Here is a 56,428-nt window from a genome sequence, read left to right as displayed (position 1 = left end):
GGTGTTTCGCCTGCAACGACGCAGTTTATGGGTCTGACGCGCTGGGACATCCCCGCCCAGACGCTTGAGCTGCCGGGCGTGCAAGGCGGGTGGTTTGCGCTGCCCGATCCATCCAAGGCACAAGCCTATCGCCAGCGCTATAACAATACCTATGGCGAAGCGCCGCATCCGATCAGCGGCCTGGCCTATGACGGCATCGCGGCGATCGCTGCGTTGGTCAGCCAAGGTAAGTCGAATGCGCTGACAGCGTCGGCACTAACACAAAATGCCGGTTTCCAAGGTGTTGGCGGAATTTTCCGCCTACGCTCGGACGGTACGAACGAACGCGGTCTGGCTGTCGCCACGATCCAGAATAAACAGGTAGTAGTGATTGACTCCGCCCCACAAAGCTTCTCTGGCGCTGGCTTCTGATCGGCCCGCGCTGACCCTCGTTCCGCGCGGCGAACTGATATGCCCGGCTGATGACATATTCGACAGTGACTCTGTTATGGCGCAACTGTCGGAGGCCTTCAAAAAGACATCGGAAAACGCCGCACGGCGCAATGAAACCGTGCGAATACTGCGCGATGCCCAAAAAGCCGGGCGTCAGGCCATTGCCGACGCATTTGCCAAACGTCCCTTCGATGCGCGTCCGCTGACCCGTTCTTATACCTACCTGACCGACGGTCTGGTCTGCACTGCCATGCAAGTGGCAAGCCTGGACCTGCATCCGCTGGCCACCCCGACACAGGGTGAAAAGATTGCCGTACTGGCGGTGGGGGGATATGGGCGCGGTGAAATGGCCCCGGCATCAGACGTCGATCTTCTGTTCCTGACCCCCTACAAGATTACCGCCTGGGCCGAGAGCGTGATCGAGTCCATGCTCTATATCCTCTGGGACCTGCGGCTAAAGGTCGGGCATTCCTCACGCACCATCAAAGACTGCCTGCGGCTTGGCGGCGACGATTTCACGATTCGTACCGCGATGCTGGAACAGCGTTATCTGGCAGGTGACGAAACGCTTGCCGGCGATCTGACAAAACGGCTGCGCGAAGATCTATTCAAGGGCACCGAGCGTGCCTTCATCGAAGCCAAACTACAGGAACGTGACGAGCGACACATAAAGCAAGGCCAGCGCTACATGGTCGAGCCCAACGTGAAGGAAGGTAAAGGCGGGCTTCGGGATCTTCAGTCTTTGTATTGGATCGCCAAATACATCTACGGCGTACAGGATGTGGCCGAGTTGGTGCCCCTTGGTCTGTTCACGCCGGACGAATTCGCCACCTTTGTTCAGGCCGAAGATTTTCTGTGGGCAGTGCGTTCCCACCTGCATCTGGTGACGGGACGGGCCACTGAACAACTGACCTTCGATTTGCAAGTCGAAGTGGCCGATCGCATGGGGTACGAAGACAGGGCCGGACGCCGCGGCGTAGAAGTGTTCATGCAGCGCTATTTCCGCGAGGCCACGAAAGTCGGGGAACTGACGCGTATTTTCCTGACCAAACTGGAAGCAAGCCACATGAAAGGTGCGGCTTTGCTTGAACGTATTCTGCGTCGCCGCCCCCGGGTCAAACCCGGCTTTCGCGTCGTTCACGGTCGACTGAACGTCGCCGACCCGGACCAGTTCCTTGTCGACAAGCTGAACATGCTGCGCCTCTTTGAAGAGGGGTTGCGCACCGGAATGTTGATCCATCCCGACGCGATGCGACTGGTTACCGCGAACTTGCATCTGATCGACGAGGACATGCGCGAAAACAAGGAAGCCCAGCGCATTTTCCTTGATCTGATGCTGAAGCACGGAAACCCTGAACGGGCCTTGCGCCGAATGAACGAACTGGGGGTTCTGTCTGCTTTCCTGCCGGAATTCGAACACATCGTCGCAATGATGCAGTTCAACATGTATCACAGCTATACGGTGGATGAGCACACCATCCAGTGCATCGTAAACCTTGCCCAGATCGAGCGCGGTGAGTTGGTGGAATCCCTACCGTTGGCCTCGTCAATCCTGAAAGAGGGCATTAATCGCAAGGTCCTGTATGTGGCGCTGCTGTTGCATGACATTGCCAAGGGACGGCCCGAAGATCATTCTATCCTTGGCGCGCAGATTGCCCGCAAGGTCGCGCCCCGTTTGGGGCTGAACAAGAAGGATGCGGAAACCGTCGAATGGTTGGTGCGGTATCACCTGTTGATGTCCGACATGGCGCAAAAGCGCGATATTTCGGACCCGCGCACGGTAAGGGATTTTGCCAAGGCGGTGAAAACGGTTAAGCGGCTGGACCTGCTGACGGTTCTTACAGTCTGCGATATCCGCGGTGTGGGGCCGGATACCTGGAACAACTGGAAAGCAACTCTGCTGCGGGCCCTGCACGCCGAAACAAAGCGCGCACTTGAGACAGGAATGGAAGACCTTAACCGTGCCAATCGCGGTGCGGGCGCCAAGAAAGCGTTGCGCGCGAAACTGGCCGAATGGTCAAAGGGTGACCTGAAGACGGAAACTGCTCGGCACTATGACCCCTATTGGCAAGGTCTGCACCTTTCAACGCATGTCGAGTTCGCCGAGATGCTTAGGGACCTTGATCGCAACGGGGATTCAGGCGGGATGGAAATCCGCCTGCACCCGGACGAAGATCGGGATGCAACGCGTGCCTGTTTTGCCATGGGCGACCACCCGGGTATCTTTGCGCGTATTGCGGGGGCGCTGGCTTTGGTCGGAGCAAACGTGGTCGATGCACGCAGCTATACCACCAAGGACGGATATGTGACCGACGCGTTCTGGATTCAGGATGCCGAGGGACGCCCGTTCGAGTCCAGCCGACTGCCGCGCCTGACGCAGATGATCCACAAAACGCTTAAGGGTGAAGTGGTCGCGCGCGATGCCCTGAAAACCCGCGACAAGATCAAGAAGCGTGAGCGCGCATTTAACGTGCCCACCCATATCATCTTCGACAATGACGGGTCCGAGATTTACACAATCATCGAAGTGGATACGCGCGACCGCCCCGGCCTACTGTATGATCTGGCCCGCACGCTGGCCGCCGCCAATGTCTATGTGGCAAACGCCGTGATCGCGACCTATGGCGAGCAGGTGGTCGATACCTTCTATGTCAAAGACATGTTCGGGCTGAAATACCACTCGGAAGGCAAACAGCGCACACTGGAGGCCAAGCTGCGCAAAGCCATCACCGAGGGCGCCAAGCGCGCAGCCTCATGAAGCAGATCCGGCTGTTTTCGGGCCTGTTCACGGTCGGGTTCTGGACCCTCACCAGTCGGATATTGGGGTTTCTGCGTGAAATTCTGCTTACGGCCTATATCGGGCCGGGGCCAGTGATGGACGCGTTTGTCGCCGCATTTCGCCTGCCAAACATGTTCCGCCGATTCTTCGCCGAAGGTGCATTCAACGCCGCGTTTGTGCCGATGTTCTCGAAACGACTGGAGGGCGAAGAGGACGCGCAGGGCTTTGCACAGGATGCCTTCAACCTGCTTGCGGCGGCGGTGATGGCACTGGTCGGGCTTGCAATGGTTTTCATGCCCGCTCTGGTCTGGGTAACGGCCGAAGGGTTTTACGGCGATGAACGGTTCGATCTGGCGGTCGACTACGGTTATGTGCTGTTCCCATACATCCTTTTCATGTCATTGGCCGCGTTGTTTTCGGGCGTTTTGAACGCTACAGGCCGGTTTGCGGCTGCTGCGGCCGCGCCGGTTCTTCTAAATGTCTTTGCCTGTGCCGCTCTGATCGCCGGGGCCATGTCCGGCGGGGAAGTGATCCGCTGGCTAATCGCCGTAATCCCGCTGGCCGGTATTGCGCAACTGGCGTTGGTCTGGGTCGCGACCGAGCGTGCCGGATTCAGCATTCGCCCCGGGCTACCAAAACTCAGCCCCGAGATGCGGCGGATGGTGCGCATCGCTGTTCCTGCGGCGCTCGCCATGGGGGTGACGCAGGTCAACCTTGTGGTGGGACAGCTTGTGGCGTCCAAGACGGAAAAGGCCGTTAGTTGGCTATTTGCAGCCGACCGCCTGTACCAGTTGCCCTTGGGCGTCGTCGGCATCGCTGTTGGCATTGTCCTGCTGCCTGACCTGTCACGACGCCTGCGCGCCGATGACAAGGACGGCGCACGCAACGCGTTCTCGCGCGCGGGAGAGTTCACGCTGCTGCTGACGATCCCGTCGACCGTGGCTTTCGTGATCATTCCGAATCCGTTGGTTTCAGTCCTGTTCGAACGCGGTCAATTTAGCGCCGAAGACACGGCGGCGACGGCCCTTGCCGTCGCGATTTACGGAATTGGGCTGCCCGCCTTCATGCTGCAAAAGCTGCTGCAACCTTTGTTCTTTGCGCGCGAGGACACGCGGTCGCCCTTTCACTATGCGGTGGTCGCCATGATCATCAACGCTGGGCTGGCCTTTGGGCTGTATCCGGTGGTGGGATGGATTGCGCCTGCGATCGCGGCCTCGGTCGCAGGCTGGGCCATGGTCGGGCTGCTGATTATCGGGGCACGGCGCATGGGGGAAGAAGCCCGGTTTGATGACCGTTTCAAACATCGTGCGTGGCGCATCATGGCTGCGTCTGCCGGGATGGGCGTTGTGCTTTTCGCCGCCATTCACCTGTTTGGCTGGGCGTTTCACGTACCCGGCTGGCGGTATCTTGCATTGATGCTGCTGATCTTGGTTGCCGCCGTCACGTATTTCTTTCTTGGTCACCTAATGGGCGCTTTCAAGGTGTCTGAGTTCAAGACAGCTTTGCGCCGGTCGTGATCAATCCCGCCGTATACGCCCCACGATCCGCGCCCAGCCACCCGGAGCCAGAAAAAACGACAGGCCAAAGCCGGTGGCAAACCCACCCAGATCAGCGACCCAATCCAGCGTTCCGCCAAATAGAAGGCCGAACAGCAACTGAATGCCCATCAACACCGCAATCAGGCTGAAGGCGCGCGACTGGTTCTCTCCGACCAGCGACAGCTTTCGCCACAAAATCCACGTGAACGCTCCAATCAGGCCGTAGACCGGGGGGAATCCTCCGACCAGCGGATATTGCGGATCAAGCGGCACGGCATAGATCAGTGCGCCGCCGATACCGGACAGCACAAAGATTACCAGCATCTGCACGCTGCCAAACACTTCGGCCACCATCTTTCCCATGGCCAACACAAAGACACAGACAAAGACGGCCTGGGTGAAATTGGCCGACACGAACGGATAGGTCACGAAACGGATCAGATGTTCGAAAGGCCACCGGCCATTCTCAACCATCCAGTCAAAGATGTCGGGCGAAAACGAATACTGCTGCAACGCGTCCAGCCGCCAACCAACAGCAGACGGCCCTCCGACCAGCCCGCGTGAGCCCAGCATAAAGATCAGCTCGATCCCGAAGATGAACAGAACCAACGCCACCACAACGGGCGGCAGAGGGTTCACGGCTGGCGTATAATGCTCACTGCTCATTGGGCTGGCCTTTCGCGGCTGTTGACGTCCCTTGACCTCATGGGTAAGCGACGGGGGCTGATTTTTCCAGACGGGAGTTCCCTTCGATGACCGAAACCCAGTTCACACCGCGCGTGTTTTCCGGCATCCAGCCTTCGGGAAACCTGCACCTTGGTAACTATCTGGGTGCGCTCAAGCGTTTTGTGGATATGCAGGGCGAAGATTACGAGACCATCTATTGCATGGTCGACCTGCACGCGATCACCGTCTGGCAAGACCCCGCCCGTCTGCGTGAAAAAACCCGCGAGGTTTGCGCCGGTTTCATCGCCGCCGGGCTGGACCCCGAGAAATCTATCCTGTTCAACCAAAGTCAAGTGCCCGAGCACACGCAACTGGCGTGGATTTTCAACTGTATCGCTCGCATGGGCTGGATGCAGCGGATGACGCAGTTCAAGGACAAGGCGGGCAAGAACGCACAGAACGCTTCGCTTGGCCTGTTTGCTTATCCGGCGCTGATGGCGGCGGACATTCTGACTTACCACGCAACGCACGTGCCAGTGGGTGAGGATCAAAAGCAGCATCTGGAGCTGACCCGCGACATCGCGATCAAGTTCAACCATGACTATGGTGTCGAGTTCTTCCCAGTGACCGAGCCCGTGATCGGTGGCCCCGCGCCGCGCGTGATGAACCTGCGGGACGGGTCGCGTAAGATGTCCTCCTCGGACCCGTCGGACATGACGCGGATCAACATGACTGATGACGCTGACGCCATTGCCAAGAAAATCCGCAAGGCCAAGACGGACCCGGATGCCCTGCCCTCAGAAGTTGACGGCCTGTCGGAAAGACCCGAAGCGCGCAATCTGGTGAATATCTACGCGGCCCTCAGCGACCAAACCGCCGAGCAGGTTCTGGCCGAGGTTGGCGGCAAGCAGTTCGGAGAATTCAAGCCCATGCTGGCGGAATTGGCTGTGTCGAAACTGGCCCCGATCTCGTCCGAGATGGCGCGACTGATGGGTGAAGAGGCCGAGATTGATCGCATTTTGGCCAATGGCGCGGAAAAAGCACGCGCGATTGCCGCCCCGATCCTGCAGCAGACCTACGACATCGTGGGCATGGTCGGCGCAAAACAGGGCTGATTGCGCTGGACGTTGCCGTTGCGTCTTCCTAGGTTTGCCGCAAAGCTTGGGAGGGCGTCATGGCAGTCGGCAAAAACATCCGTACCTATTTCGAAGGTCAATGGCATGACAGGGACGCGCCGATCATGCGTGCGGCTGATCACGGTGCATGGCTGGGATCGTCAGTCTTTGACGGGGCGCGGTATTTCGATGGGCTGGCACCCGACCTTCAGGCCCATTGCGCCCGCGTGAACCGCTCGGCCGAGGCGCTGATGCTGACACCGACAGTGACGACAGATCAGATGGTCGAGATCGTGCGCGAAGGTCTTGAAAGCTATGCGCACGGCTCTGCCGTTTATATCCGCCCGATGTACTGGGGCATCGACGGGGACGCGACCGCGATTGTCCCGCAGGAAAACAGCACCGGCTTTGCCATCTGTCTGGAAGAAATTCCGATGGCCCCCGAGACCGCCTCAGCAACGCTGGGATACACGCGCTTCCGCCGTCCGGTTCTGGAATCAGCCGTTGTGAACGCCAAGGCGGGCTGCCTTTACCCGAACAATGCGAGGATGCTGCAAGAGGTCCGGTCCAAGGGCTTTGCAAATGCCCTGGTGGCTGACGCTCTTGGGCATGTAGCTGAAACCGCTACTGCCAATATCTTCATGGTTCGTGACGGCGAGGTCTTCACCCCCACCCCCAATGGCACTTTCCTTGCCGGGATCACGCGCGCGCGCCACATCGAAAACCTGCGTGCCGATGGCGTGACCGTGCACGAATCCGTCCTGACCTTTGATGATTTCCATAAGGCTGATGAAGTCTTCATGACCGGCAACATGAGCAAGATCACCCCGGTCACGGCGCTGGAGGATACGCAATATCAGGTGGGGCCCATCGCCCGACGTGCGCGCGAGCTGTATTGGGATTGGGCGGCCAGCACGCGTTAGGCATCGGTTGCCAGCGCGCATCAGGTCGGGCATGATCGCCCGAAATGAATGAGGACACCCATGCGTAAGTTCCTGGTCGTATTGGATGACAGCCGCGAATGCCTGAACGCGATGCGGTTTGCAGCGATGCGTGCGGCCCATACGGGCGGCGGTGTGACGATCCTATCGGTCATCCCCCCCGATGAATTCAACCATTGGATCGGTGTGGCCGAAGTGATGCGCGAGGAAGCCCGCGAACGTATCCACGCCCATTACGAGGTATTCGCGAAGTGGATGCGCGACAAACAGGGTGTCGACCCGGAACTGGCCATTCGCGAAGGCGAACCGGTGGCGCAGATCATAGAACATGTACAGTCCGACCCCGAGATCGGCGTGCTGGTGCTGGGCGCTGGTGTCGAAAAGAAAGGCCCCGGGCCATTGGTAACTCAACTCACCAAGAATTCTGGCAGCATGCCCATTCCGATCACGATTGTTCCCGGCGATCTAAGCAAGGAAAAGCTGGAAGAAATCACCTGAGGCCTAACCATGCCGCATAGCATTCAGTTCTGGTTCGAATACGCTTCGACCTATTCTTACCTCAGTGCGATGCGTATCGAGGACGTCGCGACCAGCCACGGGGTCACTGTCGAATGGCAGCCTTTTCTGCTGGGGCCGATTTTCGCGTCGCAGGGTTGGGATAATTCTCCGTTCAACCTGTACCCGGCCAAGGGCCGCTACATGTGGCGCGACATGGAACGACTGACGGCGCAGCGAAACTTGCCCTTCCAAAAACCCAATCCATTTCCACAAAACGGCTTGAAGGCGGCGCGGCTTACGTTGGCCATCGAAGATCACGCGCAAAGAGCCGCGTTCAGCCGCGCAGTTTATTCGGCAGAGTTTGCAAATGGGCAAAACATCGCGGACGACGCTGTATTGCGCGCATGCCTTGCCGAAGCCGGATTATCGCAGGACCTGCTTGACAAGACGCAGGACCCCGCAGTCAAGGCCGCGCTTATAACACAGACAAAAACAGCGCAGGATAATGGGCTGTTTGGCGCCCCCAGCTTTCTGGTGGACGGGGAACTGTTTTGGGGGGATGATCGGTTGGAGGATGCGGTCAGGTTTGCCACCACAATTTAGAACGGTTCCAAATCTTGACTTCCTGCGCACGGACCCGCATATCATGAGCAACGAAAACGGAGCCGCGCCATGTTCATCCAGACCGAATCCACGCCGAACCCTGCAACGCTGAAATTCCTGCCCGGCCAAACCGTGCTGGAGGTTGGCACCGCAGACTTTCCAACAGCGGAAGCGGCAGAAAAATCGCCTCTGGCGAGCCGTATCTTTACCGTTGATGGCGTGACTGGCGTTTTCTTTGGCAACGATTTCGTGACCGTCACCAAATCGGATGACGTGCAGTGGGACCATATCAAACCGGCCATTCTTGGCGCGGTCATGCAGCACTATCAATCCGGCCAGCCGGTCATGGCGTCGGACGCGACCACAGCTTCTGGCCATGCAGAACACACCGGTGAAGATGCTGAGGTTGTGAACCAGATCAAAGACCTTCTGGACAGCCGCGTTCGGCCTGCCGTGGCGCAAGATGGGGGCGACATTACCTTCCACGGATTTGACCGGGGCGTGGTCTATCTGCACATGCAAGGTGCCTGCGCGGGCTGCCCTTCCTCGACCCTGACGTTGAAAATGGGGATCGAGAACCTTCTGCGCCACTACATTCCCGAAGTGACCGAGGTTCGCCCAGTTGCCGTCTGAACCGGTTATTCTGGCTTTCGACACATCGGCCGCGCATTGCGCGGCCGCTTTGTTGCAGGGCGACCACATTGTCACGTCAAAGGTCGAGGTTATGACCCGCGGCCAGGCCGAACGCCTCATGCCATTACTGGAAGAGGTTCTTGCAGAAGCTGGGCGCACATGGGGTGATCTGTCCGCGATTGGCGTCGGGATCGGGCCGGGCAATTTCACTGGTATTCGGATTTCAGTTTCTGCTGCGCGCGGGCTGGCCCTTGGTCTGGGGGTTCCCGCAGTCGGTGTGTCGGGCTTCGAGGCACTATGTGCGGATTTTCAGGACAGAATTCCGGCAATCCGCGCGCCGCGAGATCAGGTATATATCTCGACCCCGGAAACCGGTCCCACGCTACAAACTCTGGAATCCGCAGAATCACTTGGCCCGCTGGCCTTCAATGATGACGCCAATCAACAGGTCCGGGCCATCGCACGCATCGCGGCGCATCGGTGGCGAACTGTAACTGAACCTCCGGCACCTCTTTACATAAGGTCGGCCGATGCCGCCCCTTCACGGGACGTTCCACCGGCATTGCTGGACGAATGACACCGGAAGAGCTGGCCGAAACTCATGTGGCGGCGTTCACGCAATCCCGCCCGTGGACGGCTGCCGAATTTGCCGACCTGCTGTCAAACCGGTTCACGCATGTCGTTGGAAATTCAAAATCTTTCGCTCTGTTTCAGGTGATCGCGGACGAAGCGGAATTGATCACCATTGCAACGCACCCCACACTTCAGCGTCAGGGGCTGGCAAAACTGCGTATGAACGAATGGCACACCAAAGCCAAAAATTTAGGCGCATCCCGTTCGTTTCTGGAAGTAGCCAAGAACAACTCTCCTGCGATCGCTCTTTATGAGCAGATCGGATACCGCCCCTGCGGGTTGCGCAAAGGGTATTACCAGCAGGAAAACAATAATAAAATTGATGCCGTTGTCATGGAATTCACCCTGACCTGACATCAGGCAGCGAATTAATTCGACCAGATGGTCAAAAATCTGTTGACCACGGCTGTTGCAAACGTCCTTAATTCCCGCCATCACAAGAGTTATGCTCGCTCATAGTGGGTAAACGGGGCTATTTTGGCTCCGACCGACAATAACAAACGGGAGTATGAAATGAGCCTGATGAAATCCTTGATGGGCGCTGCCGCCGCCGTCGCTCTGACTGCGGGTGCCGCATTGGCCGAACCGGCCCTGATCTTTGACCTGGGTGGCAAGTTCGACAAGTCGTTCAACGAAGCCGCACATAACGGCGCACAGCGTTGGGCCAACAAGACCGGCGGCACATACCGCGAGATTGAGCTTCAGTCCGAAGCGCAGCGCGAACAGGCCCTGCGCCGCTTTGCCGAAGCAGGCGCGAACCCGATCATCACCATGGGCTTTGCGATGGCCGACCCGCTTGCCGCCGTTGCAGGTGACTATCCGGACACCAAGTTCGTCGCTGTTGACGTGAACTGGCTGGATGCACCGAATATTCGTCAGGTCAGCTTTGCCGAGCATGAAGGCTCTTATCTGGTTGGCATGATGGCGGCCATGGCGTCTGAATCCGGGACTGTTGGTTTCATCGGTGGCATGGATATCCCGCTGATCCGTCACTTTGGCTGCGGCTACGCACAAGGTGCCAAGGCAGTGAATCCTGATATCGAAGTGGTTGCCAACATGACCGGCACCACCCCTGCCGCATGGAACGACCCGGTGAAGGGCTCGGAACTGACCAAGGCGCAGATCAGCCAGGGTGCTGACGTGATCTATGCAGCCGCAGGCGGTACCGGCGTGGGTGTTCTGCAAACCGCTGCCGACGAAGGCATCCTGTCGATCGGCGTGGACAGCAACCAGAACCACCTGCACCCGGGCAAGGTTCTGACTTCGATGCTGAAACGTGTGGACGTTGCGGTTTATGACGCAATGACCGCAGGCGAAAACGTCGAAACCGGCGTGTTCACCATGGGTCTTGCCGAAGACGGTGTTGGCGTCGCCATGGACGACAACAACAAGGAACTGGTCTCGGCACAGATGGCCGATGCTGTCGAAGCCGCGCGCAAGGGCATCATTGATGGCGACATCAATGTGGTTGCGTACTACGAGAACGACACCTGCCCGGCACTGCAGTTCTGATATCGCGCGAGGCGGGGGCTGACCTCCGCCTCGCACCCATTTTGCCGCGTTGTGCATCGCGGCCTTTCGGCAACCCAAGGACAAGACATGACCGTCCCCGCCATTGAGCTCAAAGGGATTTCCAAAGCCTTTGGGCCGGTTCAGGCCAATAAAGACATCTCGATCAGCGTTGCCCCCGGTACGATCCATGGGATCATCGGTGAAAACGGTGCGGGCAAATCCACGCTGATGAGCATCCTCTACGGCTTTTACAAAGCCGATAAGGGCGAGATCTGGATCAACGGTACCAAAACCGACATCCCAGACAGTCAGGCAGCGATCGCAGCCGGCATCGGGATGGTGTTCCAGCATTTCAAGCTGGTGGAAAACTTCACCGTTCTGGAAAACATCGTTCTGGGCGCCGAAGACGGCGGGCTGTTGGCCCCGTCGCTGTCAAAGGCGCGTAAGGAACTGAAAGCGCTTGAAGAAGAGTATGAACTATTCGTGGACCCTGACAAACGCATCGACGAGATCGGAGTGGGGATGCAGCAGCGTGTGGAAATCCTTAAGGCGCTGTATCGTCGGGCTGAAATTCTGATCCTGGATGAGCCTACGGGTGTGTTGACGCCGGCCGAAGCGGATCAATTGTTCCGCATTCTGGACCGCCTGCGTGCCGAGGGTAAAACCATTATCCTGATCACCCACAAGCTGCGCGAGATTATGGAGGCCACAGACACCGTTTCCGTGATGCGGCGCGGCCAGATGACGGCAACCGTCAAAACGGCCGAGACCAACCCACAGGAACTGGCCGAGCTGATGGTGGGCCGCAAGGTCCTGTTGCAGGTCGACAAGGTGCCCGCTCAACCGGGCAAACCCATTCTGGAAATCGAAAACCTGCGGGTCGTCGATGAGGCCGGTGTCGAACGCGTCAAGGGCATTGACCTGACCGTACGCGCAGGCGAGATCGTGGGCATCGCGGGTGTCGCCGGAAATGGCCAGTCCGAGTTGCTGGAGGTATTGGGCGGAATGCGCCCCGGCCTTGGTTCGATCAAGCTGAATGGCTCTCCTCTGGCGCTGAGTGGTGCTGGATCGGACGGGCAGGCCCGGCGCGCCCAACACATCGCCCATGTGCCCGAGGACCGTCAGCGCGAAGGTCTGATCATGGACTTCCACGCGTGGGAAAACGTGGCGTTCGGCTATCACCGGGACCCGGCGTATAAGCGCGGCATCTTCATGGATAACGCCGCCCTGCGCGCCGACACCGAGCGTAAGATCGAAAAATTTGACGTCCGGCCGCCAGATGGGTGGCTGGCCGCCAAGAATTTTTCGGGTGGTAACCAGCAAAAGATCGTCGTGGCCCGCGAAATCGAGCGCAACCCCGACCTGTTGCTGGTCGGTCAGCCCACGCGCGGCGTGGATATCGGCGCGATCGAGTTCATTCACAAACAGATTGTCGCCCTGCGTGATCAAGGAAAAGCAATCCTGCTGGTTTCTGTCGAACTGGAAGAGATATTCTCGCTGTCCGACCGGATCGCGGTGATGTTCGACGGACATATCATGGGTGAGCGTCTGCCCCATGAAACGGACGAAAAAGAACTGGGCCTGCTGATGGCCGGTGTTGCGGGAGAGGCCGCGTAATATGGATAAAATGCCCAAATGGGCCGACGTCATCCTGATCCCGCTGATCAGTCTGATATTGGCCGCAATCCTGTCGGCGCTGGTCATCCTCGCCATCGGAGAAAACCCTCTCGAGGCTGTAAACCTGATGGTCACCGGCGCGCTGGGGTCCACCTATGGCTGGGGCTACACCCTGTATTACGCGACCAACTTCATGTTCACCGGGTTGGCGGTGGCTGTCGCCTTTCACGCCCGGATGTTCAATATCGGCGGCGAAGGACAGGCCATGTTGGGCGGGCTGGGTGTTGCCATGGTCTGTCTGTATATTGACTGGCCACATTGGAGCATCGCGTTGCTGGCCGCATGTGTCGGCTCGGCGCTGTTTGGCGCGATGTGGGCTGCAATTCCGGCCTATCTGCAGGCAAAACGTGGCAGCCATATCGTGATCACCACGATCATGTTCAATTTCATAGCCGCTGCGTTTCTGAACTATATGCTGGTCAACGTGATGCGTCCGCAGGGCTCGCAAGACCCCGCGACAGCACGCTTCCCCGAAACTGTGCATCTTCCGACGTTCCAGTCGATGTTCTCGACCGCCGAGAATGCCCTGTTCCGCGGCGCGCCTGCGAATATCTCGTTCTTTGTGGCTTTGCTGGCCTGTGTCGTGGTCTGGGCGCTGATCTGGCGCACTCGGCTGGGATACGAAATCCGCGCCTACGGCCATTCCGAAACCGGTGCTGTTTATGCCGGGATTTCACCCGTGCGTATCACCATCATCGCGATGCTGATTTCGGGCGCGCTGGCCGGCATGATGGCCATCAACAACGTAATGGGCGAGGCCGAACGTCTGGTTCTGAACTCGACCGAGGGAGCAGGCTTCATCGGGATCGCTGTGGCTCTGATGGGTCGATCTCATCCGTTTGGCGTGTTCCTTGCAGCGCTCTTGTTCGGCTTTCTGTATCAGGGCGGCGCGGAACTGGCGTTGTGGACCTCGATCCCGCGTGAGCTGATTGTTGTTATCCAGGCCCTTGTGATCCTGTTCACCGGAGCACTGGACAACATGGTTCGGATGCCGCTTGAAAAGCTGTTCCTCAGCCTGCGGAAAGGAGCACAGTGATGGAGTTCTTTGTAACGCTCATCCAGGTCCTTGATTCCACCATCCGTCTGGCGACTCCCTTGCTGCTGGCATGTCTGGCAGGGCTTTATTCAGAGCGGGCGGGTATTTTTGACATCGGTCTGGAAGGCAAGATGCTGATGGCCGCCTTCTTTTCGGCTGCGGTGGCTGCCGTGACCGGCTCGGTCTGGCTGGGCCTTCTGGCGGGGATCGGGGCTTCGCTGATCCTGTCGGCGCTGCATGGCGTGGCCTCAATCACGTTTCGTGGCAATCAGCTTATTTCGGGGGTCGCCATCAACTTTCTGGCGTCGGGGCTGACTGTCCTAATCGCTCAAAGCTGGTTTCAGCAGGGCGGCCGCACTCCGTCGCTGTTTGGCGGCGGCCGTTTTGAGCCGATCAATTTCCCCTTCGCAGACGCCCTGAGCGACGTTCCCATTATCGGACCTATCTATTCCGAATTGCTGTCGGGGCACTCCATTCTTGTCTACGTGGCGTTCCTGTTGGTTCCTGCGACATGGTGGATTCTGTATCGCACCCGCTTTGGCCTGCGCCTGCGCGCTGTGGGTGAAAATCCTGCAGCGGTGGATACGGCCGGCGTTTCCGTTGTTGGCCTTCGGTTCGCAGCCGTCGCGATCTGCGGCGTTTTGTGTGGTATTGCCGGAGCGTATCTGGCCACCGCCCTACAGGCCGGGTTCGTCAAAGAGATGACAGCCGGGCGCGGCTTTATCGCACTGGCTGCGTTGATCTTTGCAAAATGGCGCCCGTGGCACGCGATGTGGGCCTGCCTGTTGTTCGGCCTGCTGCAGGCCGTGGCGTTGCGGTTCCAGAATATCGACCTTGGCGGTGTTGTCATTCCGGTTCAGGTCATGGACGCCCTGCCCTATATCCTGACCGTAGTCATTCTGGCCGGGTTTGTGGGCAAAGCAATCCCACCGCGCGCAGGTGGCGAGCCTTATGTGAAAGAGCGCTGATAAGTCCAGATATGGACATGTTTCAGTCCTGTTCGCTGCAGAGCGGCATGCAGAGTTGATTTTGCATGCCGCAAAGGTTCTAAAGAGGTATGCGCGTGTTTCCTATGATATCCGACCTCGAACAAAGACCCACCGGGGTCCGGGGCGCACTGGAACACAATTGGGAAAAGGCGGTATCGCAATTTCCATTACGTAACACGGGTGTTTTCATCGGACGGATCGCAACCGGGTCGCCAAGCTGTTTCACTGCCTCAGGATGCGTTAATGCGCAACTACGTAACTTTTCGCCGGACCGTATCGCAACGTGCGATGCATCCAGCCTCAACCGTTAAATAGTCATGCAGATTTATTTACCAATCGCCGAAGTCTCTGTGAACGCCTTTCTGTTGCTGGGGCTGGGCGGGATGGTTGGCATCTTGTCGGGCATGTTTGGTGTCGGCGGCGGCTTTCTGATGACGCCGCTGTTGTTCTTTATCGGAATTCCCCCGGCCGTGGCCGTGGCGACCGAAGCCAACCAGATCGTCGCCTCTTCGTTTTCCGGCGTTCTGGCGCATTTCCGACGACGAACTGTCGACTTCAAAATGGGCACGGTCCTTCTGACAGGGGGGTTGATCGGTGCGGCGCTTGGGGTAGTCGTCTTTAACTATCTCAAAAGTCTGGGCCAGGTCGATCTGTTGGTGACGCTGTGCTATGTCGTCTTTCTTGGGGTCGTGGGCAGCCTGATGTTCGTCGAGAGCCTGAACGCATTGCGCAAATCAAAGAAGGGCGGCGGTGCCCCTGCCCCCCGGCGGCAGCGCGGCTGGGTTCACGCGATGCCGTTCAAGATGCGTTTCCGCACCTCGGGCCTGTATATCTCGGTCATCCCGCCTATGCTGGTCGGTCTTTGCGTCGGCGTTCTGTCCGCGATCATGGGAGTTGGCGGCGGATTTATCATGGTTCCTGCAATGATCTATCTGCTGGGGATGCCCACAAAGGTCGTTGTCGGAACTTCGCTATTCCAGATCATCTTTGTGACTGGCTTTACCACAATGCTACATGCGACCACCAACTATACGGTGGATATCGTACTGGCCGTCCTGCTTTTGGTCGGCGGGGTTGTCGGCGCGCAGATCGGAACAGTAATCGGATCACGGATGCCGGCGGAACAGTTGCGCGTACTTCTGGCGGCGTTGGTTTTGGTTGTTTGCGGCAAACTGGCCCTGGACTTGCTGATCGAACCCTCCGAGCTTTACTCGCTTGGCACGGAAGGGGGGCATTGATCATGCTGAAACGCCTGATCCTGCTTTTTGCGTTATGCGTCACCCCTGCCCTTGCCGAGGATGAGCAGGTCGTGCTTGGCCTTAGTCATGACCGCGTGGCCATCACTGCCACATTCGATGGTTCTGAAATCCTGATCTTTGGCGCGGTCAAGCGTGAAACTCCCATCCCCTCGGGCCCACCGCTGGAGGTCATTGTGGCCGTTGCTGGCCCCTCGAGCCCTGTCATGGTTAGACGCAAGGAACGCAAGCTGGGGATTTGGGTAAATACCGACAGCGTCCTGGTGGACCTTGCGCCCAGCTTTTATGCCGTTGCGACCAGTTCACCGCTGAATGACATTCTGTCGGATACCGAGGATCTGCGGTACAGAATTTCAATTGAACGCGCCATCCGTTCCGTTGGTGCAGCGATGCATATCCGAAGCGCACAGGACTTTGCCGATGCCGTCGTCCGCATTCGCGAAGATGAAGGGCTTTACTCGATCCGTGAAGATACAGTGGCCGTGGACGAACAAACCCTGTTTCGAACCTCGATCGCCATGCCCGCCGACTTGACCGAAGGCGACTATACCGCGCGCATTTTTCTCACCAGGAACGGCCGCGTGATTTCGCAGTTCGAAACCACGATCGACGTTCGCAAAGTCGGTCTGGAGCGGTTCCTTTACAACATGTCCCGTCAGCAACCGGTTTGGTACGGGCTGATGTCTCTGGTAATAGCCATTGCTGCGGGCTGGGGCGCGTCCACCGCTTTCCGTTTACTGCGCGAGAACTAAAGGCTACCCGCGACCGATATAGGGCATGGTTGTCGCCATCACGGTCATGAACTGGACATTGGCCTCAGCCGGCAAGGACGCCATGTGAAGCACGGACTGGGCCGCATCCTCAACCGCCATGGTTGGATCGGGCTGCTCACCCGCCGCAATCGCATTGTCGACCAATCCCTGAACCATCTGCGTCCGCGCGTTGCCGATATCAATCTGGCCGCAGGCAATCCCGAAGTCGCGCCCATCCAAGGACAGACTACGGGTCAAACCGGTGATTGCATGTTTCGTCGCTGAATAGTGGACCGAGTTCGGGCGCGGCACATGCGCTGCAATCGAACCGTTATTGATGATCCGCCCACCCTGCGGGGATTGGTGCCGCATGATCCGAAACGCCTCGCGCGCAGATAGGAACATCCCATTCAGGTTGACGTTGACGCTTTGGTACCAATCCTCCAACGCGATTTCGTCAATCGTGCCGCTGGGTGCAAAAATTCCCGCGTTGTTGAACAGCACATCCAATCGTCCGGCCTTGTCCAGAAAGCTGTTGAACGCGCCCGAGACCGCCTCGGGCTCTGTCACATCCGCCGGCAAGGGAACAGCGTTAGATCGGCCACTGGACATCGCCGCCAAAGTGTCCGCGCTGCGCGCCAAAAGCCCAACGGTCCATCCCTCATCCAGAAAAAGCTCGGCCGTCGCGCGCCCAATGCCCGCGCTGGCCCCAGTGACTATGATCGTCTTCATGTTTCTTCTGCCTCCAACGTCAGCGAGGCCGCCGGATGCGCACGCAGATCATCCACCAGCAGCGGGTGGGTGGGTTTGGCCAAGCGGTTGCGCACCACCCAGATCAACCTCTCTTGCGCGCGGGTGATGGCCACATAGGCCAACCGCTTCCACAACGGCTGCCCGGCCTCTGTCCGGCCCATCCGGGCGGCTGCATAAATGTCCGGGGCAAAGACCTGAACCGTGTCCCACTGCGACCCCTGCGCCTTGTGGATCGTCACGGCGGCCCCATGCAGAAAGGTTGCGCCCATTCGCGCGGCATAGGGGATTAAGGGCTCTTCCTCATCCGGCATCTCAATTTTCACAATCGACGCAGCGCTGACCTGCGGGTCTTCGGCCCCCATGACGTGCAACCGGGAAAACCCCGGTTTACGTCCCGGCCCCAGATAGATGACCTGAGCACCCTTGATCAGCCCGCGCGCCTCAAGGTCCAGACGCTTTTTGCGATGTTTCAAGGGCAGCTCAATCCCATCGCAAATCAACGGCTCACCCTCCAACAACTCGGTGTCGGGGGCGCCGTGGACGTGCCGGAACGCCTGAATCAGACGGATACGCGTCGCATTGCGCCAGACCAGAACGGGGCTGCGAGCCATTAGATCAACTTCGACTCTTTGTCCCCAGACAACACGCTCATCCTTTTGGGCGGTCTGTTCGACCAGCCGTTCGAAATCTTCGAAACCCATCTGCGGGTCTGCCAGCGCATGAGCGAGGTCCAGAATAGGGTTATCCGCAGTCTGTCTGTGTACCCGGTGCAAAATCTGCTTACGTGGCTCGGGCAATGCGTCAAACACCATGCTGCCGGATTGATTGACCGGGGCCAACTGGGCGGGATCGCCAAAAAGCAACAGCGTTGGGAAAATCTCTTGCAAATCCTCGAACTGGCGATCATCCAGCATCGAGGCCTCGTCCACGAACCCGATATCAAGAGGTTCATCCCGACGTTTCCAACCCGTTATGAAATCGGACCCGCGCAACCCCGCGGCTGCCAAAGCGCCGGGGATGGATTTGTTGTTCTGGTAGAACGCAGCCGCGCGGTCCAGCGCTTCGTCCGTCAGCCCTTCGATCTCGGGCCGCTCATCGTTGCCCGCCAGCCATTCGGCGATGCGTTCGTATTCCGGGTCATATACTGGCGTATAAAGGATACGATGGATCGTTGTCGCGGGCACCCCGCGCAGGCGCAACACACTTGCTGCCTTGTTGGTCGGCGCAAGGATGGCCAAGCTGCGCTTTTCGCGGGCCTTGCGGCTTTCGAAATCGCCCGAGACAACCTGAACGCCCGTTTCTGCAAGGGCCTTGTAAAGCTCGGCCAGCAAAAGGGTCTTCCCGGATCCCGCCTTACCGATAACCGCCATGACACCGGATTTCCCGTTGCCCGGAAGCTTCAGCAGGGCGTCGTCATCCAGATCAACTCCGGCGGATTTGAGCATCTCGGCAATGCTGTCATAGGCGGCGGCCTGATCATCAGAGAAGGTCACGGGGGGCAAAGACATGGCGCGACCCTACAGGGCCACGCCAGCTATCACCAGATACGGAATTACGTTTTCGCGTGCTTCAGGCTGACAAGGAAAATCGGTGTTGCCGCCCGGTCCCGAACGCGGTCTTGAACCACAGCCGGGACAATTCCCGCGGGATACCCGCGCGCTCTGCAACCCGATAGCAGTCTTCAGCCGAATAGGGCCAAAGCCCACGGAAATCTGGTCACGGCCTTTACCTTCGGAGCCTAAAACGTTCGGCGATGACCAGATAAGGCGATAGATCCGAATCATCCGCGCATCAAAAACACCCGCGATGTGAGTCAGGCCGAACCCTTCCATGATTTCACCCCCACTCAACATGATTGCCCCAGCTGTATGAGGGCTAGCCGTGCGGGACAGGCAAAAGCGAGTCACCTCCCAGATCACGGGGCTGTTGATCAGCTCACCCCCTGTCAGATGTCCGAAAACCTCATTCACCATGACGCGGCCCGTTGTCGGCAGAACCCGCATGGACCCGCCATGGCTGCCGTCCTCCTCCTCCCAGATCACATAGAGCGGGTTTAGATCATCGTATTGATCCCGCTCCTCTCCGTTTTCATTGACGTAGACATCCCAGCCCAGCCGGGTTTTGAACTGATCCGCGCGATCGCGGAACATTCCGTCGGCCAGCTTCGGAAACTTGTGCATTTCATCTGCGAACAAATAGCGCAACATGACTTTTTCCCCTTGTCGTCCTGTGCAGGAACGAAGGGGGTACAAAGTCGTAGTTAATTTCCCGTTCGAGGAGCGCCCGACCGTTAAACCACTATTAATCCTCGGCTGAGTGCGGTGGCGATGGCGTGGGTGGTGTTCTGCGCCCCAAGCTTGGCACGGGCGCTTTCGATGTAAACACGTAGCGTATGCTCTGAGATTGACAGGGAATGGGCCACCTGCGCCCGGTTATAGCCCAGCGCCAGCAATGTCATGGCATCCACTTCTCTTGGAGACAGCCCGCGGGTCGCGTCCGGCTGCCTGTCACTTTCAAACTCCAGCGCCTTGCGATTGAAAAAATGAGCAATCAGGATCAATTCGCGCCCATGGGTTTCCATGAAGCTTTTCCAGGTGTCATCGTCACAAGAGTGATTTACCGTAAACAGGGCGAATTGCCCGTTCGGGCCACGGATCGGGATTGAATAGCCCTGATTACCTACCCCATGTTCCAGTGCATCTTTATAGAAGTTTTTTGCGACCTTTCTCGACCAATCCAATGTCTTCCAGTCAACAGGATGGAATCTTTGGAAACACCCCAAAATCACAGGGTCAATTCGGTGGTAGTTTTTCTCTCGGTATCTTTCGGCCCACCGATCAGGATACGTAGTATAGCCGTATTGATCACCGGCCCCGTCAACCCAATGGTAAATGATATGTTCGATCTGCAGCCTGTCGCGAAGCCGAACGGCGACATCGCCAAGTTCGTCAAGCGTGCTGGTGTTTTCCAAGTCCTCCAGAACTTGACTCAAATCGAGTTGTATTCCCATCCGCGGGTGCCCGTGCCTCGTTGCTTGCGGACGCAATCTCGGCTGCGGCGATCAGTTTGGTGTCATCCAACTGTTCGGCAAGCGCGGTCAGACCGTTCTCAACCGCAAAGGCGTTGAGGTCCGACAGAACGTCCAGTATCCACTCATTTCTCGCCATCTAGGGTCGCTCCGAAAGGGTTAACGAAGGGTTAACACAACTATAGCATATGGGATGTTTTTTGCCCTATTCACCGGTTTCTACTCCCCCAAAATAGGGGGCAGCGTTTTGGTAACTTATTGAAACAAAAAGATATGGATGAAATAGAAAACGCCCGCGAACCGAAACAACGATTCGCGGGCGAAACTGTTTAGGATTCAGCCGGTTTAGCTGCGTGCGTCCAGAACCTCTTCCAGTGTACGCATTCCTGTCCGCGGTGCCTGAACCAGAACCGACATGTTGCCTGGCTTGTGCTCGTTCCGCATCATCTTCATGTGCGCTTCGGGCAGTTCATTCCACGAGAACACTTCGGACATGCACGGATCCAGACGACGCTCGACCATCAATTGGTTTGCGGCTGACGCCTGTTTCAGGTGAGCAAAGTGCGAACCTTGCAGACGCTTCTGGTGCATCCACATGTAACGCACATCGAAGGTTAGGTTATAGCCGGTGGTCCCCGCGCAGATCACAACCATGCCGCCCTTTTTCACCACGAAGGTCGACACCGGGAATGTGCTTTCACCGGGGTGTTCGAAGACCATGTCGACGTTCACACCCTTGCCGGTGATGTCCCAGATCGCCTTGCCGAATTTGCGGGCTTCTTTGAACCACTCGGCATATTCCGGTGTGTTCACCGTGGGCAGTTGACCCCAACAGTTGAAGTCTTTGCGGTTCAGAACGCCCTTGGCACCAAGGCCCATCACAAAGTCGCGCTTGCTTTCGTCCGAGATCACACCGATCGCGTTTGCACCAGCGGTGTTGATCAACTGGATAGCATAGGACCCCAGACCACCCGAGGCACCCCAGACCAGTACGTTCTGGCCGGGCTTCAGGTCATGCGGCTCATGCCCGAACAGCATCCGGTAAGCAGTTGCCAGCGTCAGCGTGTAACAGGCGCTTTCTTCCCAGGTCAGGTGCTTGGGACGCGGCATCAACTGCTGTGCCTGCACGTTGGTGAACTGAGCAAACGATCCGTCGGGCGTCTCATAGCCCCAAATCCGCTGGCTGTCCGAATACATCGGATCACCACCGTTACACGCTTCGTCGTCACCATCATCCTGGTTGCAGTGGATCACGACCTCGTCGCCCACTTTCCAGCGCTTAACCTTGTCACCGACGGCCCACACGATGCCCGATGCATCGGAACCTGCGATATGGAAAGGCTGGCCGTGGCCGTCAAACGGGCTGATCGGCTTACCCAGCGACGCCCAGACGCCGTTATAGTTCACACCGGCGGCCATAACCAGAACCAGCACCTCGTGGCTGTCCAGCTTGGGAACATCGACCACTTCAAGTTGCATTGCCGTGTCCGGCTCACCATGGCGTTCTTTGCGGATCGCCCATGCATACATTTTCTTTGGAACAAATCCCATCGGAGGGATTTCGCCCATCTCATAGAGGTCTTTTTCCGGCGCGTCGTAGGACGCGATACCGCTTTCGGTGTCCAGAGCCATGTTGGCCTCCTATTATTTCAACCCTTCGCCGCGATGCAGAATCGCAGCATCAACAGATGAGATATTGGGCATTGAGCAACATTGCAATATAATTTGCGCCTATTTTGTAATTTTATGACCCAGCAGATGCAGAAATTTACTTTGCTGCCGCAGCATTCATGCCTTCGACATCTATGGGCGCGGACGCCGCGTAATAGCTCAACAGGTCAACCCTTTGGCCGGATTGAGATATTTTCCCGTCCACCTGTTTCAGAATCCGCCGCTGCACGAGTTGATCCAAAGCCTGCGTGATTGCTGTGTCCTCGGGGCCTACCAAAGTTCCGTCACGTCGCATGAGTTCAGACACGAAGATACGCACGTCATCTTCCAGCAATTCCCCGCGTTCTTGAATCAGTTTGCAGATGGCAGGCAAGGGAACCAAAGGAATCGCGTCGCGGATTTGGCCCATCAGGGCGCGGGCAAGGTCTGTCATGACATCCCGGTCGTGATCTGATCGGAAGTCCTGCAAAGAAATTGGCTGACCATACCGGACCGAGGCCAAGCCAAATCGCGTGTATCGCCCGATCAGCTTTCGCCCAATCTGTTTCATGATCCAACCGGTGATCACCCCGATCCGGGCGCGAAAGCGCCGGTCCCTTCCAAGGGCTGCCTTGGTCAGGATCGTATCCTCCAACACCCGGTCATAATTCAGGGCCACTGGAACAAAGACGACGTCTTGCCCTTCTGGACTGGTGCCATCCAGAATATATTTCAAAAGCCCCAGCTTCGGACGCCCCAATGCTCCGGTCAGGCTTAGCCCCCCCTCTGGGAACATGGCCTGTGTCACCCCCGCTTCGGTTGCATGTCGCACGTAGCAGGCCAGCACCTGACGATAGAGTTCACTGCCCGATCTGCGCCGAATAAAGTAAGCCCCCATCGCCCGAATCAACCGGCTAAGAGGCCAGACCCGCGCCCACTCACCGACGGCATATGACAGTGCAGAGTGCTGAGCCGCCAGGTAGGTCACCAGAACATAGTCCATATTGCTTCGGTGATTCATCACGAACACAACGGTCGCGTCTGGATCAATGTTCTTGATGGCCTCTTCGTCCTGATAGCTAAGGCGCACATCATAGAATGCGTTGCTCAGCATCCGCGCCAATCTGATTGCAAAGCTGAAATAGGCAACTGCGGAAAAGGATGGCACGATCTCACGCGCATATTTTCGCGCCTGCTCGAACGCGACCGCCTCGGGGACACCTGTTTCGCGTGAATGATCCTGCACCGCCTGCCCCACCTGAGGATCGTAGATCAGGCGCTGAATCATGTCATGACGTTCAGCCAGCTTGAACGGTTGGATCGGTCGTTGAAGCCGTTCGTTCAGGCGTTTGACCGCGCGCTCCAGTCGACGTCGAAAGAACCACCTCACGGATGGGAACAGGAAATGCGATGCCAACGTGACCGCGGCAAACACCAGGATCAGCAAAAAAAGCCAAAGCGGAAGCTCAACGGTCTGAGTCATGCGCGCACCCTGCCAGCAAACGTTGCGTCCTACAATCAGAACAAGCCAGAATGCCGCGTCGCAGCGAATTGACATATCCCGAAAATTGCGCTTTAGAACCCATGGACGTAATTTTCTTACCCACCTGAGATACGAGGCACGTTATGACGCAGACGCAGAAAGATCGCCCCTGGCTCATCCGAACCTATGCCGGTCATTCCACCGCCAAGGCATCAAACGCACTGTATCGTGGGAACCTTGCCAAGGGTCAGACCGGGCTTTCTGTGGCCTTCGATCTGCCGACGCAAACCGGTTACGACAGCGACCATACCCTGGCACGCGGCGAGGTTGGCAAGGTGGGTGTGCCGATCAGCCATCTGGGCGACATGCGGGTTCTGTTCGACCAGATTCCGCTGGAACAGATGAACACCTCGATGACCATCAACGCGACCGCTCCTTGGTTGCTGGCGCTGTATATTGCAGTCGCCGAAGAACAGGGCGCGGATGTCTCGAAACTGCAAGGGACCGTTCAGAACGACCTGATCAAGGAATACCTGAGTCGCGGCACTTATGTATGCCCGCCCAAGCCCTCGCTCAAGATGATCGCGGATGTGGCCGAGTATTGCTATTCTAATGTGCCAAAATGGAACCCGATGAATGTGTGTTCCTATCACCTGCAAGAAGCGGGCGCGACACCTGAACAAGAGCTGGCCTATGCGTTGGCAACCGCTATCGCCGTTCTGGACGAATTGCGCCCGCGCGTACCGGCCGAGGATTTCCCGGCGCTCTGTGGTCGGATTTCGTTCTTCGTGAACGCAGGCATCCGGTTTGTGACCGAGATGTGTAAGATGCGCGCCTTTGTCGACCTGTGGGATGAGATTCTGCAGGACCGCTACGGCGTCGAAAATCCAAAGTTCCGCCGCTTCCGGTATGGCGTGCAGGTGAACTCTTTGGGTCTGACGGAGCAGCAGCCTGAAAACAACGTCTATCGTATTCTGATCGAGATGCTGGCTGTGACCCTGTCCAAGAAAGCCCGTGCCCGTGCGGTGCAATTGCCTGCGTGGAACGAGGCATTGGGCCTGCCCCGCCCGTGGGATCAGCAATGGTCCATGCGGATGCAGCAGATTCTGGCCTATGAAACCGACCTGCTGGAATATGACGACCTGTTCGAAGGCAATCCCGCCGTGGATGCCAAGGTCGAAGAGTTGAAAGAAGGGGCGCGCGCCGAACTGGCCAACCTGGATTCGATGGGCGGCGCGGTCGCGTCGATCGAATACATGAAGTCCCGCCTCGTCGATTCGAACGCCGAACGCCTGAACCGGATTGAGCGGAACGAAACCGTTGTGGTCGGTGTGAACAAATGGACTGACGGCGAAGCTTCGCCCCTTCAGACCGAGGATGGCGGCATCATGGTTGTCGATCCGGCGGTCGAACAGGAGCAGATCGACCGCCTGAACGAATGGCGCACTCAACGTGACGAGGCGGCAGTAACCGCGGCACTGGCTGCACTCCGCAACGCGGCACAGACGGGCGCCAACGTCATGGAGCCGTCGATTGCCGCAGCAAAAGCAGGTGTAACCACAGGTGAGTGGGCGGAAGAAATGCGCAAGGTCTACGGCACCTATCGCGGCCCGACAGGGGTTTCAGGGTCTGTGTCCAACAAGACCGAGGGGCTGGACGACCTGCGTGCCGCCGTTGACGCGGTTAGTGATCAATTGGGGCGCCGCCTGAAGTTCCTAGTTGGTAAACCCGGGCTGGACGGCCATTCCAACGGGGCCGAACAAATCGCCTTCCGGGCACGCGATTGCGGCATGGATATCAGCTATGAAGGTATTCGCCTGACACCCGAGGAAATCGTGGCTGCTGCATCAGAAGACAAGGCACACGTCATTGGATTGTCGATCTTGTCTGGCAGCCACATCCCGTTAGTTCAGGACGTCATGACCCGACTGCAAGAGGCTGGTCTGACGGATATCCCTGTGGTCGTCGGCGGGATCATTCCTGATGAAGATGCAGCAAAACTGAAAACTATGGGCGTCGCGAAAATCTACACGCCAAAGAATTTCGAGCTGAATACGATAATGGGCGACATTATCACTCTGGCTGATCCGCAGAATTTGGCCGCAGAATAGCCGACCCTCTCGTTTCTTTTATCGGTATGCCTATTCCCTTTGGTAAAGGGGATAGGTAAAACCCATGCCTGCACTTAAAGTGAGCCTTAAGGGAGGCTGCCCATTCGGGCATGGCATGGAGAATAATAATGACAATTGATCTCGAGGTTATGTCGCGCAAGGAGCTAATTAAACTGCGTGATAAAATCGAAAAGGCGCTTAAAAAGGCGGAAATACGGGAACGGCAAGAAGCATTGAAAGCCGCTGAACAGGCCGCTGCTCAATACGGGTTCTCTTTGTCTGAATTGGCTGCAGACGGCGCTGGGTCGGGAAAAGGGTTTAAGGCCAAGGCCAAGTACCGCAACCCCGCAGACCCCTCACAAACCTGGTCTGGTCGGGGACGCAAGCCGCAATGGATACACGACGCGCTTAAGTCTGGTGCAAGTATCTCGGATCTGGAAATCTGATTGGAATAAAAAACAAATGACGATTCATATTGGCGCTGAAAAAGGCGAAATCGCAGAAACTGTTTTATTGCCGGGTGATCCCTATCGGGCAAAATGGGCGGCGGAAACATTTTTGGATGACGCGAAACAAGTCAATAATGTGCGCGGCATGCTGGGATTTACCGGAACCTGGAAAGGAAACCCCGTTTCCATTCAAGGCAGCGGAATGGGAATGCCGTCATTGTCGATCTACGCGAACGAATTAATTCGCGACTTTGGCGCAAAAACACTGATCCGGATCGGATCGTGTGGGGGAATGCAAGATAGTGTCAATGTCCGCGATGTCATTCTGGCAATGACTTCGACAACACTAAGCACCCCGTCGCGTGGCATCATGAAGGAGCTCAACTTTGCGCCCTGCGCGGATTGGGGTCTGCTGCAAGCAGCAGCTCAAGCGGCCGAGGCCAGCGGTACGCCGACCCACATCGGGGGAATCTACTCCTCGGACGTGTTCTATGATGAACGGCCCGACCTGAACGAACAGATGGTCCGTCACGGAATTCTTGGCGTCGAAATGGAAGCAGCCGAGCTTTACATTCTGGCCGCACGGCACAAGTGCCGGGCTCTGGCCGTTCTGACCGTATCCGATCACCTGCTAACCGGTGAGGCTCTGCCCGCATCCGAACGGGAAAGCAGCTTTGGCGACATGGTTGAAATCGCTCTGCGTGCGGCGTTCCCAAACGCCGCCTAAACAGGACGGGACGATCAGGGTATCCTTTTGAGATTACTTCCTTAGGCAGGTTTTAGGGCTATCAGCCCCAACCTGTTGCGCCCCGCAATAGGCGCAGACCCAGACACCTTCCTTGCGGTGCTGACGCCATCGGCAGTCGCGTGTCAAAGATGATGTTCGTGACCGCCAGATGAAATACGCAAAAACGCCAGCGGCCAGCAAAAGCAATAGAATGGGCATGCTTATGCATTACCCATTCCTTTAATGCGTTCAAGCGGCGTTCGCGTATTCGAACAGGTCTGGTTCGTGGGCGTCAGACATGACAGGTTCCGGCGTGTAATAGGCCCAAGCCTGTTCCAGCGCCTCAAGCGCTTCGTCTGCTTTGGTTTTTAGGTTTTGATCCTGCATCGGAGCGATCCCTTTTACAGTTGAATCACTCCTCCCTGCGCACAAGATAGTGCCGAGCAGGGAAGGCTGCATCGCATTGTTTTGCAACCTAGCCATGCGCTTGCCGCAATGCGGCAAGCACTGATTTTACGCGCACCTTAAACTGCGCGTTCGACCATCATCTTCTTGATCTCGGCAATCGCCTTGGCCGGGTTCAGACCTTTAGGGCAGGTCTTGGCGCAGTTCATGATCGTGTGGCAGCGGTACAGCTTGAACGGATCTTCCAGCTCATCCAAACGCTCACCGGTCGCCTCATCACGGCTGTCGATGATCCAGCGATAGGCATGCAGCAATGCTGCGGGGCCAAGGTAACGGTCGCCGTTCCACCAGTAGCTGGGGCATGAGGTCGAGCAGCTTGCGCACATCACGCATTCATACAGTCCGTCCAGCTTTTTGCGGTCTTCGATGGACTGCTTCCATTCTTTCGCAGGCCGGTTGGTCTTGGTTTCCAGCCACGGCATGATGGATGCGTGTTGCGCATAGAAATGGGTCAGGTCAGGAATCAGGTCCTTAACCACCGGCATGTGCGGCAGCGGATAGATTTTCACGTCGCCCTTGATCTCATCCATGCCATAGATACAGGCCAGCGTGTTGATCCCGTCGATATTCATCGCGCACGACCCGCAAATCCCTTCGCGGCAGGACCGGCGGAAGGTCAGCGTGGGATCAATCTCGTTCTTGATCTTGATCAGCGCGTCCAGAACCATCGGGCCGCAGCTATCCATATCAACGAAATACGTATCGACACGCGGGTTCTGCCCGTCATCCGGGTTCCAGCGATAAATCTGGAACTTGCGCACATTGGTTGCGCCTTCGGGCTTTGGCCATGTCTTACCGGTGGTGATCCGGGAATTCTTGGGGAGGGTCAGTTGTACCATAAGTTCCTCTCCTTAGAACGTCCGCGCCTTGGGCGCGATTTTCTTCAGGCTGATGCCGCCTTCATCCTCGGTGGTCAGAGGATCGACGATAACGGGGCGATAGCTGAGTTCGACCTTATTTCCTTCAACCCGGCTGACCGTGTGAACGCGCCAGTTTTCGTCGTCACGCTCGGTGAAATCCTCATGCGCGTGGGCACCGCGGGATTCCTTGCGCGCCTCGGCCCCAACAATAGTGGCAAGCGCGCTTGGCATCAGGTTGGTGAGTTCCAGCGTTTCCATCAGATCGCTGTTCCAAACCAACGAGCGGTCGGTAACTTTAAGGTCATCCATCTTGGCGGCAATCGCCGTCATCTTCTCGACGCCTTCGGCCATTGTCTTGGCGGTCCGGAACACGGCTGCGTCGGCCTGCATGGTTTTCTGCATCTCAAGCCGCAGGTCAGCCGTTGGGATAGACCCGCTAGCGTTGCGAACAGCATCAAACCGGTCAAATGCCTTATCGACCGAAGCTTGGTTCAGCACCGGGTTCGGCGCGTCGGCATCGACAACCTTACCCGCCCGGATCGCAGCCGCGCGACCAAACACCACGAGGTCGATCAGAGAGTTAGACCCCAGACGGTTCGCACCGTGGACCGAGGCACATCCGGCCTCACCCACGGCCATCAGACCCGGCACAACTGCGGTCGGATCTTCGGCAGTCGGGTTCAGAACCTCGCCCCAATAGTTTGTGGGGATACCGCCCATGTTGTAGTGGACAGTCGGCAGAACCGGGATCGGCTCTTTGGTGACATCGACACCCGCAAAAACGCGGGCCGACTCCGAGATACCCGGCAGGCGTTCGGCCAGCGCTTCGGCTGGCAGGTGGCTGAGGTTCAGGTGAATGTGGTCGCCATTGTCGCCATGGCCACGCCCCTCGCGGATCTCCATCGTCATCGAACGGCTGACATAATCGCGCGGCGCAAGGTCTTTATACTGGGGCGCATAACGCTCCATGAACCGTTCGCCTTCCGAGTTGGTCAGGTATCCGCCCTCACCCCGTGCGCCTTCGGTGATCAAACAGCCTGAGCCGTAGATGCCAGTCGGGTGGAACTGCACGAATTCCATATCCTGCAGGGCCAGGCCCGCACGTGCCACCATACCGCCACCGTCACCGGTACAGGTATGGGCCGATGTAGCGCTGAAATAGGCGCGACCATAGCCGCCGGTCGCCAGCACCACCATCTTGGCGTTGAAGACATGCATCGTGCCATCGTCCAGCTTCCAGCAGACGACGCCCTGACATTGCCCGTCATCGGACATCACAAGGTCAATGGCGAAATATTCAATATAGAACTCGGCATTGTTCTTCAGCGACTGACCATAGAGCGTGTGCAGGATCGCGTGACCGGTCCGGTCGGCGGCGGCACAGGTCCGCTGTACGGCGGGGCCTTCGCCGAATTCCGTAGTATGACCACCGAACGGGCGCTGATAAATCTTGCCCTCTTCGGTGCGACTGAATGGAACGCCATAATGTTCCAGTTCGTACACCGCCTTTGGTGCCTCACGCGCCAAATACTCCATCGCGTCGGTGTCACCCAACCAGTCCGAGCCCTTGACGGTGTCATACATGTGCCACTGCCAATGGTCCGGTCCCATGTTTGACAGGGACGCAGCAATACCGCCCTGCGCCGCAACCGTGTGCGAGCGGGTCGGGAAAACCTTGGTGACACAAGCCGTGCGCAGGCCTTGCTCGGCCATGCCCAGAGTGGCGCGCAAACCGGCGCCGCCGGCGCCGACAACAACCACGTCATAGTCGTGTGTTTCGTATTCGTATGCAGCTGTCATTTGTTTTTATCCCTACCGCGCCTTAAAGCGCCAGCTTCACAAGGGCAAAAAGCCCCGCAGCAATCAAAGCGTATCCAAAAGCTGCAACTGCCATCAGGCTCAGCTTTTCTGCGACGCCGTGCACATAGTCCTCAATCGCCACCTGTGCCTCGCGGACCAGGTGAATAATAACGACGACCAGCGTCAGCCCAGTTATGATCGCCGGGAACGGACGGCTGTAATAGGCAAGAACCTCTTCGTAGGTTCCGCCCAGCCCGTTCGCGAAAGTGAACACAAATAGTGGAACAAGGAAAACCAGTGCCGTCGAACTGGCCATCATTTGCCAGTGATGATGTGTCCCCTGCCGGCCTGCACCTGTGCCCTGCGCACGTTTACGGTCTGTCAGATAACTCATGGTGTCCCCCTTAGACCGCAATCGCTGTTATGAACGAAAGAACGGTGGCCAGCACCAACATGCCGATCCCCAGCTTTTCCGAGATGTTGACATCCACGCAATACCCCAGATCCCAGATCACGTGGCGCAACCGCCCGAGCATGTGATAAAAAATCGCCCAGGTCGCGCCAAACATGACCAGATCGCCCAACCAGCTTCTCATCAAGCTATCAATAAAGTTGAACGCGGTCTCTGACGTTGCGGCCGCCAGCAGCCACCACACAACGAAGAATGACATCGCCAAGGCTGCGATTCCGGTGATCCGTACCAGAATAGAGGTCGCTGAGGTCAACTGCGGACGATAAATCGTAAGATGTGGTGAAAGAGGGCGATTGCCCCGATTTACATCGGCCATGTCGGATTGGCTCCTTTTCGGTTGCTTCCGAAGGTTTTACTGTTTTTTGCAAGTCTGTCACGCGCTGCAACTGCAAAAAAGCTCATATTTGGCGCAAAATGGTGGATATTTTGAAATTGTGATCACACAAAATAATGACGTGATCACAAATGAAATCACAGCTTTCAGATGTTAGCGCCTTCACCTCCGAATCTGACCCAAAGCTATTCCAGCCCGGCGGTTTGCTGTGTCACTTCGCGCAGCAGTTTCTTACGAATTCGTTCGGGGTAATCTTCGAAACCGGCGGCAGAAACGACGAATGCGCCTTCGCCAACAATAACATTCTCAAAGAAATATGCGGTCAGGTCCGGTTCGGTTTCCTCGATGGCAATCGCGTTCACAGTCACACCACGGCTACGCAAAACGCCATGAATTTCCGTCGGTTCGATCCCTTCGTTTGAAATTCCGTCGCCCGAGATGTCAATCAAGTGCCTTTTGCATTCAGAAACCGTATTGAAACTGGTTAGGGTCATTTCCAGTGCTTCGCCTATCGCCGTTGAGAAGTTGCGCCATACACGCGGGTCCGATGCCACTTGTCCAGCAAAGGCGTCCAGCGTTTCGAAACTGTCAATTCGCGTCCATGGTATCGTCACTTTCTGACGCGATGCGCCAGTCCACTGCACTAGCATTAGGCGCGCGTCACCGCGCACCAATGCCTCGGACACAATGGGGTCACGCAACCCGGCCGCAAGGCCGTCCATCTGGATACGGTACTCGGTGGAATCAACAGACCCCGAAACGTCCACAGCCAAAGCCAAGGCCAGATCACAAGCCAAAGCAGGCGGAGTCAGGCAGACACAAACAGCAATCGAGCGAAACAGGAGCATGACCGCAGCCTAACACGTTTGGGAAAGGCTGCGATCACATGAATGTGGGCGGCCCGATCAGACGGGCATCAGGGCCCAATAGTCCAGATCAAGCAGGATGTTTGGCATGTACCGGCCATCTTCGTTCTTAAGCTCAAAAGGCTCCCCACCTTTTGTCGCCACCAATCGCAAACGGATCGCCCCAACTCTGGGAACATCTGTCTCGGCCTTGTCCAGAACCTCGGACCACGCCTTGATCGTATCACCAGCGAAGCACGGGTTGGCGTGTGCACCGCCGTTCAGGCCAACCACCATCTGTGCATTGGCTAAACCGTTGAACGACAGCGTCCGCGCCATCGAGATCACGTGTCCGCCATAGATCAACCGCCCTTCGGGTCGAAAGGTCAGGTCGAAATGCACCTTGGCAGTGTTCTGCCACAGACGCGTGGCCAGCATATGCTCGGCCTCTTCCACGGTCACACCATCCACGTGGTCAATCTTTTCGCCGATCTCATAATCGCCCCAGCGACGCGCCTCACCCGCCTGCGTGAAATCGTAGTTCGAGAAATCCAATCCCTGCGGGATGACCAGATCGCCCGGCTCCAGCACCTTTTTCAGTTGCGGCACAACCGCTTCGGGCGCTGGGGTGGACAGGTCCGATTTGCGCACCATCACCCAGCGGACATATTCCATGACCGCCTCGTCGCGCTGGTTCAGACCACGGGTGCGCACGTAAACCACCCCGGTCTTGCCATTCGAGTTCTGCTTAACCCCGATTACCTCGGATTCCGACCGCAGCGTGTCACCGGGATACACCGGCTTCAGCCAGCGCCCCTCGGCATAACCCAGATTGGCCACCGCGTTCAGCGAGACATCCGGCACGGTCTTGCCAAACACCACGTGAAACGCCGCCATGTCGTCTAACGGGCTTTGCGGCAGGCCCGAGGCCCGGGCGAACTCATCCGAGGAATACAGCGCATGGCGCGCCGGATACAGCGCGTGATACATCGCACGTTCGCCATCGGTCACGGTGCGCGGTACCGCATGGTGCAGCACCTGCCCGACGGAATAATCCTCGAAAAAGCGGCCCGGATTGGTTTTTGCCATTATTGCTGTCCCAGTTTCATGTCAGAGGAGTAATCTGCCGCGACCTCTTTGGTCACAGCCTGCGCGCAGCGCATCACGTTATTTGCTGCGTCAAAGGCATAGGACGGGTCGCCATACAGCTCCCAGCCTTTGGCCAGCGCGTCGGACACTTTGTGGCAAAAGGCCGAGGTGTCCTCTTCCGTCAGCAGACGATAAAGTTTTGCCATCCTCAGCCCCCTATGATCCGAACGGCGACGGGCCAACCAACCCGTGAATGTAGCCGATCGCGCCCAGCAGCACGATCGAGGCCACAAAGAACATCGCATCCTTGCCATAGGTGCCAGGCTCACCAGGGGTCCAGTCGGGTTCGGCCCGGTTGATCATAACCACCTCGACCAACGCCCACAGGAACAGCCCGCCAAACAGGATGATCGAGGCTAGATCGCCATTGACCAGCAAATGCGCAAATGCCCAAGCGCGGAAACCTGCCAGTTGCGGGTGGCGCATCTTGTTCAGCAGACGGCCTTTTTTCCCGGCGGGGCTCATCATGAAGATGGCGATCAAAACCAACAGATTGTTGATGTGAACCATGAAAGTCGGCGGTGCCCAGACGTAGATGAAATCGGTCATGCGATAACCGAAGATCATCAGCAAGATCGCCGCCACCAGCGCTAGCGCCACCGCGCCTTTGCCGCCATTGCCCATCGCCGCGCGTTGCGCTGGCATCACACGTTTGAACAGATGCGCGGCCCACCAAAGCGCCACACCAAGGATCAGAAGAACAAAGCCCATGCTGGCTTACCCCGCTTGCAAAGCTGAAATCGCCTCTGCTTTTGCCAGAATTTCGCGGGCGGTTGCAACGTGCAGGTTTTCCACGATCTTGCCATCCACGACAGCAACGCCCTGCCCTTGTGCTTCGACCTCTTCAAAGGCGGCAATCTGACGTTGCGCCAGGTCAATTTCGGCGTCCGACGGGGCGAAGGCCGCGTTCGTTATCTCGACCTGAGCGGGGTGGATCAGGGTCTTGCCGTCAAAGCCCATGTCACGGCCCTGCGTGCATTCTGCGGCCAGACCTTCGTCATCCTTGAAAGCGTTATAGACACCGTCCACGATGATCAGCCCCTCGGCCTTGGCGGCCAGCAGGCACAGGCCCAGCGAGGTCATCAGCGGCAGGCGGTCGGGGCGGAACCGGGTCTGCAATTCCTTGGCCAGGTCGTTGGTTCCCATAACAAAGCCCGCCATCAGCGGATGCGCGGCGATCTCGGCGGCGTTCAGCATTCCGCGCGGGGTCTCCATCATCGCCCAGATCGGGATATCGCCAGTGATCGCGGCCAGCGCGTCCACATCAGCGGCCGAGTTCACCTTGGGCAGCAGAACCACCTCGGCGTCCATGTCCCGCACGGCCTCGGCATCGGCGCGGCCCCATTCGGTGTCCAGTCCGTTGATCCGCACAATCTTGACCCGCGAGCCATATCCACCCGCGGCCAAAGCGGCCTTGAGCGTTTCCCGCGCGTTGTCTTTTTCGTCGGCGGCGACGGCATCTTCCAGATCAAAGATAATCGCGTCGACCGGCAAGGTGCGCGCCTTGTCCAGCGCCCGATCTTTCGAGCCGGGGATATACAGAACAGAACGATAGGGGCACTGACGGGGGTCCATTGGCCTCTCCCTTGTGAAATAAAGTTGCGCGGAATGGGGCATTTTTTGTCGGAAAGTTCAAGGACAAAATCGCCGCGTTGCAGCATTCGCGACGCAACGTGCGTCGGTTTAACCAGATTTCGGCACGTCACTTGCACCCTTTTGGACAGATGGAACCGAAAGGGTGCAAGGATGCAGAAGACGCTGTTCAAGATGACGATGGGGCTGGGCATCATGGTTCTGGCCGCCGTTCAGGTGCAGGCACAGACCTGCGCGCCCCGCGAGGAGATCATAAAGCGACTGGCTGAAACCTATGGCGAGACCCGACAGGGTATTGGCATCGCGCGACAAGGTGCGGTGATGGAGGTCTATGCCTCGACCGCAAGCGGTAGTTGGACGATCACGGTGACGTTGCCGGACGGGATGACCTGCCTAATCGCGTCCGGTCAGTCCTATGAGGACATGGACGAGGCACTGCCGCCCAACGTCTAAGTCAGTGCATCCCAGATCAGCTTGCTACCCGTCAGAGTCAGCAGGACATAGGCGATGCCAAAGAATAAGCGTTCGGACATCATAAAATGTGCCCGGACACCCAACCATGCGCCAAGAATGGCAAAGGGGGCCAGCAGCAAGTCCGCCAGCGCCGTATGCCACGTAAACAGGCCCAGATAAGCGAAGGGCACGAATTTCACCGCGTTGATGACCCAGAAGACCAGCACGGTGCTGGCCTGAAACTCGGTCTTCGTCAGGCGTTGCGACAGCAGGTACACGGCGGCAGGCGGACCGCCAGCATGGCTGACAAAACTGGTGAACCCGGCCACCAACCCTGCAAACAGCCCGGCCGACGGCGGCAGACGGTTGGCAAAACCACGAATCCAGCCCCTGCTTTGCGCCACATGCCAAATCACGAACCCGATCGAGATCCCTCCGATCAGCAGGCGAAGCAAGTCGTCGTCGGTGACACGATAGAGCCACGCGCCCAGCGCGACACCCGGCACAGCCCCCAGAATCAACAGGCGCGAATCCGGCCAGCTCCACCGTTTCCAATAGGGTTTCAGGGTGGCAACGTCGATCACCATCAGAATCGGCAACATCAACGCCAGCGCCTGTCCGGGCGTCAGGATCAACGCCAGAATCGACGAGGACGCAAAGGCCACGCCCGACCCGAACCCTCCCTTGGAAATGCCTGCAAAGATCACGGCAGGGATAGCCACGGCAAAGAACATCAAGTCCAGTTCGAACATTCAGCATTCCAGAAAAGCAAGAATTCACGCCCCTTGGACGCTAGGAAAATCGGTATGCGGTTGTATGCCACGCAGCAGAACACTTGCACAAATCCGTTTTACCGACTAGCACAACCGCGATTTCAAAACCCATCGGAGATATTCCAAATGGCCAGACCCAAGATCGCGCTGATCGGCGCAGGTCAGATCGGCGGCACGCTCGCCCACCTCGCTGCAATGAAAGAACTGGGTGATGTCGTCCTGTTTGACATCGCCGAAGGCACACCGGAAGGCAAGGCGCTGGACATCGCTGAATCCGGCCCCTCCGAAGGGTTCGACGCCAAGCTGAAAGGCACCCAGTCCTACGAGGACATCGCTGGCGCCGACGTCTGCATCGTCACCGCCGGTGTTCCCCGCAAACCGGGCATGAGCCGCGATGACCTGCTGGGCATCAACCTGAAAGTCATGAAATCCGTGGGTGAAGGCATCGCCGCCAATGCGCCCGATGCGTTCGTCATCTGCATCACCAACCCGTTGGACGCGATGGTCTGGGCACTGCGCGAATTCTCGGGCCTGCCCCACAACAAAGTCTGCGGCATGGCAGGCGTTCTGGATTCGGGCCGTTTTGCGCACTTCCTGTCGGAAGAGTTCAACGTGTCCATGCGCGACGTCACAGCATTTGTTCTGGGCGGCCACGGCGACACGATGGTTCCGTCGGTGCGTTATTCGACCGTTGCTGGTATCCCGCTGCCCGACCTGGTTGAAATGGGCTGGACCACACAAGAGAAACTGGACGCCATCGTTCAGCGTACCCGTGATGGCGGCGCCGAAATCGTTGGCCTGCTGAAAACCGGCTCGGCCTTCTATGCTCCGGCAACATCGGCGATCGAAATGGCCGAAGCCTACCTGAAAGACCAGAAGCGCGTCCTGCCCTGTGCCGCCTATTGCAACGGCGAACTGGGCGTTGACGGCATGTATGTAGGCGTCCCCACCGTGATCGGCGCGGGCGGCATCGAGCGTGTTGTCGACATCAAACTCAACGAAGAAGAGCAAGCCGGTTTCGATAACTCGGTCAACGCTGTGAAGGGCCTGATCGAGGCATGTAAGGGCATCGACAGCTCTCTGGCCTAATTTCGGCCGTTTCGACATTCCAAACCGGCCCAAAAGTTGGGCCGGTTTTCTTTTGTACTGGCCTCTTGATCTGCAATACTTGCGGGAAGAGTATTAGCGCAAACACCTCAAACACCCTTTTTGAATGTGTTTTCAAAGGCGCGAAACGATTTATCGAATCATAAATTTAACTTCCGTCATTTTGTGATCACACCCCAAAAAAGTGTGATCACAAACAGTAAAAATCTCTGTGAAAAAGGGCTTTGAAAACAAAAAAACCTTTAAATTTACCCTTCGGACATTTCTATAACGAAGTAATCGTAGTCAAACGGGACAGTTTCGATGAACATTCACGAATATCAGGCCAAGGCTCTTCTTCGCAGCTATGGCGCTCCGGTCTCTGAAGGTCGCGCGGTTCTGCGCGCCGAGGAAGCCAAAACCGCAGCCGGTGAACTGGACGGCCCCTTGTGGGTTGTAAAGGCCCAAATCCACGCGGGTGGCCGCGGCAAGGGCTCGTTCAAAGAGGCTGACGCCGGTGAAAAAGGCGGTGTCCGTCTGACCAAGTCGGTGGAAGAAGCCGCCGAAGAAGCCAAAAAGATGCTGGGCCGCACGCTGGTCACACATCAGACCGGCCCCGCAGGCAAGCAGGTCAACCGCATCTATATCGAGGCTGGTTCCGGCATCGAACGCGAACTGTATCTGGCCCTTCTGGTGGATCGCCAAACCAGCCGCATCTCGTTCGTCTGTTCGACCGAAGGCGGCATGGATATCGAAGAAGTGGCCGAGTCCACGCCTGAGAAAATTCTGTCCTTCTCGGTGGACCCTGTGACAGGCTATCAGGCCTATCACGGCCGCCGCATCGCCTTCTCGCTGGGTCTGGAAGGCGCGCAGGTCAAGCAATGCGTCAAGCTGATGGGTCAACTGTACCAAGCCTTCGTTGAGAAGGACATGGAGATGCTGGAGATCAACCCGCTGATCGTGGCCGAAGGCGGCGACCTCAAGGTACTGGACGCCAAGCTGGGCTTTGACGGCAACGCGGTTTACCGCCACCCCGACATCGCCGAGTTGCGCGACGAGACCGAGGAAGACCCCAAGGAACTCGAAGCCTCCAAGTACGACCTGAACTACATTGCGCTGGACGGTGAGATCGGCTGCATGGTGAACGGTGCCGGTCTGGCGATGGCCACGATGGACATCATCAAGCTGTACGGCGCCGAGCCTGCCAACTTCCTCGACGTGGGCGGCGGTGCCACCAAAGAGAAAGTGACCGAGGCGTTCAAGATCATCACCTCGGACGAAAACGTCAAAGGCATTCTGGTCAACATCTTCGGCGGCATCATGCGCTGTGACGTCATCGCCGAAGGCGTTGTCGCAGCGGTGAAAGAGGTCGGCCTGAAGGTTCCGCTGGTCGTGCGTCTGGAAGGCACGAATGTCGAGAAAGGCAAAGAGATCATCAACACCTCTGGTCTGGACGTGATCGCGGCGGACAACCTGAAAGACGGTGCCGAGAAGATCGTGAAGGCGGTAAAAGGCTGATTGTCATCCCGTAAGGCGGGCTTCAGCCCGCCTTTCCCAAGATTTTGGCGGGCAAAACCCGCCCTACAAAGGAGAACGCCAGATGGCAGTCCTCATCGACGAAAATACCAAAGTGATCTGTCAGGGCTTTACCGGCTCGCAGGGCACATTCCACAGCGAACAGGCCATTGCTTATGGCACCAAGATGGTCGGCGGTGTAACCCCCGGCAAAGGCGGGATGACCCATCTTGACCTGCCCGTGTTTAACTCGGTCCACGAGGCCAAGCATGTGACCGAAGCCAACGCCAGCGTGATCTATGTGCCGCCGCCTTTCGCGGCTGACTCGATCCTCGAAGCGATTGATGCCGAGATGGAGGTGATCGTCTGCATCACCGAAGGCATCCCGGTTCTGGACATGATGAAGGTAAAGCGGGCGCTGGAAGGCTCGAAATCGCGCCTAATCGGCCCGAACTGCCCCGGTGTCATTACGCCCGACGCCTGCAAAATCGGCATCATGCCCGGCCACATCCACAAGCGCGGCTCGGTCGGCGTTGTGTCGCGTTCCGGCACCCTGACCTATGAGGCCGTCAAGCAGACCACCGATGTGGGTCTAGGCCAGTCCACCTGTGTGGGCATCGGCGGCGATCCGATCAAAGGGACCGAGCATATCGACGTGCTGGAATGGTTCCTGGCGGACGACGAAACCCACTCGATCATCATGATCGGTGAGATCGGTGGCTCGGCCGAAGAAGAAGCCGCGCAGTTCCTGGCGGATGAGGCCAAGAAGGGCCGCAAAAAGCCGGTTGCTGGTTTCATCGCAGGCCGCACAGCCCCTCCGGGCCGCCGTATGGGCCACGCGGGCGCGATCGTCGCCGGCGGCAAAGGCGGAGCCGAGGACAAGATCGAAGCCATGCGCTCGGCCGGTATCGTTGTGGCAGAAAGCCCCGCGACGCTGGGTGAGGCCGTGCTGGAAGCGATTGGTTAAAGCGGCGGCTTAGCCGTCTACTTTGGGAGGAACGGAAAACATGACCTTTGGTGAGGCTGTCAAAACGTGTTTCTCAAAGTTCTTAACATTCTCGGGCCGCGCCTCGCGGCCCGAGTACTGGTTCTTTTTCCTGTTTATCGTGATCTGGAATATCATCGCTGGGATTATTGACTGGCAGTTTTTCACTCAGGTCACCACGACGGAAACGGGCACGACGAAATCCGTCACCGCCACATCAAGCCAACCGGTACAGTCAATCGTCGGCGTAATCGTCTTTTTCCCGCATCTCGCGGTCGCATGGCGCCGGATGCATGACACCGGGCGCAGCGGGCTTTATGCGCTGCTGCCGATCCTGCTGATCCTCGGAGCCGCCGCAGTTCTGATTTTTGGAATTGGTCTGGCGTCCAGTTTCCAGCATGGCGGTAATCTGGACATCCTGTTTACCCGCGCCACTTTGCTGGTCGTCATTCCGACGCTGCTGGTTCTGGTGGTGTCGCCTCTCCTGGTGCTGTGGTGGCTGACCCGCCCCAGTCAGCCGGGCACAAATCAATACGGTCCCAACCCATATGAGGTAACCCAATGACCGAACACTCGCCCAACTCTGCCTTTCATGCCTCAAGCTTTATGCAAGGGCATAATGCCGAATACCTAGAGCAGCTTTATGCTCAGTACACAAAGGACCCCGGCGCGGTAGACGCGGCCTGGGCCGAGTTCTTCAAGGCCATGGGCGACGCGACGCCGGACGTCCAGAAAGAAGCCGAAGGGCCATCATGGGCGCGAACCGACTGGCCGCCGATGCCAGCGGATGATCTGACCGGGGCGCTCACTGGGGAATGGGCCGAGATTGACGCCAAGGCGGCGGGAAAAAAGATCAAGGACAAGGCGGCAGACAAAGGCGTTGAGGTCAGCGACGACCAGATCAAGCGCGCCGTTCTGGACAGTCTGCGGGCGCTGATGCTGATCCGGGCCTATCGGATTCGGGGCCATCTGGCCGCCAATCTGGATCCGCTGGGGATGCGGGCGGCCAGCACCCATCCTGAACTGGACCCCAAGACTTATGGGTTCACCGAAGCCGACATGGACCGGCCGATCTTTATCGACAACGTGCTGGGTCTGCAGATGGCCTCGATGCGGCAGATCGTCGATATCGTGAAGCGGACCTATTGCGGCACCTTCGCGCTGCAATACATGCATATCTCCGACCCTGAACAGGCCGCGTGGCTGAAGGAACGGATCGAAGGATACGGCAAGGAAATCGCGTTTACCAAGGAAGGCCGCAAAGCGATCCTGAACAAGATGGTTGAGGCCGAAGGTTTCGAGAAATTCCTGCACGTCAAATACATGGGCACCAAACGGTTCGGTCTGGACGGGGGTGAGGCCCTGATCCCCGCGATGGAGCAGATCATCAAGCGTGGCGGTGCCTTGGGCGTCAAGGAAATCGTCATCGGGATGCCGCACCGTGGCCGTCTGAACATTCTGGCCAACGTGATGCGCAAACCCTATCGCGCGATCTTCAACGAGTTTCAGGGCGGCAGCTTCAAGCCCGAGGACGTGGATGGCTCGGGCGATGTGAAATACCACCTCGGTGCTTCTAGCGACCGTGAATTTGACGGCAACAGTGTGCACCTGTCGCTGACCGCCAACCCCAGCCATCTTGAGGCAGTGAACCCGGTGGTACTAGGCAAGGTCCGCGCCAAGCAGGATCAGTTCAAGGACGCCGAGCGTACCTCCGTGATGGGCATCCTGCTGCACGGCGACGCAGCTTTTGCCGGTCAGGGGGTTGTTGCCGAAGGGTTTGGCCTGTCTGGTCTGCGCGGTCACAAGACCGGCGGCACCATGCATATCGTGGTAAACAACCAGATCGGCTTTACCACCGCGCCGCATTTCAGCCGCTCCAGCCCATATCCGACGGATATCGCGCTGATGGTTGAGGCACCTATCTTCCACGTGAACGGCGACGACCCTGAGGCTGTGGTTCACGCCGCCAAGGTCGCCACTGAATTCCGCCAGAAATTCCACAAGGACGTGGTCATCGACATCTTCTGCTATCGCCGGTTTGGTCACAACGAGGGCGATGAGCCCATGTTCACTAACCCGATCATGTATAAGAAGATCAAAACGCATAAGACCACGCTGTCGCTGTACACCGAGCGTCTGGTCAAAGATGGCCTGATCCCCGAGGGCGAGATCGAGGACATGAAGGCCGCGTTCCAGGCTCATCTGAATGATGAGTTCGAGGCCGGAAAAGACTACAAACCCAACAAGGCCGATTGGTTGGACGGGCGCTGGTCGCACCTGGACAAGAACAAGGAAGAATATGTGCGTGGCGACACTGCGATCACGCCCGAGACAATGGCCGAGATCGGAAATGCGCTGACCCATGCGCCTGCGGATATCGCCGTTCACAAGACGGTGTCGCGCCTGCTCGATCACAAGAAGCAGATGTTCGACAACGGCAAAGGTTTTGATTGGGCAACGGGTGAAGCGCTGGCCTTCGGGTCCCTGCTGACCGAAGGCTATCCGGTGCGTCTGTCCGGCCAGGACGCGACGCGCGGCACATTCAGCCAGCGCCACTCTGGCTTTGTGCATCAGGAGACCGAGGAACGGTATTACCCGCTGAACAATATCCGCGCCGGCCAGTCGCAGTATGAAGTGATCGACTCGATGCTGTCCGAATACGCGGTGCTGGGCTTTGAATATGGCTATTCGCTGGCCGAACCCAACGCCCTGACCCTGTGGGAGGCGCAGTTCGGCGATTTTGCCAACGGCGCGCAGATCATGTTCGACCAATTCATCAGCTCGGGTGAATCGAAATGGCTGCGTATGTCTGGGTTGGTGACGCTGCTACCGCACGGGTTCGAAGGGCAAGGCCCGGAACACTCGTCCGCCCGGCTTGAACGGTTCCTGCAGATGTGCGGTCAGGACAACTGGATCGTGGCGAACTGTACGACGCCCGCGAACTATTTCCACATCCTGCGCCGACAATTGCACAGGACATTCCGCAAACCGCTGATCCTGGTAACGCCCAAGTCGCTGCTGCGTCACAAGCTGGCCGTCAGCACGGCCGAGGATTTCACCACCGGGTCCAGCTTCCACCGGGTGCTGTGGGATGACGCGCAGCAGGGGAATTCCGACACCAAGCTGGTCGCAGACAAAAAGATCAAGCGGGTCGTTCTGTGTTCCGGCAAGGTCTACTATGACCTGCTGGAAGAGCGCGACGCGCGCGGTATCGACGATGTCTATTTGTTGCGGATCGAACAATACTATCCCTTCCCCGCGCACTCACTGATCAACGAGCTTGAGCGATTCAAAGGGGCCGAGATGGTCTGGTGTCAGGAAGAACCCAAGAACCAGGGGGCCTGGACCTTTATCGAGCCGAATATCGAATGGGTCCTAACCCGGATTGGTGCCAAGCATACACGGCCACGCTATGTCGGCCGCGCGACGTCGGCCTCGCCCGCAACGGGTCTGGCCAGCCAACACAAAGCCCAACAAGAAGCGCTGGTGAACGAAGCGCTGAGCATTGAAGGAAAATAAGCAATGTCCATTGAAGTTCGTGTTCCCACGCTGGGCGAGTCGGTCACCGAGGCCACGGTTGCAACCTGGTTCAAAAAACCGGGCGACGCAGTGGCTGTGGATGAGATGCTGTGCGAGTTGGAGACCGACAAAGTCACCGTCGAAGTCCCTTCGCCTGCCGCTGGTGTGATGGGTGAGATTGTTGCAGCCGAAGGCGAAACCGTAGGCGTTGACGCTTTGCTGGCGACGATCGCAGCCGGAGAAGGCGCCGCCCCGGCTCTGGCGGCGGCCCCAAGCCCTGCACCTGCCGCCGCACCCGCAGCGTCTGGCGGAAGCGTGGACGTGATGGTTCCTACGCTGGGCGAATCCGTCACCGAAGCGACTGTGTCCACTTGGTTCAAACAGGTCGGCGACAGCGTCGCGCAAGACGAAATGCTGTGTGAGCTTGAAACTGATAAGGTCTCGGTCGAGGTTCCCGCCCCGACGGCTGGCGTATTGGCCGAGATCGTAGCGCCCGAAGGCACCACCGTCGACGCAACGGCAAAGCTGGCCGTGATTTCCGGCGCAGCGGCAGGTGCAGCCCCGGCACCGTCAGCACCGGCAGCGGCACCTGCCGCGGGTACCGGCGATGGCGGTGGCAAGGACGTCGCCAACGCACCGTCCGCTGAAAAAGCTATGGCCGAAGCAGGACTGTCTGCAGATCAGGTCACCGGAACCGGGCGCGATGGCCGCATCATGAAAGAGGACGTCGCAAACGCTGTTGCAGCGGCCGCTACGGCACCAGCACCTGCGGCGGCTGCCCCCGCCCCTGCTTCCCCTGCCCCACGCGCGCCGGTTGCCGCAGAGGATGCCGGGCGCGAAGAGCGTGTGCGCATGACCCGTCTGCGCCAGACCATCGCCAAGCGCCTGAAAGACGCGCAGAACACGGCCGCGATCCTGACCACCTATAACGAGGTGGACATGACCGAAGTGATGGCCCTGCGCAGCCAGTACAAAGACCAGTTCGAGAAAAAGCATGGCGTCCGTTTGGGCTTTATGTCCTTCTTCACCAAAGCCTGCTGTCACGCTTTGAAAGAAGTACCTGAGGTGAACGCCGAGATCGACGGAACGGATATTGTCTATAAGAACTTCGTCCACATGGGCGTGGCTGCGGGAACTCCGCAGGGTCTGGTGGTTCCGGTCATCCGCGACGCGGACAGCATGTCCTTTGCCGAAATCGAAAAGGCGATCGCAGAAAAAGGCAGACGTGCCCGTGACGGCAAGCTGTCCATGGCCGAGATGCAGGGCGGCACCTTCACCATCTCGAATGGCGGTGTCTATGGCTCGCTGATGTCTTCGCCGATCCTGAACCCGCCGCAATCGGGCATTCTGGGTATGCACAAGATTCAGGACCGCCCCATGGTGATCAACGGTGAGATCAAGATTCGCCCGATGATGTATCTGGCCCTGTCCTATGATCACCGGATCGTTGACGGCAAAGGCGCGGTGACGTTCCTTGTCCGCGTAAAAGAAGCGCTGGAAGACCCACGCCGCTTGCTGATGGATCTGTAATCATGGCGACTCATGTACTTTGGGAGGCTGACGTGGCGGACTTTGATGTCTGGCTGAAAGTCTTCCGCGAAGACCAAAAAATGCGAGAGGCCGCGGGAATCCGCGACCTCCACATCTGGAAAGACCCAGATCAGAAAGACCACGCAGTTGCGTTGTTCGAAATCACGGATCTGGAGCGCGCTCAGGACTTTATTGAATCTGAGGAACTGGCCATGCATCACGAGCGTGGCGGAGTTGCCCATATCAAAACAAAAATTCTGACACCGGTCTGACTATTGCCGGATGCGCCATCCCATGATGGCCACCCGATTTAAATTTAACTCCTCAGGTTCTAGGAGAATAAAATGGCAAACTATGATGTCATCGTTATTGGCGCCGGCCCCGGCGGCTATGTCTGCGCGATCCGCTGCGCCCAGTTGGGTCTGAAGACCGCTGTCGTTGAAGGGCGTGAAACGTTGGGCGGCACCTGCCTGAACGTAGGCTGCATCCCATCGAAGGCATTGTTGCACGCATCGCACCAGCTTCATGAGGCCGAGCATAACTTTGCCAAGATGGGCCTGAAGGGCAAAAGCCCCTCGGTCGATTGGAAGCAGATGCAGGCCTATAAGGACGAGGTGATCGACGGTAACACCAAGGGCATCGAGTTTCTGTTCAAGAAGAACAAGATCGACTGGCTTAAGGGCTGGGGCTCAATCCCTGCCGCAGGTCAGGTCAAGGTGGGCGATGAGGTCCACGAGGCCAAGAACATCATCATCGCCTCAGGGTCCGAGCCGTCCTCGCTGCCAGGTGTCGAGGTGGACGAGAAAGTCGTCGTGACCTCGACCGGTGCGTTGTCGCTGGGCAAAATCCCGAAAAAGATGGTTGTGATCGGCGCGGGCGTGATTGGGCTGGAGTTGGGCTCGGTTTATCAGCGTCTGGGCGCCGAGGTGACTGTGATCGAATTCCTCAACGAGATCACGCCGGGTATGGACCCCGAGGTACAAAAGACGTTCCAGCGGATTCTCAAGAAGCAGGGCCTGAAGTTCGTCATGGGCGCCGCCGTGCAAAAGACCGAAGCCACCAAGACCAAGGCCAAGGTCACCTACAAGCTGCGCAAAGATGACAGCGAGCACGTGATCGACGCCGACACCGTGCTGGTCGCCACCGGGCGCAAGCCGTTCTCGGATGGTCTGGGACTGGATGCTCTGGGCGTCGAGATGACGCCGCGCGGCCAGATCAAGGTTGGCAGTGATTGGCAGACCAACGTGCCCGGCATCTATGCCATCGGTGACGTGACCGAAGGCCCTATGCTGGCCCACAAGGCCGAAGATGAAGGCATGGCCGCCGCCGAGCAGGTCGCAGGCAAGCACGGCCATGTGAACTACGGCGTTATTCCCGGTGTGATCTACACTTGGCCCGAGGTCGCAAATGTCGGCGAAACCGAAGCCACGCTGAAAGAGGCGGGTCGCGCCTATAAGGTCGGCAAGTTCATGTTCATGGGTAATGGACGCGCCAAGGCGAACTTTGCCGCCGACGGTTTCGTCAAAATTCTGGCCGACAAGGAAACCGACCGCATTCTGGGCGCACATATCATTGGCCCCGCTGCAGGTGACCTGATCCACGAAGTCTGCGTCGCGATGGAGTTCGGTGCGTCGGCTGAAGACCTGGCCCTGACTTGCCACGCCCACCCGACCTACTCGGAAGCCGTGCGCGAGGCTGCGCTGGCCTGCGGGGACGGCCCAATCCATAGCTGACCTTTCAGCACTCAAAACATCAAAGGCGGGCCAAAGTGTCCGCCTTTTTTATTCCGCGACTCTGCCTTAGTTTTGCTCTCGCTTAGGTTGATCAACACCTTGTGACCGCTGGGCGCGTCCCTGCGGCTGGGATCGAACAAATTTTTTTTGAGGCTGATATGAGATTTCTTTCATTTTGCGCTGCGGCGCTGATTATCACGTTATTTTTCGGACAAGAGGCACAGGCGGGGCGCGCGGGTGGCGTCTGGGGTACATCCGAGCAGATGACCCTGATTACCCCTACGGATATTGAAGACAACAACGGTCAAAATCTGTCGTTGTGCCATCTGACCAAGAAAACGCACATCATGTTCGCCGGGGTTTGGCGCAGCTCTATCGGCTATGTGATGGCGCCGAATAAATGCGACAGCGACAGTTACTACAACATGCCCGCAGACAGGCTGGAGCTTGGGAAAGCACTGGGAGACTTTCCTTCGGACTTGCCAGCGCAACCCAAAATGTCCCGTGCGGACATGGTGTCCGGCTTTTGGGGCTTGGGCGCAATCGCCGTTCTTCTTATTTTGGCCGGAGCAAAAAAGGCGGGGCAATCCAAGCGCACGAAAGAACGCTATGCGGAAATGGGCACAGCAAATCCTGCAGCGTTGCAGGCAATGGATGCGATGTGCCACGCTGCAAAAGCGGACGGTTCGCTTGATGCGGCGGAAATTGCAACGATGGCCAACATCGCCCAGCAGATGACGGGTGAAACCTTTGATGAATCCCGTATTCGCCGCATCTATAACATGGCCGAGGCCAAACCAACGGATGCGCAATTTGCGGCCTTTGGCCGTGGGCTGACTGCCGATCAGAAACGCATGGTCATGCAAGCCACGCTGATGATCGTGGGCGCAGATGGCGATCTGGACAAGGCTGAAACAGTGTTTATTCACAAACTGGCCAAGGGTCTCGGCATCAGCGTGGACGAGGTCAAGGCGATGTTCCAGAACATGGCCGCTCAACCCGCCTGATCTGCGGATTTACCACATCGTTTTCGCGGCTCGTGCTTGCCATTCCTGATCATAGCGCGCGCCGCCCTCTTCTCCGCTTGAGGCCTCAGCTAGAATTTCGCCGATAGTGGGAAGGTTGGCGCTTTCGTCACCGCTGTTCCAGGTGCGCGCCCGGATAAGCGCGCGGGCGCATTGTGTGTAGACCTCGGCGATGTCGACAACGATCACCGTCGCTGGACGTTTGCCGTTTTTCTCAAACCGCCCTGTCAGAGCCTTGTCTGCCGTCAGTCGGGCCGTGCCATTCACACGTACGACATTGTTTGACCCCGGCACCATGAACATCAGGGAAACGCGCGGGTCGCGCACGATGTTGCGCAGGCTGTCCAGCCGGTTGTTGCCCCGCCAGTCGGGCATCGCCAGCGTTCTGTTATCCAGTTCCAGAACCACGGGCCCGTCATCTCCGCGCGGGCTGCCATCCACACCTTCCGGACCGACTGTGCTGAGGACGCACAAGCGCGACGCCTTGATCCATTTTCGGTACAAAGGGGTCATCCGGTCCGCCACTTTGCGTAGGGATGGCGCACCTGGCGTACCATAGAGGCTTTCGAGCGTTTCTATGTCCTCAATGAACTCCATCTGGATCAACCCCACTTCCCGCATCAACGCATCTGAACGCGTTTCGATTGCCTCTTCCAGTCGGGTCAGAAACGCCTCCCGCTCGACACCCGGCTCGATCGGGTCCAGGAAATCGACAATCGCCAGACCGGGTTTTCGCATCACCCCGGTCCGAGGCCAGAAAACTCCGGCGTTAGTAGCCGCCGGAACACAGGCAAAACCCAACCCTTCGTACAGCACTGCGGCACCAACCTTATAGGGTTTCCGCGCGCCGGGGGCGACACGCGTGCCTTGCGGATAGATGACCAACTGACCCGGCTCGGCAAACTCTGTCGCGACGTCCTTTACCATCTTGGCCACCGCTGCGCCTTTCTTGCCGCGATTCACCGGGATACACCCAAGCCGACGAGCGTAAAGACCAATCATCGGAGTCCATAGCAATTCCCGCTTCATGATGAACTTTCCATGCGGGACCGCGTGGAAGATTATCATGATATCCAGAAACGACTGGTGTTTGGCCCCGATTACCACTTCATCCACGGGCACCGTGCCGCGAACTTCGAAGCGAATACCAACCATCCAACGTGCCAGCCATAGGGTTGTGCGGGCGTACAGCTTGCAGGCCTGCAACGCGCCTTTCTTGGCAAACAGGGCGTAAGGCGCAAAGACAATGCCCAGAACCAACATCCAAGCGTAAATCACGATCATGAAAATCAACGATCGAATCCACTGTATCGCATCAGCCATCACGAAAGCTCCGTCAATTTGCGGGTTGCCGCGGTCCAAGTGGCCAGAAACGCAACTGCGGCTCCCATAAGGGGGATAAGTAACGGCAGAAACCAACCCAGCCCCTGAAACCCGAGGCCGGTCAGGAACCCACCCTCATCCGAGGCTTCGGGCAGCAGCAAGACCCCTGTCATCCCAAGCACAACGCCGACCAAGGCACCAAAGAACGCGCGATACGTGAACCGACGCACGAAAGCATTTGCGATGAATCTGTCGCGCGCGCCCACAAGCCGCAGAACTTCGATAATCTGCGCATTGGCCGCAAGTGACGCGTTTGCAGCCAATGTGATCATGGCCGCCGTCGCAACACCGATCAGCAGGATTGAAATCCACCCCAGCCGTCGCAGCGACGTCGCCGCATCGACCAATGGCTCGCGCCAACGGGTATGGTCATCCAGCACAGCGCCCGGCACCTCGGCCCCAAGCCGCAAGCGAAGGCCGGTTACATCCAGCCCTGGCGCGCCCTCGATAATCTCGATTAGTTGCGGGACGGGCAGCGTATCCAACGGCAAGTCCGGGCCGAACCACGGAGACAGCAGGGCCAATTGCTCATCCGATGTCAAAGCCCGCGCAGATGCAACTCCGGGCGTTTGCGACAGCACCGTCAACGCGGCCTCGGTCTGCGCGGCAAGCTGATCGGACGGGGCATTGATGCGCAACGTAGCGGCCCCTGCCAGCTCGGTCGCCCAACGGTCCGCCAGTCGCCCCGATGCCAGTGACAGGGCCAGTGCAAACACCGCAAGGAAAGCCATCGAGCCTGAGACAAACACTGTAAGCTGCGCCGTATACCCCGTTGGGGGAACAACGCGATCAGCCCGCTTGTCCCGTTTCAGCAGATTGCGAATGGTACCCTCGCTCATAGATCTGCTCCGGCCAGTTGGACCTGTCGTTGCGAGATGCGCAACACACGCGCCTGAACCTGGCTTTTGGCCGCCCGGATGAGGCTAAGGTCATGGGTGGCGATCAAAACGGTTTTTCCCATCTTGTTCAGCTCCACCAATAGACGCAGCAGACGCTGGGACATCTCCCAATCGACGTTCCCGGTGGGCTCGTCCGCCAGCACGACATCCGGCGACAGGATCACTGCCCGGGCCAGGGCTGCGCGTTGACGCTCACCACCGGACAGTTCGGGCGGAACCGCGTCTTGCCGCGTGCCAAGCCCGACCCAGTTCAACAACTCGGTCAAGTCCTGCTGCTGCGCAGATTCGGCACGGCCCGACACCATCAGCGGCAGGGCCACGTTCTCGGCCAATGTCATGTGATCCAAAAACCGGCAATCCTGATGCACGACTCCGATCCGGCGGCGCAGCAACGCCATTTGATCGCGGTCCAGCGTGGCAACATCTTGCTCAAATGCCTTAAGCTGGCCTGAGGTCGGCAACAGCGCCCCATAGCAGAGTTTCAAAAGGGTCGTCTTACCCGCCCCCGACGGCCCGGTCAGAAAATGGAACGAACCCGGGTTCAACTGTAGGGAAACATCGCTCAGCAATGCCCCTCCACCATAGGTATAGCTGACGTTTTCCAGCTCGATCACAGGCGCCCCCCGGTTATTCTGTTGTTCTTCTTGCCCGAGCATGGTGACGGTTTCAATGCCTGCACCGGGTCGAATTGGTGACACTTACGGCGTGAAACCGAAAACACTCTTTGCTGTCAGGTCTTAACGGAATATCATTCCTGAAAAAACTATCATCAGGTCAATACTATGGCCGGGAGGCAGCATGCGTCTTACTTGTCCGAATTGCGGTGCCCAATACGAGGTGCCAGACGAGGTTATCCCTTCAGAGGGGCGTGACGTTCAATGCTCCAACTGCGAAAAAACATGGTTCCAAAGCAAAAACCCAGAACCCGTGGCCACGCCCGAACCAGCGAAACCCGAAACCGGCACGGCTGAGAAAACCCCGGCAGAACCTGCGCCGGAACCACCGCAAAAACCTGCAGCGGACGCGGAACCGGAAACCCCAACGGCCGAGGACAAACCGTCCGAGGACTCAGCGTCGGGCAACGTTGATCCTGCCGTAGCGAACATCCTGAAAGAGGAAGCCGCGCGTGAGGCTGACCTGCGCGCGAAAGAAGCTGAAACTCTGGAAACGCAGCCCGATTTGGCGCTAGACGCGCCTCCAGAGCCTGAGCCAGAGCAGGCAATCAAGGACCTGACGGCAAGGGAAACGGCCGAGGATGCCGGTCAGAAAGACGCGCTTCCCGATGTCGACGCAATCAATTCCTCGCTGCGTAGCGAAGAACCCGCACCCAAGAAAAAAAAGAAAAAGAAAGAAGAGGTGGAACTGGTACCGCGCAAGTCTGGCGGTGGGTTCCGGCGTGGTTTCCTGCTGATGATCATCATTGGCGTTATCCTGTTCCTGATCTACGGCAACGCACAACGCATTTCCGAGGCCGTACCGCAGGCTGATCCTGTCCTTGATGGCTATGTGACACTTGTCGATCAGGCACGCGTTTGGCTTGAGGCGCAGACCGGAGCCGGCACACCGCAGAACTGACCTGTCGCGTTAGAACCGCTCCAGCAGTCGCTTGAGATATTCCAGTTCAATCTCAGGCCGGTCCGATTCTCCGGTCCGGCGGCGGATTTCGTCCAGCAATTCCCGTGCCCGGCGATAGACATCTTCGCCCTGCAGCAGGTTGTCATCGGTTGAAATCGACCCTGCTGCACCCGGGCTACGACCCAGAGGATCGCGATTGTTGGCCTGCATGTCGCCTTCCTGCGCGCCTTGACCGGGCTGGTTCTGCTGGTTCTGGGCTAACGCCTCACCCAGTGAACGCATACCTTCGCGCAGGGCTTCCATCGCCTCGGACTGGCGATCAATCGCCTCGGCCAGATCGTCACCGCGCAGCGCTTGCTCGGCCTCGTCCATGGCGCGGCCCGCACGACCCAGCGCGTCGCGGGCAGATTCGCCCTCGGGCGTTCCAGCGCCGGGCAAGTTCTGTTGCTGCCGACCAAGCTCATCGCGCAAGGCTTGCTGGCGATCGGCCAGCGATCCCTGACCCTGCTGACCTTCTCCGGCCTGATCCGAACCCTGACCCTGACCACCTTGGCCTTCGTGGCTTTCGCCGCGGCCCTGACCCCCATTTCGGCCTTCATTGCCCTGATTTTCACCAGCTTGCGCGCCGGGATTGAACTGTTCCTGCAAATCGCGGAAAGCCTGATCGCTCAGCCCCTGCTGTTCGCGCAGCGTCTCGGCCAGACCTTCCATCGCCTGCTGGCCTTCGGACTGCTGGCCCTGACCCTGACCTTGCGTGATGCGCATGTTTTCCATCATCTGCTGGAACTCTTCCAACGCCTGCTGCGCCTCGGCCATACGGCCCTGTTCCATCAGTTCCTGAATACGGTCCATCATGCGCTGCAGGTCGTCCTGCGTCATTTGCATGGTTTCGCCGTTCTGACCTTGCTGACCTTCCTCACCGCCATTTTCCTGCGCCAGCCGCTGAAGCTGCCGCATATAATCCTGCGTAGCCTCGCGCAGTTCTTGCATCAACTCGGCGATTTCTTCATCGGTTGCGCCGTTCTGCATCGCCTCGGTCAGGCGTTCCTGCGCGCGACGCATCCGTTCCAACGCATCCGCCAGCGTTCCTTCCTCGATCAGAACCGCCAGATCCCACAGGGACTGGGCAATCTCAGCCTGCTGTTTCGGTTTCAGGCCGTATTCGGTGAATGTCTCAAGCCGCCGAAGCGTCACGCGCAACCGCAGATAGGCCGTATCCGATCGGAACACGTCTTCGGGCAAATGAGACACTGCCCGCAAAAGCTGCGCAACGCGCGTGGCGTTCTCGCGTGTCCATAGCAGATCGCGCCGCTGTTCGATAATCGCCGCCGCCAAGGGATCGAAAAAACGACGGGCAGGCAGCGCCGTCATATACGGTTCGGACTGCGTTTCCTGATCTGCGGCATCGCGCGCGGTCAGAGTGATTTTGACAGGCAGATGCGCCCAGGGGTGTTCCGAGAAATCCTCGATAAAGTCCTCGATAAAGTCGGTGCGATCCCCTGTAATCGGCATCGGCAATTCAACGGAAATTACGTCGCGTGGTTCTGGCTCATGCGTCAGACCATAACGGCGGTCAACAGAGGCAAGGTCGAGTTCGATGGTGGCCGAACCGGATTGAACGCCATAGTCATCACCAGCCGCAAAGGGCAGCTTCATCTGCCCTCCAGCTTCGGCCTCGGCTATATCCGCAACGGCAATCTGGGGCGGCGCGTCCGCTATGATATCCAGCGTCCAATCTCGTCCAGAAGGACCATCAATCCTCAATAGCCCGGACCGGTCAGCAACAAATTCCTGCTCGGGCGCGGTTGCAGCTTCGGTCCCCAGCAGAGTGGTTGTTTCGGTAAGGCTGTGCGCACCAACTTCGCCATAAAAGCGAAGCGTTACCCGGCTGCCCTGCGGGATCGACAGCGTTGGGTCGGACTGATCGGCCAAGTAGAGCGTCGGCAGGCCGGTATATCGGGGCGGCTCTACCCAGCCTTCCCAACTTGGCCCCTGCCCCGCCATCGCGGCCCCCGGTGTCATCTCGGCCACCGATCCGATGCGCCAGAATGACCCGAACAAGGCAGCGATCACCAAGGCCAGCAGTGCCGAATAGCGCAGGGCATAGGGATCGCGATCCGCAAGGCGCAAGTTTGGCTTGACCGGCTCGGCCTGTGCCGCACGCTGGGCCATCCGGTTTTGGTGCGCGCGCCACAAAGCGACAGAGTCCGCATCCATCGCGCCAATTGCCTGACTGTCCATAAGCGCCTGAATAGGTCGGCCCGGAAGGGTCTCATCCAGACGCATCAACGCTTCGGCCCGGGACGGAAGATGGAATCGCCTTGCCCCCAAAGCCAGCGCAGCCAAAAGACCCAGCACCGAAAGTGATCCGACGATCCAGACGGTTTCAACCGTCACAAGATCTTGCAGGCCCAGCATTAACGCGGCCAAAATCACCATAAGTACAGAAAAAAACGGCCAAAAAGCACGCCATACTCGCTCGGCCAGCATCCCTGCATGCGTCAGCAGCAGGGACAGTCTTGGGATCGGCAAGGTCGGTCTTGTGCGCAAGGCGGGCCTCCGTCAACGGGCCCGCGCGCCTATCGCGTCAAAGCCACTCTGGTATGGTATCGCGGTTTATCATTTCGTCAAAGCTTGGGCGTTCACGAATTACGGCGAATTGATCGCCATGCACCAGAACTTCGGGGATCAGAGGGCGCGTATTGTATTCGCTGGCCATCACCGCACCATAGGCCCCAGCGCTGCGGAAGGCGACCAGATCGCCCGGCGCAAGCGGCGGCATGCTGCGCTGTTTGGCGAATGTATCGCCGGTTTCGCACACGGGGCCCACGATGTCATAGGGTTGCTGTTCCACCCCCGGCGCGGGTTCATTCACGGCGACGATATCGTGATGCGCCTCGTACATTGCGGGGCGGATCAGATCGTTCATCGCGCCATCGAGGATCAGGAAATCACGGCCTTCACCCGATTTCACGTAGATTACTTTGCTGACCATCAGACCCGCATTGCCCGCAATCAAGCGACCCGGTTCGATCTCGATCTCACAGTCCAAATGACCCAGTGTCTTTTTGATCAGCGCGCCATATTCCACCGGCAGCGGCGGCGCATCATTCGCGCGAGTATAGGGGATACCCAAGCCTCCGCCCAGATCCAGACGACGGATATTGTGACCTTCGGCGCGCAGCTGCTCGGTCAATTCGGCGACTTTGGTATAGGCTAGCTCGAACGGTTCCAGCTCGGTCAGCTGCGAGCCGATATGAACATCGATGCCGATCACCTCCAACCCCGGCAGGCTGGCTGCATGGGCATAAACCTCGGACGCGCGGGCGATCGGAATGCCGAACTTGTTTTCCGACTTGCCGGTGGCGATCTTGGCGTGGGTCTTGGCGTCCACATCCGGGTTCACCCGCACGGTGATCGGTGCCACAACGCTCAGTTCCAGCGCAATCGCGTTGATCACTTCCATTTCAGGTTCGGATTCCACGTTGAACTGGCGGATACCGCCGGTCAGCGCGGTGCGAATCTCATCCGCCGTTTTGCCAACACCCGAGAATACGATCTTGTCGCCCGGCACGCCTGCGGCCTTGGCCCGCAGATACTCCCCGCCCGAGACCACATCCATCCCCGCGCCCGCCTGCGCCAGCGTCTTCAGGATCGCCTGATTGCTGGCTGCTTTCATCGCATAGCAGACAAGGTGGTCCATGCCGTCCAGCGCATCATCAAACAGCTTGAAATGCCGCAGCAGGGTCGCTGTGGAATAGACATAGAAAGGGGTTCCGACGCTCGCGGCGATTTCGGAGATTGAGACATCCTCGGCGAAAAGCGCGCCGTCGCGATATAGAAAGTGATCCATACCCGCGCGCTTAGACCAAAAAGGGCGCGCGGATCAATGGATTCTGCGCGCGCCCTTGCGTTGCATTAGTTGGATGTTGAAACGCCGACCCGTCCGTAGCCGGAAATCTTGATCCCTGACCCGCCCGAGTTGGTCTCGGGCTCTGGGCGCGGGTTGTACGAAGGATCACACGCCGCCAGAACGGCAAGCGACAGGATCAGGCCAATAGTTTTCATTCGTGTCTCTTCGGAGTTAAGGCGCCAAAGCGCCAGTTACCGGGTGCAAATGGGCGCGGAGCCAGAGAATTGCAATCTTCGTTCGTCAGCGGCCCAGGTAAATTCCCAACCCGCCGCGTTGCAGACCAATTCCGCCACCCACATGCGTGCCGCTGCTGCCGACGCCGATATTGGCGTTCATCGTCGGTTGAATCGGCTCGCCGTCCGCGCCGCACCCGACCAGTACCGCTCCGAGCGAGACCAAAAGCAAAACTCGCATGATCTGCATTACGCCAACGCCTTCCACCGCTTGATCTGGGCACGCACCTGATCCGGGGCTGTGCCGCCGTAGGACTGACGCGAGTTTACCGAGTTTTCGACGGTAAGAACAGAATAGACATCCTCGGTTATATCCGCGTGAACCGATTGCATGTCTTCCAGCGTCAGGTCAGGCAAATCGCAGCCCTTGCTTTCGGCCATCGCGACCAACGAACCGGTGACGTGGTGCGCGTCGCGGAATGGCAAGCCCAGCACCCGCACCAGCCAATCGGCCAGATCGGTCGCGGTCGAGAACCCAGACCCCGCCGCAGCCGCCAGACTGTCGCGGTTGGCGGTCATGTCCTTGACCATCCCCTCCATCGCAGCCAGCGCCAGCATCCAGTTGTCGGCGGCGTCAAAGACCTGTTCCTTGTCTTCCTGCATGTCCTTGGAATAGGCCAGCGGCAGACCCTTCATCACCATCATCAGCGCGGTGTTCGCGCCGTAGATACGACCAACTTTGGCGCGGATCAGCTCGGCCGCATCGGGGTTTTTCTTTTGCGGCATGATCGACGAGCCGGTCGAGAACCGATCCGACAGCGTGACAAATCGGAACTGGGCCGAAGACCAGATCACCAGCTCTTCGGCAAAGCGAGAGAGGTGCAAAGCGCAGATCGAGGCGATGGACAGGAACTCCAGCGCGAAATCCCGATCACTGACAGCGTCCAGCGAGTTCGCTGCGGGGCGGTCAAAGCCCAGCGCCTGAGCGGTCATGTCCCGATCAATCGGGAAGGACGTTCCGGCCAGCGCTGCAGCACCCAAGGGGGATTCGTTCATCCGTGCGCGCGCATCTCGCACACGCGACAGG

General features: G+C 58.2%; 56 protein-coding genes and 2 pseudogenes (2 of these 58 only partly in view). 30 read left to right on the top strand and 28 right to left on the bottom strand.

The window, feature by feature from the left end:
* The 3 genes in view from GOV87_RS11120 to murJ are tightly spaced (each overlapping or abutting the next) and all read left to right on the top strand, a layout consistent with a single transcriptional unit that may run on beyond the window.
* On the top strand, nucleotides 1-411 hold the final stretch of the coding sequence (locus GOV87_RS11120) for a penicillin-binding protein activator (RefSeq protein ID WP_171211789.1). The gene continues 762 nt to the left of window position 1, outside the view; 411 of the gene's 1,173 nt are visible here — the last part of the coding sequence; its start codon lies beyond the left edge, outside the window; the stop codon is at nucleotides 409-411.
* Nucleotides 371-3,190, top strand: coding sequence for a [protein-PII] uridylyltransferase (locus tag GOV87_RS11115; protein ID WP_171211788.1), 2,820 nt, complete (start codon nucleotides 371-373; stop codon nucleotides 3,188-3,190). Before GOV87_RS11120 ends, GOV87_RS11115 begins: the two co-directional genes overlap by 41 nt.
* Nucleotides 3,187-4,728: a murein biosynthesis integral membrane protein MurJ gene (murJ, locus tag GOV87_RS11110; protein WP_171211787.1), complete on the top strand. Its 1,542-nt coding sequence runs from the start codon at nucleotides 3,187-3,189 to the stop codon at nucleotides 4,726-4,728. Before GOV87_RS11115 ends, murJ begins: the two co-directional genes overlap by 4 nt.
* Here murJ and GOV87_RS11105 read toward each other — a convergent pair whose 3' ends face one another.
* The gene (locus tag GOV87_RS11105; protein WP_171211786.1) at nucleotides 4,729-5,415 is read right to left on the bottom strand and encodes a rhomboid family intramembrane serine protease; all 687 of its coding nucleotides are present in this window, start codon (nucleotides 5,413-5,415) and stop codon (nucleotides 4,729-4,731) included. It lies immediately after the preceding gene.
* A gap of 86 nt (nucleotides 5,416-5,501) precedes the next feature.
* Between GOV87_RS11105 and trpS the strand changes: the two genes are divergently transcribed.
* The 13 genes from trpS (at nucleotide 5,502) to GOV87_RS11040 (ending at nucleotide 17,060) form a co-directional block, all read left to right on the top strand.
* On the top strand, nucleotides 5,502-6,530 hold the full coding sequence (trpS, locus tag GOV87_RS11100; protein WP_171211785.1) for a tryptophan--tRNA ligase: 1,029 nt from the start codon (nucleotides 5,502-5,504) through the stop codon (nucleotides 6,528-6,530).
* 59 nt (nucleotides 6,531-6,589) lie between these two features.
* Nucleotides 6,590-7,453 carry a branched-chain amino acid aminotransferase gene (locus GOV87_RS11095; RefSeq protein WP_171211784.1) on the top strand — a complete coding sequence of 288 codons (864 nt, stop codon included), beginning with the start codon at nucleotides 6,590-6,592 and terminating at the stop codon, nucleotides 7,451-7,453.
* Nucleotides 7,454-7,513: 60 nt separating this feature from the next.
* On the top strand, nucleotides 7,514-7,969 hold the full coding sequence (locus GOV87_RS11090) for a universal stress protein (protein WP_171122517.1): 456 nt from the start codon (nucleotides 7,514-7,516) through the stop codon (nucleotides 7,967-7,969).
* A 9-nt stretch (nucleotides 7,970-7,978) separates the two neighbouring features.
* The gene (locus tag GOV87_RS11085; protein ID WP_171211783.1) at nucleotides 7,979-8,572 is read left to right on the top strand and encodes a 2-hydroxychromene-2-carboxylate isomerase; all 594 of its coding nucleotides are present in this window, start codon (nucleotides 7,979-7,981) and stop codon (nucleotides 8,570-8,572) included.
* A 69-nt stretch (nucleotides 8,573-8,641) separates the two neighbouring features.
* Nucleotides 8,642-9,205 carry a NifU family protein gene (locus GOV87_RS11080; RefSeq protein ID WP_171124471.1) on the top strand — a complete coding sequence of 188 codons (564 nt, stop codon included), beginning with the start codon at nucleotides 8,642-8,644 and terminating at the stop codon, nucleotides 9,203-9,205.
* A complete protein-coding gene (gene tsaB / locus GOV87_RS11075; protein ID WP_171211782.1) occupies nucleotides 9,195-9,782 on the top strand; it encodes a tRNA (adenosine(37)-N6)-threonylcarbamoyltransferase complex dimerization subunit type 1 TsaB in 588 nt (195 codons plus the stop codon). Before GOV87_RS11080 ends, tsaB begins: the two co-directional genes overlap by 11 nt.
* A complete protein-coding gene (locus GOV87_RS11070; protein ID WP_171211781.1) occupies nucleotides 9,779-10,192 on the top strand; it encodes a GNAT family N-acetyltransferase in 414 nt (137 codons plus the stop codon). The genes tsaB and GOV87_RS11070 overlap by 4 nt, the downstream gene beginning before the upstream one ends.
* Before the next feature lie 159 nt (nucleotides 10,193-10,351).
* Complete coding sequence (locus GOV87_RS11065) at nucleotides 10,352-11,350, top strand: BMP family protein (protein ID WP_171124465.1); 999 nt, start codon at nucleotides 10,352-10,354, stop codon at nucleotides 11,348-11,350.
* An 87-nt stretch (nucleotides 11,351-11,437) separates the two neighbouring features.
* Complete coding sequence (locus GOV87_RS11060) at nucleotides 11,438-12,967, top strand: ABC transporter ATP-binding protein (RefSeq protein ID WP_171211780.1); 1,530 nt, start codon at nucleotides 11,438-11,440, stop codon at nucleotides 12,965-12,967.
* A 1-nt stretch (nucleotide 12,968) separates the two neighbouring features.
* On the top strand, nucleotides 12,969-14,063 hold the full coding sequence (locus tag GOV87_RS11055) for an ABC transporter permease (RefSeq protein ID WP_171122531.1): 1,095 nt from the start codon (nucleotides 12,969-12,971) through the stop codon (nucleotides 14,061-14,063).
* The gene (locus tag GOV87_RS11050; RefSeq protein WP_171211779.1) at nucleotides 14,063-15,031 is read left to right on the top strand and encodes an ABC transporter permease; all 969 of its coding nucleotides are present in this window, start codon (nucleotides 14,063-14,065) and stop codon (nucleotides 15,029-15,031) included. Before GOV87_RS11055 ends, GOV87_RS11050 begins: the two co-directional genes overlap by 1 nt.
* Before the next feature lie 338 nt (nucleotides 15,032-15,369).
* Entirely contained in the window at nucleotides 15,370-16,290 is a 921-nt protein-coding gene (locus GOV87_RS11045) for a sulfite exporter TauE/SafE family protein (RefSeq protein ID WP_171124458.1), read from the top strand.
* A gap of 2 nt (nucleotides 16,291-16,292) precedes the next feature.
* Nucleotides 16,293-17,060 (top strand): TIGR02186 family protein, encoded by a 768-nt coding sequence (locus GOV87_RS11040; protein WP_171211778.1) that lies wholly within the window; start codon nucleotides 16,293-16,295, stop codon nucleotides 17,058-17,060.
* A 3-nt stretch (nucleotides 17,061-17,063) separates the two neighbouring features.
* Here the strand turns inward: GOV87_RS11040 and GOV87_RS11035 are convergent, their stop codons facing one another.
* The 7 genes and pseudogenes from GOV87_RS11035 to GOV87_RS11005 form a co-directional block, all read right to left on the bottom strand.
* The gene (locus GOV87_RS11035; protein WP_171211777.1) at nucleotides 17,064-17,792 is read right to left on the bottom strand and encodes an SDR family oxidoreductase; all 729 of its coding nucleotides are present in this window, start codon (nucleotides 17,790-17,792) and stop codon (nucleotides 17,064-17,066) included.
* Nucleotides 17,789-19,321: an ATP-dependent RecD-like DNA helicase gene (locus GOV87_RS11030; RefSeq protein WP_171211776.1), complete on the bottom strand. Its 1,533-nt coding sequence runs from the start codon at nucleotides 19,319-19,321 to the stop codon at nucleotides 17,789-17,791. Before GOV87_RS11030 ends, GOV87_RS11035 begins: the two co-directional genes overlap by 4 nt.
* Before the next feature lie 61 nt (nucleotides 19,322-19,382).
* A pseudogene (locus GOV87_RS11025) lies at nucleotides 19,383-20,020 on the bottom strand (acyl-homoserine-lactone synthase).
* A gap of 83 nt (nucleotides 20,021-20,103) precedes the next feature.
* Nucleotides 20,104-20,823: a LuxR family transcriptional regulator gene (locus GOV87_RS11020; RefSeq protein ID WP_171122544.1), complete on the bottom strand. Its 720-nt coding sequence runs from the start codon at nucleotides 20,821-20,823 to the stop codon at nucleotides 20,104-20,106.
* A complete protein-coding gene (locus GOV87_RS11015; protein ID WP_171122368.1) occupies nucleotides 20,762-20,980 on the bottom strand; it encodes a hypothetical protein in 219 nt (72 codons plus the stop codon). The genes GOV87_RS11020 and GOV87_RS11015 overlap by 62 nt, the downstream gene beginning before the upstream one ends.
* A 206-nt stretch (nucleotides 20,981-21,186) precedes the next feature.
* Nucleotides 21,187-22,473, bottom strand: a complete 1,287-nt coding sequence (gene ccrA / locus GOV87_RS11010; protein ID WP_171122546.1) for a crotonyl-CoA carboxylase/reductase — start codon at nucleotides 22,471-22,473, stop codon at nucleotides 21,187-21,189.
* A 136-nt stretch (nucleotides 22,474-22,609) separates the two neighbouring features.
* Entirely contained in the window at nucleotides 22,610-23,974 is a 1,365-nt protein-coding gene (locus tag GOV87_RS11005) for a 1-acyl-sn-glycerol-3-phosphate acyltransferase (RefSeq protein ID WP_171211775.1), read from the bottom strand.
* A gap of 143 nt (nucleotides 23,975-24,117) precedes the next feature.
* Between GOV87_RS11005 and GOV87_RS11000 the strand changes: the two genes are divergently transcribed.
* From GOV87_RS11000 to deoD, 3 genes are all read left to right on the top strand, one after another.
* Nucleotides 24,118-26,085 (top strand): protein meaA, encoded by a 1,968-nt coding sequence (locus GOV87_RS11000; RefSeq protein WP_171122550.1) that lies wholly within the window; start codon nucleotides 24,118-24,120, stop codon nucleotides 26,083-26,085.
* 128 nt (nucleotides 26,086-26,213) lie between these two features.
* Entirely contained in the window at nucleotides 26,214-26,531 is a 318-nt protein-coding gene (locus GOV87_RS10995; protein WP_171122552.1) for an H-NS family nucleoid-associated regulatory protein, read from the top strand.
* A gap of 16 nt (nucleotides 26,532-26,547) precedes the next feature.
* A complete protein-coding gene (gene deoD / locus GOV87_RS10990) occupies nucleotides 26,548-27,261 on the top strand; it encodes a purine-nucleoside phosphorylase (protein WP_171122554.1) in 714 nt (237 codons plus the stop codon).
* Between the two features lie 249 nt (nucleotides 27,262-27,510).
* Here the strand turns inward: deoD and GOV87_RS10985 are convergent, their stop codons facing one another.
* The 10 genes from GOV87_RS10985 to GOV87_RS10940 form a co-directional block, all read right to left on the bottom strand.
* Nucleotides 27,511-27,648: a hypothetical protein gene (locus GOV87_RS10985; protein ID WP_171211774.1), complete on the bottom strand. Its 138-nt coding sequence runs from the start codon at nucleotides 27,646-27,648 to the stop codon at nucleotides 27,511-27,513.
* Nucleotides 27,649-27,785: 137 nt separating this feature from the next.
* The gene (locus GOV87_RS10980; protein ID WP_170414955.1) at nucleotides 27,786-28,565 is read right to left on the bottom strand and encodes a succinate dehydrogenase iron-sulfur subunit; all 780 of its coding nucleotides are present in this window, start codon (nucleotides 28,563-28,565) and stop codon (nucleotides 27,786-27,788) included.
* A 12-nt stretch (nucleotides 28,566-28,577) separates the two neighbouring features.
* Nucleotides 28,578-30,386 (bottom strand): succinate dehydrogenase flavoprotein subunit, encoded by a 1,809-nt coding sequence (gene sdhA / locus GOV87_RS10975; protein ID WP_171124443.1) that lies wholly within the window; start codon nucleotides 30,384-30,386, stop codon nucleotides 28,578-28,580.
* A 22-nt stretch (nucleotides 30,387-30,408) separates the two neighbouring features.
* Entirely contained in the window at nucleotides 30,409-30,780 is a 372-nt protein-coding gene (gene sdhD, locus GOV87_RS10970) for a succinate dehydrogenase, hydrophobic membrane anchor protein (RefSeq protein WP_171211773.1), read from the bottom strand.
* Between the two features lie 10 nt (nucleotides 30,781-30,790).
* Nucleotides 30,791-31,174: a succinate dehydrogenase, cytochrome b556 subunit gene (sdhC, locus tag GOV87_RS10965; RefSeq protein ID WP_171211772.1), complete on the bottom strand. Its 384-nt coding sequence runs from the start codon at nucleotides 31,172-31,174 to the stop codon at nucleotides 30,791-30,793.
* Nucleotides 31,175-31,377: 203 nt separating this feature from the next.
* Complete coding sequence (locus GOV87_RS10960) at nucleotides 31,378-32,040, bottom strand: DUF1194 domain-containing protein (protein ID WP_171211771.1); 663 nt, start codon at nucleotides 32,038-32,040, stop codon at nucleotides 31,378-31,380.
* Nucleotides 32,041-32,097: 57 nt separating this feature from the next.
* Entirely contained in the window at nucleotides 32,098-33,126 is a 1,029-nt protein-coding gene (locus tag GOV87_RS10955) for a MaoC family dehydratase (RefSeq protein WP_171211770.1), read from the bottom strand.
* Nucleotides 33,126-33,332 carry a DUF1737 domain-containing protein gene (locus tag GOV87_RS10950; protein ID WP_171122569.1) on the bottom strand — a complete coding sequence of 69 codons (207 nt, stop codon included), beginning with the start codon at nucleotides 33,330-33,332 and terminating at the stop codon, nucleotides 33,126-33,128. The genes GOV87_RS10955 and GOV87_RS10950 overlap by 1 nt, the downstream gene beginning before the upstream one ends.
* A gap of 10 nt (nucleotides 33,333-33,342) precedes the next feature.
* Nucleotides 33,343-33,897, bottom strand: a complete 555-nt coding sequence (locus tag GOV87_RS10945) for an NnrU family protein (RefSeq protein WP_171211769.1) — start codon at nucleotides 33,895-33,897, stop codon at nucleotides 33,343-33,345.
* Between the two features lie 6 nt (nucleotides 33,898-33,903).
* Entirely contained in the window at nucleotides 33,904-34,761 is an 858-nt protein-coding gene (locus GOV87_RS10940; RefSeq protein ID WP_171211768.1) for a CoA ester lyase, read from the bottom strand.
* Nucleotides 34,762-34,932: 171 nt separating this feature from the next.
* Here GOV87_RS10940 and GOV87_RS10935 point away from each other — a divergent pair, with 171 nt between their 5' ends.
* The gene (locus GOV87_RS10935) at nucleotides 34,933-35,232 is read left to right on the top strand and encodes a hypothetical protein (RefSeq protein WP_171211767.1); all 300 of its coding nucleotides are present in this window, start codon (nucleotides 34,933-34,935) and stop codon (nucleotides 35,230-35,232) included.
* Here GOV87_RS10935 and GOV87_RS10930 read toward each other — a convergent pair.
* The gene (locus tag GOV87_RS10930; RefSeq protein WP_171211766.1) at nucleotides 35,229-35,984 is read right to left on the bottom strand and encodes a sulfite exporter TauE/SafE family protein; all 756 of its coding nucleotides are present in this window, start codon (nucleotides 35,982-35,984) and stop codon (nucleotides 35,229-35,231) included. The genes GOV87_RS10935 and GOV87_RS10930 overlap by 4 nt on opposite strands.
* A 147-nt stretch (nucleotides 35,985-36,131) precedes the next feature.
* On the opposite strand from GOV87_RS10930, the gene mdh reads away from it, so the two are divergent.
* The 9 genes from mdh to GOV87_RS10885 all read left to right on the top strand — a co-directional run bounded on the left by mdh (nucleotide 36,132) and on the right by GOV87_RS10885 (nucleotide 47,380).
* Nucleotides 36,132-37,094 (top strand): malate dehydrogenase, encoded by a 963-nt coding sequence (gene mdh / locus GOV87_RS10925; RefSeq protein ID WP_170353522.1) that lies wholly within the window; start codon nucleotides 36,132-36,134, stop codon nucleotides 37,092-37,094.
* A 321-nt stretch (nucleotides 37,095-37,415) separates the two neighbouring features.
* Entirely contained in the window at nucleotides 37,416-38,609 is a 1,194-nt protein-coding gene (gene sucC / locus GOV87_RS10920; RefSeq protein WP_170387497.1) for an ADP-forming succinate--CoA ligase subunit beta, read from the top strand.
* Nucleotides 38,610-38,691: 82 nt separating this feature from the next.
* Complete coding sequence (gene sucD / locus GOV87_RS10915) at nucleotides 38,692-39,573, top strand: succinate--CoA ligase subunit alpha (protein ID WP_170353524.1); 882 nt, start codon at nucleotides 38,692-38,694, stop codon at nucleotides 39,571-39,573.
* Nucleotides 39,574-39,613: 40 nt separating this feature from the next.
* The gene (locus tag GOV87_RS10910; RefSeq protein ID WP_171122582.1) at nucleotides 39,614-40,156 is read left to right on the top strand and encodes a DUF805 domain-containing protein; all 543 of its coding nucleotides are present in this window, start codon (nucleotides 39,614-39,616) and stop codon (nucleotides 40,154-40,156) included.
* A complete protein-coding gene (locus GOV87_RS10905; protein WP_171124430.1) occupies nucleotides 40,153-43,110 on the top strand; it encodes a 2-oxoglutarate dehydrogenase E1 component in 2,958 nt (985 codons plus the stop codon). Before GOV87_RS10910 ends, GOV87_RS10905 begins: the two co-directional genes overlap by 4 nt.
* A gap of 3 nt (nucleotides 43,111-43,113) precedes the next feature.
* Nucleotides 43,114-44,640 (top strand): 2-oxoglutarate dehydrogenase complex dihydrolipoyllysine-residue succinyltransferase, encoded by a 1,527-nt coding sequence (odhB, locus tag GOV87_RS10900; RefSeq protein ID WP_171211765.1) that lies wholly within the window; start codon nucleotides 43,114-43,116, stop codon nucleotides 44,638-44,640.
* Nucleotides 44,641-44,642: 2 nt separating this feature from the next.
* On the top strand, nucleotides 44,643-44,912 hold the full coding sequence (locus GOV87_RS10895) for a hypothetical protein (RefSeq protein ID WP_171122588.1): 270 nt from the start codon (nucleotides 44,643-44,645) through the stop codon (nucleotides 44,910-44,912).
* Nucleotides 44,913-44,984: 72 nt separating this feature from the next.
* Entirely contained in the window at nucleotides 44,985-46,373 is a 1,389-nt protein-coding gene (lpdA, locus tag GOV87_RS10890) for a dihydrolipoyl dehydrogenase (RefSeq protein WP_171211764.1), read from the top strand.
* Between the two features lie 158 nt (nucleotides 46,374-46,531).
* Nucleotides 46,532-47,380, top strand: coding sequence for a TerB family tellurite resistance protein (locus GOV87_RS10885; protein ID WP_171211763.1), 849 nt, complete (start codon nucleotides 46,532-46,534; stop codon nucleotides 47,378-47,380).
* Between the two features lie 9 nt (nucleotides 47,381-47,389).
* On the opposite strand, the gene GOV87_RS10880 is transcribed toward GOV87_RS10885, so the two are convergent.
* The 4 genes and pseudogenes from GOV87_RS10880 to GOV87_RS10865 all read right to left on the bottom strand — a co-directional run bounded on the left by GOV87_RS10880 (nucleotide 47,390) and on the right by GOV87_RS10865 (nucleotide 50,294).
* Nucleotides 47,390-47,995 (bottom strand): pyridoxamine 5'-phosphate oxidase family protein, encoded by a 606-nt coding sequence (locus tag GOV87_RS10880; protein WP_171211762.1) that lies wholly within the window; start codon nucleotides 47,993-47,995, stop codon nucleotides 47,390-47,392.
* A gap of 237 nt (nucleotides 47,996-48,232) precedes the next feature.
* Nucleotides 48,233-48,553: pseudogene (locus GOV87_RS20660) on the bottom strand (lysophospholipid acyltransferase family protein); the annotation flags it as partial.
* A 167-nt stretch (nucleotides 48,554-48,720) separates the two neighbouring features.
* On the bottom strand, nucleotides 48,721-49,620 hold the full coding sequence (locus GOV87_RS10870) for an ABC transporter permease (protein WP_171211761.1): 900 nt from the start codon (nucleotides 49,618-49,620) through the stop codon (nucleotides 48,721-48,723).
* Entirely contained in the window at nucleotides 49,617-50,294 is a 678-nt protein-coding gene (locus GOV87_RS10865) for an ATP-binding cassette domain-containing protein (protein ID WP_171211760.1), read from the bottom strand. The genes GOV87_RS10870 and GOV87_RS10865 overlap by 4 nt, the downstream gene beginning before the upstream one ends.
* Nucleotides 50,295-50,478: 184 nt before the next feature.
* Between GOV87_RS10865 and GOV87_RS10860 the strand changes: the two genes are divergently transcribed.
* The gene (locus GOV87_RS10860; protein ID WP_171211759.1) at nucleotides 50,479-51,255 is read left to right on the top strand and encodes a zinc-ribbon domain-containing protein; all 777 of its coding nucleotides are present in this window, start codon (nucleotides 50,479-50,481) and stop codon (nucleotides 51,253-51,255) included.
* 9 nt (nucleotides 51,256-51,264) lie between these two features.
* Here GOV87_RS10860 and GOV87_RS10855 read toward each other — a convergent pair whose 3' ends face one another.
* The 5 genes from GOV87_RS10855 to argH form a co-directional block, all read right to left on the bottom strand.
* Nucleotides 51,265-53,805, bottom strand: a complete 2,541-nt coding sequence (locus tag GOV87_RS10855; RefSeq protein ID WP_254447354.1) for a TIGR02302 family protein — start codon at nucleotides 53,803-53,805, stop codon at nucleotides 51,265-51,267.
* A gap of 37 nt (nucleotides 53,806-53,842) precedes the next feature.
* The gene (gene lysA, locus GOV87_RS10850) at nucleotides 53,843-55,108 is read right to left on the bottom strand and encodes a diaminopimelate decarboxylase (RefSeq protein ID WP_171211758.1); all 1,266 of its coding nucleotides are present in this window, start codon (nucleotides 55,106-55,108) and stop codon (nucleotides 53,843-53,845) included.
* A 65-nt stretch (nucleotides 55,109-55,173) separates the two neighbouring features.
* Nucleotides 55,174-55,323, bottom strand: coding sequence for a hypothetical protein (locus GOV87_RS10845; protein WP_171122604.1), 150 nt, complete (start codon nucleotides 55,321-55,323; stop codon nucleotides 55,174-55,176).
* 85 nt (nucleotides 55,324-55,408) lie between these two features.
* Nucleotides 55,409-55,591: an argininosuccinate lyase gene (locus GOV87_RS10840; protein WP_171211757.1), complete on the bottom strand. Its 183-nt coding sequence runs from the start codon at nucleotides 55,589-55,591 to the stop codon at nucleotides 55,409-55,411.
* Nucleotides 55,591-56,428, bottom strand: the 3' portion of a protein-coding gene (gene argH, locus GOV87_RS10835) for an argininosuccinate lyase (protein WP_171211756.1). 551 nt of this gene lie beyond the right edge of the window; the window shows 838 of its 1,389 coding nt (coding positions 552-1,389); the start codon falls outside the window, past its right edge; its stop codon occupies nucleotides 55,591-55,593. The genes GOV87_RS10840 and argH overlap by 1 nt, the downstream gene beginning before the upstream one ends.

The organism is Ruegeria sp. HKCCA5426 (assembly GCF_013034585.1).
Lineage (GTDB): Bacteria > Pseudomonadota > Alphaproteobacteria > Rhodobacterales > Rhodobacteraceae > Ruegeria.
Note: the sequence above shows the minus strand (reverse complement) of the source record. Positions and strands in the feature narration are given on the sequence as shown.

Coding starts and splice junctions, on each gene's coding strand:
- GOV87_RS11050 (WP_171211779.1), top strand. CDS start 14,063: ATGGAGTTCTTTGTAACGCTCATCCAGGTCCTTGATTCCACCATCCGT.
- GOV87_RS11005 (WP_171211775.1), bottom strand. CDS start 23,974: ATGACTCAGACCGTTGAGCTTCCGCTTTGGCTTTTTTTGCTGATCCTG.
- murJ (WP_171211787.1), top strand. CDS start 3,187: ATGAAGCAGATCCGGCTGTTTTCGGGCCTGTTCACGGTCGGGTTCTGG.
- ccrA (WP_171122546.1), bottom strand. CDS start 22,473: ATGGCTCTGGACACCGAAAGCGGTATCGCGTCCTACGACGCGCCGGAA.
- GOV87_RS11040 (WP_171211778.1), top strand. CDS start 16,293: ATGCTGAAACGCCTGATCCTGCTTTTTGCGTTATGCGTCACCCCTGCC.
- GOV87_RS11095 (WP_171211784.1), top strand. CDS start 6,590: ATGGCAGTCGGCAAAAACATCCGTACCTATTTCGAAGGTCAATGGCAT.
- GOV87_RS11090 (WP_171122517.1), top strand. CDS start 7,514: ATGCGTAAGTTCCTGGTCGTATTGGATGACAGCCGCGAATGCCTGAAC.
- GOV87_RS11045 (WP_171124458.1), top strand. CDS start 15,370: ATGCAGATTTATTTACCAATCGCCGAAGTCTCTGTGAACGCCTTTCTG.
- GOV87_RS10940 (WP_171211768.1), bottom strand. CDS start 34,761: ATGGACCCCCGTCAGTGCCCCTATCGTTCTGTTCTGTATATCCCCGGC.
- sucC (WP_170387497.1), top strand. CDS start 37,416: ATGAACATTCACGAATATCAGGCCAAGGCTCTTCTTCGCAGCTATGGC.
- GOV87_RS10945 (WP_171211769.1), bottom strand. CDS start 33,897: ATGGGCTTTGTTCTTCTGATCCTTGGTGTGGCGCTTTGGTGGGCCGCG.
- GOV87_RS11000 (WP_171122550.1), top strand. CDS start 24,118: ATGACGCAGACGCAGAAAGATCGCCCCTGGCTCATCCGAACCTATGCC.
- GOV87_RS10960 (WP_171211771.1), bottom strand. CDS start 32,040: ATGCTCCTGTTTCGCTCGATTGCTGTTTGTGTCTGCCTGACTCCGCCT.
- GOV87_RS10935 (WP_171211767.1), top strand. CDS start 34,933: ATGCAGAAGACGCTGTTCAAGATGACGATGGGGCTGGGCATCATGGTT.
- sdhC (WP_171211772.1), bottom strand. CDS start 31,174: ATGGCCGATGTAAATCGGGGCAATCGCCCTCTTTCACCACATCTTACG.
- lysA (WP_171211758.1), bottom strand. CDS start 55,108: ATGGATCACTTTCTATATCGCGACGGCGCGCTTTTCGCCGAGGATGTC.
- lpdA (WP_171211764.1), top strand. CDS start 44,985: ATGGCAAACTATGATGTCATCGTTATTGGCGCCGGCCCCGGCGGCTAT.
- GOV87_RS11055 (WP_171122531.1), top strand. CDS start 12,969: ATGGATAAAATGCCCAAATGGGCCGACGTCATCCTGATCCCGCTGATC.
- sucD (WP_170353524.1), top strand. CDS start 38,692: ATGGCAGTCCTCATCGACGAAAATACCAAAGTGATCTGTCAGGGCTTT.
- GOV87_RS10870 (WP_171211761.1), bottom strand. CDS start 49,620: ATGAGCGAGGGTACCATTCGCAATCTGCTGAAACGGGACAAGCGGGCT.
- trpS (WP_171211785.1), top strand. CDS start 5,502: ATGACCGAAACCCAGTTCACACCGCGCGTGTTTTCCGGCATCCAGCCT.
- GOV87_RS11070 (WP_171211781.1), top strand. CDS start 9,779: ATGACACCGGAAGAGCTGGCCGAAACTCATGTGGCGGCGTTCACGCAA.
- GOV87_RS10930 (WP_171211766.1), bottom strand. CDS start 35,984: ATGTTCGAACTGGACTTGATGTTCTTTGCCGTGGCTATCCCTGCCGTG.
- GOV87_RS11080 (WP_171124471.1), top strand. CDS start 8,642: ATGTTCATCCAGACCGAATCCACGCCGAACCCTGCAACGCTGAAATTC.
- GOV87_RS11105 (WP_171211786.1), bottom strand. CDS start 5,415: ATGAGCAGTGAGCATTATACGCCAGCCGTGAACCCTCTGCCGCCCGTT.
- GOV87_RS10910 (WP_171122582.1), top strand. CDS start 39,614: ATGACCTTTGGTGAGGCTGTCAAAACGTGTTTCTCAAAGTTCTTAACA.
- odhB (WP_171211765.1), top strand. CDS start 43,114: ATGTCCATTGAAGTTCGTGTTCCCACGCTGGGCGAGTCGGTCACCGAG.
- GOV87_RS10840 (WP_171211757.1), bottom strand. CDS start 55,591: ATGCAGATCATGCGAGTTTTGCTTTTGGTCTCGCTCGGAGCGGTACTG.
- GOV87_RS10985 (WP_171211774.1), bottom strand. CDS start 27,648: ATGCAGGATCAAAACCTAAAAACCAAAGCAGACGAAGCGCTTGAGGCG.
- sdhD (WP_171211773.1), bottom strand. CDS start 30,780: ATGAGTTATCTGACAGACCGTAAACGTGCGCAGGGCACAGGTGCAGGC.
- GOV87_RS10885 (WP_171211763.1), top strand. CDS start 46,532: ATGAGATTTCTTTCATTTTGCGCTGCGGCGCTGATTATCACGTTATTT.
- GOV87_RS10880 (WP_171211762.1), bottom strand. CDS start 47,995: ATGGAGTTCATTGAGGACATAGAAACGCTCGAAAGCCTCTATGGTACG.
- GOV87_RS10845 (WP_171122604.1), bottom strand. CDS start 55,323: ATGAAAACTATTGGCCTGATCCTGTCGCTTGCCGTTCTGGCGGCGTGT.
- GOV87_RS11035 (WP_171211777.1), bottom strand. CDS start 17,792: ATGAAGACGATCATAGTCACTGGGGCCAGCGCGGGCATTGGGCGCGCG.
- GOV87_RS10905 (WP_171124430.1), top strand. CDS start 40,153: ATGACCGAACACTCGCCCAACTCTGCCTTTCATGCCTCAAGCTTTATG.
- GOV87_RS11015 (WP_171122368.1), bottom strand. CDS start 20,980: ATGGCGAGAAATGAGTGGATACTGGACGTTCTGTCGGACCTCAACGCC.
- GOV87_RS11085 (WP_171211783.1), top strand. CDS start 7,979: ATGCCGCATAGCATTCAGTTCTGGTTCGAATACGCTTCGACCTATTCT.
- GOV87_RS11060 (WP_171211780.1), top strand. CDS start 11,438: ATGACCGTCCCCGCCATTGAGCTCAAAGGGATTTCCAAAGCCTTTGGG.
- GOV87_RS10950 (WP_171122569.1), bottom strand. CDS start 33,332: ATGGCAAAACTTTATCGTCTGCTGACGGAAGAGGACACCTCGGCCTTT.
- GOV87_RS10980 (WP_170414955.1), bottom strand. CDS start 28,565: ATGGTACAACTGACCCTCCCCAAGAATTCCCGGATCACCACCGGTAAG.
- GOV87_RS10955 (WP_171211770.1), bottom strand. CDS start 33,126: ATGGCAAAAACCAATCCGGGCCGCTTTTTCGAGGATTATTCCGTCGGG.
- GOV87_RS11020 (WP_171122544.1), bottom strand. CDS start 20,823: ATGGGAATACAACTCGATTTGAGTCAAGTTCTGGAGGACTTGGAAAAC.
- GOV87_RS11030 (WP_171211776.1), bottom strand. CDS start 19,321: ATGTCTTTGCCCCCCGTGACCTTCTCTGATGATCAGGCCGCCGCCTAT.
- GOV87_RS10995 (WP_171122552.1), top strand. CDS start 26,214: ATGACAATTGATCTCGAGGTTATGTCGCGCAAGGAGCTAATTAAACTG.
- sdhA (WP_171124443.1), bottom strand. CDS start 30,386: ATGACAGCTGCATACGAATACGAAACACACGACTATGACGTGGTTGTT.
- deoD (WP_171122554.1), top strand. CDS start 26,548: ATGACGATTCATATTGGCGCTGAAAAAGGCGAAATCGCAGAAACTGTT.
- GOV87_RS10895 (WP_171122588.1), top strand. CDS start 44,643: ATGGCGACTCATGTACTTTGGGAGGCTGACGTGGCGGACTTTGATGTC.
- GOV87_RS10860 (WP_171211759.1), top strand. CDS start 50,479: ATGCGTCTTACTTGTCCGAATTGCGGTGCCCAATACGAGGTGCCAGAC.
- GOV87_RS11065 (WP_171124465.1), top strand. CDS start 10,352: ATGAGCCTGATGAAATCCTTGATGGGCGCTGCCGCCGCCGTCGCTCTG.
- mdh (WP_170353522.1), top strand. CDS start 36,132: ATGGCCAGACCCAAGATCGCGCTGATCGGCGCAGGTCAGATCGGCGGC.